Below are 57,671 nucleotides of genomic sequence, written 5' to 3'. Positions count from 1 at the left end.
ATTTTTTCGGAGCATTCGAGGCATGTTTTCATAGATCTGTCTTTATTTGAATAGACAATTTGGTTTTATTTTAAGCGAATTATGGTTTTGTATCGGTTAACATGGGTTCCTGCTTTCGCCTATATCTCTTCACTACGCTACGAGGATACCGGCTCTATCAGGGCTAATTTGGGTTTTATTGGTTTTTATATTTTAGAAAACCATTCTGCATTTATAGAGATTTCTTCAATTAGTTCAGTTTTTACTCCAAGATTAAATTCCTTTAATTTATCACATAATAATTCTCCATCGATTAAATCAATTGGAGGTGCTCCATCTCTAGTAGCTTCTTTTATTGCTTCTCTTGTAAAATTCCCTGTCGTTATAAAAATTCCTTTGTCTGCCCTGCCTTGCATTGCTCCTCTAAAATCTCTGATGTCAGAAGATCCAACAGAACCTTTGTATCTTTTTGATTGGAAAAAGACATGAAAACTTAAAAAACCGTTTAATCTAACTATTCCTTTTCCGTCAATTCCACCGTCTCCGGATTTTCCAGTCACTTCAACTTGTACAAAACCGCTTTCTCTTAAAATTCTTTGACAAAGTCTTTCAAAAGCAGAAGATTCAATTTTTAGAATAGTAGAAATTAATGTTTTTTTCCAATCTATTTGGTCTTCAACTTCTTCTTCGACTTCTTCTTCAATTTCTTTCTTAGTTTGATTGCTATTTGGTTTTGGTTTTTTTGTTTCGGCTCTAACTTTTTTTAAAATTTTATCCGAATCTAGTTTGGACGTGTCGATTTCATTGTCAATTAATGCCCAAATACCTCGAGATGAATTTTCAATCAATCCATATTTCTTCAAATAGGTTCGTGCCCAAGCCAATCGGTATTCGACTTTAGTTTGAACACCACTTTCATCGTGTGGTATTTCCAAAATATCTTCGTCATAACCTGCAACTTCGTAAACCTTTTCATTGATTTCGTCTATTGAACCGGAGCCTCCCAATAATTTCAAAGCTTCCAAAGTCGGAATCATCATTTTATCGTGAGTTGGTACTTTATCATGTATTTTTTTTCTTCCCATTTATTTTTTGTGTATTTACACTAACTAAATTCATTATGAAACGGTTGTCAACATAATTTAAATAAAATCCTAAATTTGATTTGTTTTCTTTATTTCATATAAGTCTGTTCTTCTGTCTTTTAGCGTATGTACACTTCCATGTTCGTGCAGTTCTTTCAGTAAATTCAAATCCACATCAACAATCAGGGTCATTTCAGTGTTGGGTGTAGCTTCGGCTTTGATACCGTTACTCGGGAAAGCAAAATCTGAAGGTGTGAAAACAGCGGCCTGAGCATATTGGATATCCATATTATTAACTTTTGGAAGATTCCCCACGCAGCCCGCAATAGCGACATAACATTCATTTTCTATGGCTCGCGCCTGTGAACAGTGTTTGACACGTGTATAGCCGTTTTGAGTATCCGTTAAAAAGGGTACAAAAAGAATGTTCATTCCTTCATCTGCCAGTAATCTTGGTAGTTCCGGAAATTCCACATCATAACAAATCAGAATTCCGATTTTACCGCAATCGGTATCAAAAGTTTTAAATTCGGAACCGCCTTTCATTCCCCAGTGAACCACTTCGTTTGGGGTGATGTGAATTTTGGTATACATTTCGGAAGTACCGTCTCTTTTGCATAAAAAACCAACATTATATAAATTACCGTTTTCTAAATAAGGCATACTTCCGGTAATAATATTAATGTTGTAAGAAATCGCGAATTCCTGAAAACGCTTCCTGATAGGAACTGAATAACGAGCTAGCTCCCGAATAGCTTCAGCTTCAGACAAATGATTGTAATCGGCCATCAGAGGCGCAATAAAAAGTTCCGGAAAGAGTGCAAAATCGCTTCCGTAGCCAGAAACCACATCAATAAAAAATTCGGCCTGCTCAAAAAACTCTTCAAGATTATTCAGCTGACGCATTTGCCACTGTACAAGCCCCAGACGAATAACACTTTTTTCGAGATTAATCAGTTTTGGACTTTCGTCATAATAGACATTGTTCCATTCCAGAAGAACAGCAAATTCTTTAGATTCTTCGTCTCCTTCCAGATAGTTTTTAATAATTCGCAAAACGTGAAAATCATTACTCAACTGAAAAGAAAGTACCGGATCGTATAATTCTTTGTGTTTTACTTTGTCAATATAGTTTCTTGGAGTCAGTTTTTTAGAATGTTGTGCATAATTGGGAATCCTGCCTGCAAAAACAATTGCTTTCAGGTTTAGTTGCTCACATAATTCTTTTCGGGCATCGTACAAACGTCTACCTAAACGTAGTCCGCGATAATTGGGATGGATAAAAACGTCTATTCCGTATAAAATTTCCCCATTGGAATTATGGGTAGAAAAAGTATAATCGCCAATAATCTGTTTGTAATTATGCCTTTTGTCAACCAGTTTTTCATCTACAATCAAGGATAATGCCGATCCTACTACTTTGCCGTCTACAAGAATAACCAATTGTCCTTCAGGAAATATAGAGAGTAATTTTTCTATTTCATCGGCTTCCCAATATGAATTGGCCATTTCGGGATAAGATTCTACCATCGAATTCTTTAACTCTTTATAGTCATCAAATTCTAAATTTCGTAATTCTACCTTGTTAATTTGAGTCTGCATGTGGTGTATTTCTCTCAAATATAGTAAAATATTTCCATTTACAAACGGTTACAAACAGTTACAACCGAAAGTAAATAGTTTGCTACCGACTAATTTTTGAACCCCGTCACATCTTTGCACTGTTGAATTTGACGAACGAGTTCAATTTTATATCAACCTTAAAAATAGTATACGCCATGAAAAACAAAGTACAATTAATCGGTAACGTAGGTAATGACCCTGAAATCAAAACATTAGAAAGCGGAAAAAAATTAGCACATTTGAGAATTGCTACCAACGAAAAATACACCAATGACAAGGGTGAAAAAGTAGAACAAACCGAATGGCATCGTGTAACTGCCTGGGGCAAAACGGCCGAAATTATCGAAAAATATGTGGTCAAAGGAAAAGAAATAGCCGTAGAAGGAAAACTGACCCACAGAAGCTACGACGATAAAAACGGGGAGAAACGATACGTTACAGAAGTTGTTGTAAACGAAATTTTACTGCTTAACAAATAAGATTTTTATTTGTTGGTTAAAACCTCATCCCCGGCAGGCTAAAAAACTGTCGGGGTTTCTATTTTAATTTAGACAAGTGTCATCCTGAGCGGAGTCGAAGGCTTGTAAGTTAAGAGGGCTTCGACTAAGTATATCCTGAGCGAAGCCGAATGAACTCAGCCTGACACCTCTTTAAATTTCAACCGACAGCTTAGGATATAAATTACAATACCGAAGCGCCATTGATATCTGTCGTGAGTACTTCACTCATATAATCAAAAAAAGGTCTCATATTCTGCATGGTTTCCAAAGCCTGTTCTAAAAACTGCGGACTCAAAACCTCATCATCCGTAAAACGCTTCATAATCAAAAACTGTTTAAAGCGCAATAAATCAATCGCTTTATGATTGATGTCAAAACCTTTTGGCACGGTTTTGAGCTGCTCACCCTGCAAAGTTCCAAAAGTATTTCTAAAAGCTTTTGAATTTAGTATTTTTTGAAATGATTCAGAATCATGGTCAAATTCAGTTCGGATGCGTTTTAAATCTGCTGCATTGGGTCCCCAAAAGCCGCCTGCAAAAAAACTGTTTCCTTTTTCAAGATGAAAATAATAACCCCCTCGTCTTGCTGCTGTTGCACGTGTGTAGCTGCCTCCCCAAAAAGTTTTAAAAGGCGTTTTGTCTTTAGAAAAACGAATATCACGATAAATCCGGTACACACTTTTTTTTCCTGATTTGGTTTCCAGAACATCAGTTTTAGAAAGTTCGTGAAGTAAAGCCTCTGCAAAAGTTTCAATATGATTTAATTCGGTTAGATATTCCTGTTTATGAGCTTCGAACCAGGGTTTGTTATTGTTTTCCTTAAGCTTCTGCAAAAAATCAAGAGCAGATTGTGGAATTATGATTTGGTTTTTCATATAAATTTAAGTCTTAAAAAAATCAGAAGTTGACTGCAATTTAAAACTAAAAAACCCACCGGAAAAATCTGGTGGGTTTTGTCTATATCGTTAAGCAGTCTTTTTGAATAAATCAAACATAGGACAGCGTGAGCAGCGTTTCTTTTCACTTTTTTTGTATTTCTCACAGCAAGAAGATTTACAGTTTTCAATCTTCTTAATTTTATCAAGGATAATTTTATTCTTTTGTTTTTTCTTATCCTTCTTTTTGTCCTTGTCTTTTTCTTTCTTGCTCAATTTTCCTCGGTATTAAAAACAGAGGCAAATATAAACAGAAAATATTATTTTTATATATTCTAAATAAACTTTAACTTTTTTATTTTGGATTAATGGCAATTGAGCTGGTAACTGTTAACTGCTGAATATCACGATCGAACAGGTAAAGTCCTCCTTTATCTTCACCAATTAAGTTGATTTTGTCCAAAATAGATTTAGCTGTAGCTTCTTCCTCGATTTGTTCAGAAACATACCATTGTAAGAAATTATGAGTAGCATAATCTTTTTCTTCAAAAGTAATATGTACTAATTCATTGATCGATTTCGAAACAAAAAGTTCATGGTTGTAAAGCTCCTCAAACATTTCTTTAAAAGTAGAATAGGTTATTCTGGGTGCTTTTAGATCTGTAATCTGAGCGTGTCCGCCGCGTTCGTTTACATACTTTACCAATTTAAGCATGTGTGCTCGCTCTTCGTCTGACTGAGTGTACATAAACTGAGCGATTCCTTCTAATCCGTGTACTTCAGCCCAACAAGCCATAGAAAGATAGGTTTGTGAAGATTCTGCTTCTATTCGGATTTGCTTGTTTAAAGCCGTTTCAATATTTTTTGATAGCATAATGTGTGTCTTTTTTGTAAAATTAACGAAAATAATTCAAACCATTTTTCTGTTACTGCAAAACATAAAAACATTTCAATTAATCCTTAGAAAATTTAAGGGTTTCAAACTGATAAGGGTTTGAAAGAGAAGCTTTATTGATGATCGGATTTCTTTCTTCGTAATAAAATCCGTCTGTAAATTTACGCATGATGTATTGTTTTGTAATTCTGTCGTAATATCCTAAAATATAATAATCTTTAAATTTTATGATGTTCTGAGCAGCTACTTCTTTATGCATATTCAGAAAATAAAAAATATTGTCAATTGCCAGCGGCTGAGTTTCCTGTTGAATAAGATCTAAACTGGCATTCACCATACCTTCAAAATAAGCGGTTTCAGTATTCATTGAATAACTACTCTCAGGAAAAAAGAACGGGCCATCATTTAGAAACAAAGGATTGTTAGATTGATAAGTATTTAAATATCCTCCAATTGTAATATAAGTATTCTGATAGTTTTTAAAAACAGACAAACCGGTATTCATGTAAGGAAGACTTTTTAGAAACTTCTTAGTGCTTTTAAATTTTTTTGGCTGACTCTCATTTTTTTGAAAAAGGAAAGGAACCTTTTTAAAATATAAGGTATCGTTTTGATCAATCTTAATGCTTTTCAGTGTTTCATTTGAGTGATAATCTTTGACATCGAATAAAAGTTCGTTCTCTGTTACATTCATCTGAAATAATTTATTATCGCTAAAAAAAGAATTTGAGGTTGTCATTGTTTTTGGGTCAGCCGATTGCGGGAATTTTTTTTCTGTAATCGCCAAAGTTTCCAAATTAATGTCAAAAACCTGTGTCCGTCTGAAATTATGGTCTAATGTCAGGATCAAACGATCATTCAATACATATAATTTGCTTTTTTGGTTAGAGACAAACAATGGATTGATGAAATCCAGATCTATTTTTTCAATGGGATATTTTCTGAGGATCTGGTTTAAAGTAACTTGTTTTGTGCTTTTATCCTGAAATGTGAATGTTGAGAAATCAAGTGATTTTGCCTCACATGCTTCATTTTTAAAAACGTAAAGAACTAATCCTTGTTCGTTTTTTTCCTGAGCCAAAAGATAAAAAAAATTATTTTTTTGAAAATGTGTTATAACAAACTGTTCTTCGACAGGAAGTTTAAAATTCAGGCTTTTAGATGTTTTGGTGTCCAGAAAATATTTGGTAAGAATAATGTTTTTTGATCCTTCTGAAGCCCAATAGAGAGTCGGATTGCCATCTTCCCCGAAACTGTAACCAACCATTTCGTTCTCAGGCTGTTTAATTCTGGTTGTTGTAAACTGATCGGTAAGAAACAAAAACTGATTGTATTTTAAAATAGTAACATTTTCCCTGTCAGCCACAAAAGCAAACAAATCGTTTGTTACTTTATTTGCGGCATTTATAATCTGACCGGATAGTTCTGCATTTTTTAAATCTAAGGCGTAAGAAGTCAATACTGTCTGACTGAACAGCGTTGAAGTGCTGATAAAAAGAAAAACGAATACTAATTTTTTCATATACTTCTGCGGTCAAAAATCATTCCAAACAATTGTTTATCAGTTGTTTTATTGATTCATTAATTCCTGAAAAAGATCAACAAACTTCCCAATATGCAAGCCGTCCATTAATCCATGATGTACATGTACAGACATTGTCATGGTTTTTTTTCCGGTTTCTGAAGTCATCATTTTTCCGAAAGAAATTTTAGGACAGCTGTCTGGATAAGTGTAACTACGTGCATGCGAAAGCGAAGTGAAATTTACCCATGGAATCGCCGAAAAATGAATCAGATTATCCTCATCAAATGATCTTGTAAAAAGCCCTGATGTTTTCTGGATACGCTCAATTTCTGTTAAAGCATTTTTTTCAAAAACGCTGAAATCAGGGTTATATTCAATTAACGAAAATCCGAAAGTTCCATCCTCACGGCCAATGGTTGCCGACGCATCTATTCTGTCATTGATGTAAATTTTATCTTCTGAAATCCGATATTTAAAATTCTCAATCGAATTTACCGCTACTAAAGTTTTATGCAGGTAAAAGATAAAAAAAGAAGTTTTCAGCGTTTTAGCAGTTTGATACGCTTTGGCACAGTCGATTTCTACAGTAACGCCAAAAAAAGGTTCTTCCATCCTGCTGAAATGCTCAAAATGCTCTTTTCTGTTCCAGTTTTCTAAATCTAAAAGGGTTTTCATTATAATAATTTAGGAACAACTTCTGCAATGGTTTCAAAAGAACTAAAATGCTCGTGTTCTACTTTATGATTGATTTTTTCATGTTCCCAGGTCGTGTGAAAAGGAATATGAACAGCATAACCGCCAATTCCTAAAACCGGAAGCACATCTGATTTTAACGAATTTCCAATCATCAAAAATTCATGCGCCTGAATATCTAAACGTCCTAATAATTTTTGATAATCAATTTCCTGTTTGTCTGACATGACTTCGATATGGTGAAAATAATGTCCAAGGCCAGAACGGTGTAATTTGCTGTGCTGGTCTTTCAAATCGCCTTTTGTGGCTACGACCAGTTTGTATTTTCCGTGCAGAGCCTGTAAGGTTTCTTCGATTCCGTCCAGAAGCTCAATAGGTTTTTCCAGCAGTTCTTTTCCGTATTGAATGATTTTTTCAATGACTTCAATCGGAATTGTATTGTTCGAAATATTCATTGCAGCCTCAATCATCGATAAAATATATCCTTTGATTCCGTAGCCGTATAAAGGCAGATTTGCAATTTCGATTTTAAACAATTCCTGCGAAATTCCCTGATGCGAAAGATAATCTTCCATCAGGGCACAAAATTTATGTTCTGTTTCCTGAAAATACGGTTCGTTAACAAACAAAGTATCATCGGCATCAAATGCGATTACTTTTAGGTCAGGGATTTTATTTTTATGTAGCATTTTTTCGTTTCTGTAAATATGTATCTGTAAAGTTATTTCTTCTTATTGCGATACACAATATTTAATTTAAAATTTATCACATGCATTAAAAACCTTCTGGAAAATTAACAAACAGGGTAAACTTATTGCAATTATATTTTTTTGATTCTCACAATTTTAACAAAAAGTTGCTTTTATATGTTGCAAATTATAAAATGAAACAATGTTATGCCCCATAAAGGCACCCTTTCGGAGTCAATTTAGGTAAATTTGAAAATCTTAATCAAAAATTAAGAAAATTCCGCTTCAAAATTTCTAAAGAAAGAATTTTCGCTTTTACATAAAAATCAATTCGGTTTTTTCAAATCTTTAATGATGGCGCCTGAAAAAATCATTAACCAATTTTATTATCATGAAAAAAAGTAAACTTCAAAAAGGATTTAGAAATGCAATACTATTATTTGCATTAATGTGTTTCACTAATTATGAGGTAAACGCCCAAAGTAAAAAGCAGCCCAATATTCTAGTACTTTGGGGTGATGACATTGGAACTACCAATATTAGTGCTTACAGTGATGGACTTATGGGATACACCACACCCAATATTGACCGTCTGGCCAATGAAGGACTTCGATTTTTACATTATTATGGAGAACAAAGCTGTACCGCAGGACGTGCAGCCTTTTTAACAGGTCAGCATGGTCTTCGTACAGGACTTACAAAAGTAGGTTTTCCCGGAGCTCCAATGGGAATGAGTCAGTTAGACCCGTCTATTGGGGGAATTTTAAAAAGTCTGGGCTATGTTACCGGACAATTTGGTAAAAATCACGTAGGTGATCGTAACGAAAGTTTACCAACGGTTAATGGTTTTGATGAATTCTTCGGAAATCTGTATCACCTTAATGCAGAGGAAGAGCCAGAATTGCCGGATTATCCAAAAGACCCTGAATACCTGAAAAAATTCGGTCCAAGAGGCGTTTTAAAATGTACCGCAACCAATACAGATGACGGAACTGTTGACCCGCGTTTTGGAAAAGTTGGGAAACAAAAAATTGAAGATACAGGAGCGCTTACCAAAAAAAGAATGGAAACGGTTGATGATGAAACTTCTGCAGCTGCAATTGATTTTATTAAAAGACAAAGTGGCTCAGGAAAACCATTTTTCTGCTGGTTCAACGCAACTCGTATGCACTTACGAACACATGTTAGAAAAGAACACCGAGGAAGATACACGCATGGCGACAGCGAATACATCGATGGTATGATCGAGCATGACGAAACCATCGGAAGTATTCTAAAAGCTTTAGATGATTTAGGAATTGCCGATAATACGATTGTGGTTTATTCGACAGATAATGGTCCTCACATGAATACATGGCCTGATGGAGCTATGACTCCCTTTCGTTCAGAGAAAAACACGAACTGGGATGGCGCTTTTCGTGTTCCTTGTATAGTACGCTGGCCGGGAGTTATAAAACCTGGAACTGTTACTACTGAACTAATGAGCCATAACGACTGGATTCCCACTTTTGCTTCAATTGCAGGAGAGCCGGATATTGTAAACAAACTTTTAAAAGGATACAATGCAAACGGAAAAACCTATAAAGTACATTTGGACGGTTTCGATCAAAGTAATTTCCTAAGAGGCACATCACAAAAAAGTGCCAGAGACAAATTCTTTTATACTGACGATGACGGACTCTTAGTAGGTTTAAGAGAAGGAGATTATAAATATGTTTTTGCAGAACAACGTTTAGGCGGAACAATGGGAGTTTGGGCAGAACCATTTACAAAACTTCGTTTACAAAAGATTTTTAATTTATACCAAGATCCTTTTGAAAGAGCAGATATAACATCTAATTCATTTTGGGAATGGCAGTTAAATCACGTACAGATGATGTATGGAGCAATACAAGATGTAGTGGTATTTGCCGAAACATTTAAAGAATACCCTCCAAGATCAATTCCGCCAAGCTTCTCCGCATACACCATCATGGAAGAAGCAATGAAAGATATTAAAGCAAAACAATATATTGAAAAAAATGTAATACCTAAAATAGAAGGTCAAAAAGAAGAAACTTCTAAAAAGAAAAAATAATAATGCTAAAGAGATTCAGATTTTAGAATCTGAATCTCTTTTTTAAAATGAAAACACCATGATAAAAAATATATCTTTTTGGACTCTAGTCGTTTTGTTTTTCTTTTCATGCAAAAAATCAGACAACTTAACTTCTCCAACAAAAGAGAGCAATCAGACAGAAACCGCTATAAATGGAGATCCATTGCCAAGCTGGAACGAAGGAAATTTAAAAAGCGGGATTATCGCTTATGTTGAAAAAGTAACAAAGGAAGGAAGCCCGGATTTTATTCCGGTAGAGAATAGAATTGCCACTTTTGATAATGATGGAACACTGTGGGCCGAAAAACCTCTTGTTCAGGAATTATTTGCTTTTTACAGAGTTAAAAAAATGGTAGAAGCAAACCCTGAATTAGCGAAAAAACAGCCTTTTAAAGCCGTAATCGAAAAAGATAAAACTTATTTTGAGAAAGGAGGAAACAAAACACTTGTTGAGCTAATTGCAGCAACGCATACCGGAATCACAGAGGATGAATTTGAGACTTTTGCAAAAGAGTTTTATACTGGCGCAAGTTATCCGGGTAAAAATGTTTCGTTAAAACAGATCAGATACCAGCCACAATTAGAGCTTTTGAATTATCTGCGTGCAAACAATTTCAAAACTTTTATTGTAACTGGCGGAACAGTCGAATTTGTTCGTGCTATAGCTCCTGATTTTTATGGAATTCCGAAAGAGCAAGTAGTTGGAACTTCTTTCAAATATAAATTTGACGATGCTAAAAATGCGGTTATCAGAGAACCTGCTTTAAATCATTTTAACGATAAAGAAGGTAAACCTGTAGCAATACAATTACAGATTGGTCAACGTCCTGTTTTTGCCTGCGGAAATGAAGGCGGAGCCGGCGATCTTGCCATGTTAAGATATTCTTCAGGAAGCAAATATCCTTCTTTTCAATTAATTATAAATCATAATGATTCTATCCGAGAATACAACTATCAGGAAAAAGATAATTTATCATTAAATACTGCTGCAAAATACAAATATCATATTGTGAGTATTAAAGACGACTGGAAAAAGGTTTTTTCAGATAATTAGATTTGAGTTAGTTAGTGATTAAAGTGAAACAACTTTCATTGGTTTAGTTGTTTCATTTTAATCCAAAAATGAAGAATCTGTAAATTAAAAAAATATGAAATCTGTATCACATAAAGTCATCAAATTCCTGCCAGGCATACTTTGTTTTGTTTTAAGTTTTAATTCTTATGCTCAGGAAGAGCCAACAAAATCAGGAAACAGTGCACAAGAACTCGCCGATAAAATGGCCAATCCTGTTGCAAGCTTAATTAGTGTTCCGCTACAAAATAATCTTACTTATGGAATTGGTCCTTATAATGGAATAAAATATCAGATTAATATACAACCTGTTGTTCCTTTTAAGTTGAGTGAGAATTTAAATTTAATTACGCGTTATATTCTTCCGGTTGTAGATCAGCAGGATGTTACAGGAGAAAATACTCATGAATTTGGCTTAAGTGATGCAACAGTGACAGCATTTTTTGCTCCTAAAACTAAAGGCCTTATTTTAGGTTTAGGGCCTGCTTTTTTAGTGCCAACTGCCACAGAAAAATTTTTAGGAACAGAAAAATTCGGAATAGGTCCCAGCGTTTTGGTCATGCATCAGGGAAAAGGGCTTTCTATAGGTTTTTTAGCCAATCAAATCTGGTCTGTTGCAGGAAATGCTGACAGAGCAGATTTTAATCAGTTTTATACCCAAATCTTTCTAACCCATAGCTATAAAAGTGGTGCAAGTTTAGGTGTTACTTCAGAAATTACTCAAAACTGGCAGGGAAATACAACTCTTATTACATTGAGTCCCAATGTTGGTGCAATTACAAAATTAGGCGGTCAGACCATGCAATTTGCCGTAATGCCTCTAATTCCAATTGTTGGACATCAATCTATAAAACCAGATTGGGGATTAAGAGCAGTGGTCGCATTTATATTTCCGCAGTAATTGCTCCAAATCTGGAACTATAACTTCATCAGATGTTTAAACATTCATAAAACTTCCTTTTTTCAATTCCTGACAAAAGGGAGCTTTTATATTTTCTACTTTTTTGAAGATAAAAATTTAAGCGAAATCGTCTTGTCGTAAAAGGTAATCCGGATTCCGAAAAGCAAAATAATACCGCCCAAAACCATTTGTAACGTTATTTGTTCTTCCAGAAAAAGCCATGCTAAGATAGATGTTATTACGGCCTGACTCAACAAACTCAGTGAAACTCTAGTGGCGCGCATGTGCTGTGTTGCGTAACTAACCGAAAGCCAGGCGCACAACTGACAAATTACAGCCTGCAGTATCAATACAAACCATCCTGCATCAGTAAATCCGGTAAAAGACTCGTTTAAGCTGTAACACAAAATTCCCAAATAGATACTTGAAGCAAATAAACTTATGGTCATAAACGATAAAACATCCACTTTTGAAAGTACATTTTTACTAATCAGAAGGTAAATTGAATATAAAATGCCGGACAAAACAGCAAAAAGGAAAGCCTGATCAAAATTTAATTCCATAAAAAAGGTAAAGCCAACCAAAGTGACCATACCGAATAAAGATACCAAGGTTCCAATCCAAAAGTTAGTTGCGGGTTTTGATTTCAGGAACAAAAAAGAACCAATTCCAACCCAAACCGGAGACAAATTGGTCAATAAAGAAGCCTGAGTAGCACTCGAATCCTGAATGGCGATATTCCAAACCGCAACATCTGAGGCAAACAAAATGCCGCAAAGCGCTGCCAAAAGTGTAAATCGTAATGTGGGCAGTTTAAAGTTTTTGCTCAAAAGTACATACGGCAAAAGCAAAACCACCGCAAAAAACATACGGTAAAAAGCCGAAATTAACCCGGGAGTCAAACGTAATTTTACCAGTATGGGAAAAATTGAGATGCAGAGTATACCGCAGATTAGAGCTAATCTTGGTTTGGAGAGTTTCATTTTTGTATTTTTAAACGAAATGCAAAATTAACATTTTGAAACTGATCTTATCATAAAGAAATATTAATCTAAGGAGTCACAAAGCTCTTTTAAACTTTAAAAGTAAAAGATACCTTTTGCATAGAATCAAAAAAGCCCAAAAAGAATAAAGTTTCTCTTTGGGCTTTTAAAGTTAGTCTTTCAAACTATATAATATTTTTTGAAAATCGGCTTTAAAAGTATCTTTCTTGTCTTTAGAAGTCCATGACATTACTTTGTAAAAGGATTTTTTAGTTTCAACTATCCCGACCAGATAATAAATTTCCATATTCGCTTCTTTATCAAAATAGCTGGCGTCTGTTTCTATAAAATTAATCTCTCCTATTTTTTTAGAAACAGGTTTAGAAATTGTTTTCTTTTCCTCATCTGCTAAAAAGTCCTTCATAAAATCATCATAAAAGTCATTTACAGAAGTGTAATTTAATTCGATATAACTTAATTCTTCTTTAGTATCATAAATTATGCATCCATAAACTTCTTTCACCTCACTTTTATACTGAATAGCTGCAGAAGTATTTAATCCTGCTGTTTTATTCATATAATCCGGTAAACTAATGTCAAAGGTATGACCGGCTTTATATTGTTTTAGTTTAGTTTGTGCAACTGCTGTACTTATAAAAGTCAAAGTCAGTATAAAAATGGTAATTTTTCTATTCATTTTAAGGTTTTAAATATGTTGATTTCTGAATTTTGAATTGTAGTTAAAAAGTTCATCTTTACAATTTTTAGACGATACCTTTCTCTATCATTTCCAGCATTACCGGCGAAGCATTTTTAAACGTGGGATCTTGTTCAATAATACTTCCTGCGTTCTTTTTGTTGACTTTGAAGGTTACATCATTGTCTGTTGTAAAAAGCAGAGCAGTTAAAAACGGTTTTTTAATATATGATGCTAAGATTAGCAGAGCTTCATCTAGCGAATGGATGCTTTCGATTTCTTCTGTTTTATAACGGGTCGTTAGTGAAATCGAGAACGTATTATCTTCATTCAGAACTAATCTGAAATAGATGTTTTTGATCTCGGTATCGCCCATGGTTTTGGCCAGAGTCAGTTTTGCGAAAGTTCCGGCCTGGATACTTTCTTTAACTCGTTCACAAAAAAGGGCAAATATTGGTTCGTACATTTTTTTAAGGTGCTAAGATTCTGAGATGCTAAGGTGCTAAGTTTTTACTTTACAGGTCTCTACTATTGTTATTTCCCTGTAAATTCTGCCTTTCTTTTTTCTAAAAATGCAGTTGTTCCTTCTTTAAAATCTGCGGTTCCAAAACATTTCCCAAAAGATTTTATTTCGGTATCAAAACCATTTTTACCATCTTCAAAATTGGCATTAATAGCTTTTATTGCCTTCCCTATTGCAAAAGGAGCATTTTTAATAATTTTTTGGGCTATCACATTTGTAAAAGGCAAAAGTTCAGCCTGAGGCACTACATAATTTACCAAACCAAATTGTCTGGCTTCTTCTGCTGAAATCATGGCTGCTGTCATAATCATTTCCATGGCACGACCCTTCCCTATTAACTGAGGCAGACGCTGCGTTCCTCCATAACCCGGAATTAATCCCAGGCTTACTTCTGGCAATCCCATTTTAGCATTATCAGAAGCAATTCTGAAATGACAGGCCATTGCCAATTCTAATCCGCCTCCCAATGCAAATCCGTTAATGGCTGCAATAACTGGTTTTTTCAGCCCTTCGACAAAATCAAAAAGAGATTCCTGACCTTCAGCCGCCAGTTGAGCACCTTCAACAATGGTATAATTTGCAAATTCAGAAATATCGGCACCTGCTACAAAAGCTTTTTCACCGCTTCCGGTTAAAATGATGACACGAACCTCTTCATTTTTGCTTAATAATTTAATTGCTTTACTAAGATCGCTTATCGTCGCTTTATTCAGAGCATTCAGCTTTTCAGGTCTGTTAATCGTTACTGTTGCGATTTTTTCTTCGATAGAAATTAAAATATTTTCGTAGTTCATAACGCTAGTTTTTTATGAGTTCGTAATAGGCAGGGTAACCCTGAATGTAGTCCCTTTTCCGTAAGTTGACTCAAAGGTAATTGTTCCTTTGTAATTTTCTATGATGTTTTTGATAATTCCGAGACCAAGTCCCATACCACTTGTTTTGGTGGTAAACTTTGGTTCGAAAATCCTTCCAATATCTTGTTTCTGAATTCCGATTCCGTTGTCTTTTACTGCAATTTCCACATTATCATCCCGGCGTTTTACCGAAACCACTATTGATTTCTGAAACTGACTTTCCGGAATAGCCTGAGTGGCATTTTTAACCAGATTGGTAATTACACGGATTAGCTGTGTACGATCCATTTTGGAAATAATTTCTTCTTCATCACTTTCAAAAGAAATATACTCTTCGTTAAAAATATCCAAAGCCAGTTCAACGACCTCAACCACATTTAAAGTCTCATTTTGCTGAGCCGGCATAGAAGCGAAATTCGAAAACGCCGACGCTACAGACGTCATCGTATCAATTTGCTGGATTAAGGTTTCGGAATAATCATTCATTTTCTGTCTTACATCAGGATCATTCGGATCAAATTTTCGCTGAAAACTCTGAACAGTCAAACGCATCGGCGTTAGCGGATTTTTAATTTCATGAGCCACCTGTTTTGCCATTTCCCGCCAGGCCTCCTCACGTTCACTCTGTGCTAATTTGACAGCACTTTTTTCCAGTTTGTCTACCATTCCGTTGTAGGCTCTGATCAGAAAGTTTACTTCTTTGCTATTGGCTTCTAAAACAATTTTTTCGTTTTTCTGATCCAGATTGGTTTCTTCAAGTCGCTCCGAAATTGTTTTTAACGATTTTGTGATGTAAGTCGAAAGGAAATATGCTAATGCAAAAGCGACAATCAACATGAAAGAATACACCTGACTCAAACGGATCAGGAAGGTATTCAACTCATTGTCGTAATAGCCGTCATCTTCTAAATACGGAAGATTAAGGATTCCGAGTGGTTTGAATTTTTCGTCTTTAATTAAACTGTATGAAGACCGGTTTTTGACTCCATCAATTGTTTTAATATCTACAAAACGCTTTTCGATAGACGAGCGCACGAGTTTTAAAATAAAATCCGGAATTGGCGGTGGTGCTTTATCGACAGCAAAAGACTCTTTGGATGATTTTAATAATTTTCCGTTAAGGCTGTAGATATTGATTTCAATTTTGTGAATCTGCGCTAACTCATGGATTTTATCTTTAAAAATCAAATCCAGATTTTGCGTTTTCAGCGGATAAGTAGTAGTCGAAAGAACGTAATTGATGTGTTCTTTTACCGCATTTTCTTTTCGTTCTAAACGTTCCTGATGGTATTCTTTGGCCTCTGTTTTAAACTGAATAATCGAAATCGAAGCCAATAAAAAAGATGCCACCACAATCAATACAATCATCGACAGGAAAATCCTGGTACGAAGCGAAAGCATTGTCATTTTGAAGGTGTTTAGCATTTTTTTAATTATAAATTGTGAATTGTAAATTATGAATTATTCGGTCTGCATTATAATTTACCATTAACAATTCACAATTTACCAATTATTTCTTTTCCCTAATTCTCTTGTAAAATCGGAATCCCAGCATAAGCACAACCGAGAACAATATAATTCCGACTACGCCGAAAATCCAGTTAAAGGCACTTTTTAAAACTACTAAAAAAACAATAGCGAACAAAATAATTGTGGCGCCTTCATTCCATAAGCGCATATAATTGCTGGAATATTTTACCTCATTATTCTGTAATTGTTTAAAAATCTGATGGCACTTTAAATGATACAGATACAATAGAAAAACGAAACCTAATTTAATGTGCATCCAGGGCATTTTGAGCCATGCATTTCCTAAATCGGTAAAAAATAACATCCAAAAAGCAAAAATACTGGCTAAAATTGCTGATGGCCATGTGATAATATACCACAAACGGTAACTCATTATTTTGAATTGCGCCTGCAGAATTTCTTTTTCGGGAGATGGTTTATCATTTGCTTCTATTTGATATACAAACAAGCGCACAATATTAAACAATCCTACGAACCAGGTTAGTACGAAGATAATGTGCAGTGATTTTAAGTAATTATAATACTCCATTATAAAGTCTTTTTTCTTTACTCTTTCTTCTTTACTCTATTTAGCCCAATCATTAATCCAGTTACTCACCGTCTCACACCATTCATCATCATCATTCAAACATGGAACGGCAAGAAACTCTTCTCCTCCATTTGCTTCAAAATCTTCTTTGGCACGCATGGCGATTTCTTCCAGAGTTTCTAAACAATCCGAAACGAAAGCTGGTGTTACAACCGCTAGTTTCTTGATACCTTTTGATGGCATATTGTCAATTTCAACATCCGTATAAGGTTCTAGCCATTTGTCTCCCGCCAAACGAGATTGAAAAGTCAGACTGTATTTATCTTCCGGAAGACCTAATAGTTTAATGACTTGTTTTGTCGTTTCATAACATTGGTGACGGTAACAGAATTCGTGCGCCGGAGATGGCGTGTTACAGCAGGAACCGTCAATTTTACAATGTGATTTTGTTACATCGGTTTTACGGATATGACGCTCCGGGATTCCGTGGTACGAAAACAATAAATGATCGTAATCAAATCCTACTAAATGTTTCTGAATTGAATCTGCTAAATTTTTAATGTAATCCGGTTTGTTGTAAAATGCCGGAACATCTGTAAACTTCATATTAGGGAATTTCTTTTTGCGGATTTCTTCTGCTTTAACCAAAATTGTCAAAGTTGAAGCCATTGCATATTGCGGATATAAAGGAAAAAGCATTACATCGGTAACTCCTTTGTCGCTTAATTCCTGAAGTCCTTTTTCGATTGTCATGCTTCCGTAACGCATTGCTAAAGAAACAGGAACATTTACTAAAGGCTGCACTTTTTTTTGCATTCTTTCTGAAAGCACAACCAATGGAGAACCTTCTTCCCACCAGATTTTTGAGTAAGCGTGCGCTGATTCTTCTGGCCTTTTTCTTAAAATAATACCACGAACCAATAAAGCTCTCAATAAATATGGAACATCAATCACATATTTATCCATTAAAAATTCATCTAAGTACGGTTTTACATCTTTTGGAGTTGGACTGTCCGGAGAACCTAAGTTTACTAATAATACGCCTTTCATTATGTTTTTGCTTTAGGCTTTAAGCTCTGGGCTTTAAGCTTTTTAATTTGTTTTTAAAAATTTCGACAAAAGTAGAACTTGCAACTTTTTCGAAATATGATAATTATTACTTTTTTATTATTGTTGAATATTCAAAATTGATTTTACAAATTCGAGAAATTTTTTCACGCAGATTTCGCAGATCTTGCAGATTTTTTAATTCTTGTTAATTAGTGAAATTAGTGGCGAACAAAAACTTACACATTCGCATTAATCGACATTAAATATTTCTTTGGAGTTGTTCCGAATTTCTTTTTGAATGCTGCAATGAAATGACTTCCGGTACTGTAGCCAATTTTAAGTCCAACTTCGTTTACATTATAAGAACCGCTGTCTAGTAGCTTTCGGGCGAAATCCATTTTGTAATCGAATAGGAAACCATAAACCGTATCACCGTAAATTTGTTTGAAACCCATTTTAAGTTTCTTTAAATTCAATCCAATTTCATCTGCCAGCTCCTGCAATCCTGGGGGCTCTGCCATATTAGCGATGATGATTTCTTTGGCTTTTCGAATTTTCAGAACATTATCTTCATCAATCAAAAACGGACATTGTTCTGCGTTTGGATCTTCGGTTCTGTTGAAATATAAACTCAACAATTCGTATCCTTTTCCTTTATAATAAAGGTTTTTAATCGAAGGATGAAGGTTATAATGAAAAAGCTGACTCAGTACAATTGCCATCGATGGACTGATATTTCCTTCGTTATAATACTTTTTGTCTTTATTATCAGGACTTAAAAAAGTAATATAATTGGCTTCTGCAGAAAATAACGCGTGAAATTTCTTGATCGATACAATTACAGAAATCACCCAGGAGTTTGGTGCGAGTTCTAAATTAAGTGGTAATTCTTTCTGCGGATTATATAAAAGCAGTGATTTTTCTTCTTTAAGTTCTAATGTATAATTTCCCTGATTGAACAAAAATTTGGCATTACCTTTTATCCCGAAGTGAAACTGTATCAGGCCAGTACCAATAATTTCGTGCTGTGCAAAAAATGGTTCAGAACTGTCGTTTTGGAAACGGATCAGCGTAAAGTCGTCTTCAATTTTTATAATTTCCTGAGAACCCATAGCGATATTTTTTTGAAATGAAAATCAAAACAAAGTTCAGATATTATTTAGAATCACTCTAAACTAATGATTCCAAACGAGTTGATTTTGCTACAAAAATAGTCCTTTTTGCTCAAAAACACCTATTTAGGTTCAAAAAAACATTAAGCGACATAAAAAGTACTTTTAGCGTTATTTTTATCAATGGTATAGTAATAATTTTGTTGCACTTTTATGAAAGTGAATTTATGGAAAACAATAATGTACCGAAACACCTTTATTTTTACTCAGTTGGTCTGAGTTATAAAAAAGCTGATGCTGAGGTGAGAGGTCAATTTAGTTTAGATGCAGTTGCTAAAACGCGATTGCTAGAACAAGCTAAAAGCGAAGGAATAGAAAGTTTAATTGTTACTTCAACCTGCAACAGAACCGAGATTTATGGTTTTGCAGAACACCCTTTTCAATTAATAAAATTGATTTGTGACAACAGCAATGGTTCTGTTGACGCTTTCCAAAGAGTGGGTTTCGTTTATAAAAATCAGGAAGCAATCAATCACTTATTTCGCGTAGGAACTGGTTTAGACAGCCAGATCTTAGGTGATTTTGAAATTATATCTCAAATAAAAACCAGTTTCATTCATTCAAAATCTTTAGGTTTGGCCAATGCTTTTATGGAAAGACTGGTGAATGCGGTGATTCAGGCAAGCAAAAGAATTAAAACAGAAACAGAAATCAGTTCTGGTGCTACTTCTGTTTCTTTTGCATCAGTTCAATATATTTTGAAGAATGTTGAAGATATCGGCAACAAAAATATTTTACTTTTTGGAACTGGGAAAATCGGAAGAAATACGTGTGAGAATTTAGTAAAACATACTAAAAACGAGCATATCACTTTAATAAACCGTACTAAAGACAAAGCAGAGAAACTAGCAGGAAAATTAAATTTGATCGTTAAGGATTACTCTGAATTACATTTAGAACTTCAAAAAGCCGATGTTGTCGTTGTTGCAACAGGCGCACAAAACCCAACGGTTGACAAAGCAATTTTGAATCTTAAAAAACCTTTATTGATTCTGGATTTGTCGATTCCGAAAAACGTGAATGAAAATGTGGAGGATTTAGAAGGTGTAACTTTAATCCACATGGATTATTTGTCTCAATTGACAGATGAGACTTTAGAAAACAGAAAATTACACATTCCTGCAGCTGAAGCGATCATTGAAGAAATAAAAGAAGAATTTGTAACCTGGATGAAAGGCCGAAAATTTGCTCCGACAATTAATGCGTTAAAAGAAAAATTAAACGCAATCAAAGCTTCGGAACTAGATTTTCAAAGTAAAAAAATTGCCGATTTTAATGAAGAGCAAGCTGAAATCATCAGCAACAGAATCATTCAAAAAATCACTACACATTTTGCAAATCATTTAAAAGACGACGACACCATGGTCGATGAAAGCATCGAATGGATCGAAAAAGTCTTCAAAATAAAAGCATCCTAATTTTAAATTTTACCATTAAGGCATTAATAGAATTAAGTCAATCTTTGTCGAAGAAAATTAAGCAAGCTATTTTTGAACACAAAGCTTAATTAACTTAATATCTTAATAGTAAAAAAAGAAAAATGGCAAAAAACAAAGAAGTTCTATGACAAAAAAAGAGGTTACACAATTAGCTTATGAAATTACAGGTTTTGCTATAAAAGTGCATAAAGCTTTAGGACCTGGACTTTTGGAAAGTATATATGAAAAATGCCTCAAATATGAATTAGAACGAAACGGATACGATGTTAAACAACAATTAGTTGTTAAAATTGATTATTACGATCTCGAATTTGAATCGGATTTAAGAATCGATTTACTTGTAAATGATTGTGTTGTTGTTGAATTAAAAGCAATAGAAAATCTATTGCCAATTCATGAAGCACAATTATTAACATATATGAAATTGTTACAAAGACCTCAAGGGTTATTGATAAATTTCAACACAATAAACATTACAAAATCAATGAAACCTCTTGTAAATGATCGTTTCGCAAGATTAATTGATTAATAAAATATTAAACCATTAAGAAATTAAGAAAGTTAAGCTTAATTTCCTTGACAAAGATTGACTTAATTTTCTTAATGTCCTTAATGGTAAAAAACAAATCATGGCAGAAAAAATAATCAGAATTGGAACACGTGACAGTGAGTTAGCACTTTGGCAGGCACATACTGTCGAGAAAAAACTTAACGACTTAGGTTATAAAACCTCAATTGTGGCGGTTAAATCTCAGGGCGACATTATTCTGGATAAACCGTTATACGAACTCGGAATTACAGGAATTTTTACCAAAACGCTGGACATTGCCATGATCAATGGTGATATTGATATTGCGGTGCATTCTATGAAAGATGTCCCAACAGCTTTACCAAAAGGTATCGTTCAGGGAGCAGTTTTGCAAAGAGCCAATGTTCTGGATATTTTGGTTCACAAAGGAAATCCTGACTTTACAAATCCAAGTACTGTTGCGACAGGAAGTTTACGTCGTCAGGCGATGTGGCTGAACAAATACCCAAATCATACGGTTGTTGATTTACGCGGAAACGTGAATACACGTATGCAGAAATTACAGGATAATGACTGGGACGGAGCTGTTTTTGCTGCTGCAGGTTTGGAGCGAATTAATCTGAAACCAGAAAATTACATCAACTTAGATTGGATGATTCCGGCGCCGGCACAAGGCGCAATGCTTGTCGTGGGAATGGAAAATGACAATTATACGCTGGATGCGCTTTCTCAGTTAAATGATATCGAAACTGAAATTTGCACTTATATCGAACGTCAGTTTTTAAGAACTCTTGAAGGCGGATGTACTGCCCCAATTGGAGCTTTGGTTACGTATAACGAAGACGAAGACACTTTGCATTTTCAAGGTGTTTTACTTTCTATTGATGGAAAACAGAAACTAGAAATCAATAAAACGGTTGATATTTCAGAATGGAAGAAATTAGGTTTCAACTCAGCGCAGGAGATTTTAAATAATGGTGGAACGGAATTAATGCAGAAAATTAAAGAATCCCTGAAAAAATAATGGCAAACCAAGTTCAGATATTATCTACTAAAATATTATCTCCTCTTCATAAGCAGGAATTGATGAAATATGGTGTTGAAGTAATCGAAGCCGATTTCATCAAAACCGAAAACAAATCTTTCGAATTAAAAGACCTCAACGAAAGTCTGATTTTTACAAGTCAAAATGCCGTTCACAGCGTTTTATCTCATCCAAAATCGGAAGAACTCAAAAAGAAAAACGTGTATTGCGTTGGACTTAAAACCAAAACCTTATTGACCGACAACGGATTCAATGTTGTGGCATACACAGGTTACGCTGCAGATTTAGCTGAAATTATCACTTTGATTTACGGTAGCGAAAGCTTCACTTTTTTCAGTGGAAACTTAAGAAGAGACACTTTACCGGAAGCTTTAAAAGAAAACGGAATTAAATTCAATGAAATTCAGGTTTACGAAACTACGCTGCAGCCTCAGAAAATAAAAGCAAATCCTGAAGCTATTTTGTTTTTTAGTCCATCTGGTGTTAAAAGTTATCTGAAACACAATACCATAAACAAACAAATCTGTTTCTGCATTGGAGAAACCACCGCAGAAGCATTAGCAAAAATTACCAAAAACATCATCATCGCAGATCAGCCCACAATTGAAGACCTGGTTGAAGATGTAATTCACGAATATAAATAAAAACCTTTGCAACTTTGTCACTTTGTGACTTTGCACCTAAAATAAAAAACATGTTAAAAAACGACCTATTTTTAAAAGCATTAAAAGGAGAAACAGTTCAGCGTCCACCGGTATGGATGATGCGTCAGGCAGGAAGATATTTGCCGGAATTTAGAGAATTGCGTGATAAATACGATTTCTTTACCCGTTGCGAAACTCCGGAATTAGCCGCTGAAATCACAGTGCAGCCAATTCGCCGAATTGCTCCGGATGCTGCTATTTTATTCTCAGATATTTTAGTTGTGCCACGCGCAATGGGAATTCATGTAGAATTGAAAGATAATCTGGGTCCGATAATTCCGGATCCGATTCGTACAATGGAACAGGTAAATCAGGTTTTTGTTCCTGATGTAAATGAAACTTTAGGTTATGTTTTTGACGCTGTGAAATTAACTAAAGAAATGCTGAACGATGAGGTGCCATTAATTGGTTTCGCAGGTTCACCATGGACTATTTTTTGCTATGCTGTTGAAGGAAAAGGTTCTAAAAGTTTTGATACTGCAAAAGGATTCTGTTTTTCAAACCCGGTTGCAGCACATACTTTATTACAAAAAATCACTGATACGACTATTTTATATTTAAAAGAAAAAGTAAAATCGGGAGTAAATGCAGTTCAGATTTTTGATTCCTGGGGCGGAATGCTTTCTCCGGTTGATTATCAGGAATTTTCATGGAAATACATCAACCAGATTGTTGACGCTTTAGCTGAGGTTACTCCAGTAATTGTTTTCGGAAAAGGATGCTGGTTTGCTTTGAATGAAATGGGCAAAAGTAAAGCTTCTGCATTAGGAGTTGACTGGACTTGTTCGGCTAGAAATGCTCGTTACTTGTCTGGCGGAAATGTTACTTTACAAGGAAATTTTGATCCATCAAGATTGCTTTCTCCTATTCCGACTATCAAGAAAATGGTTCACGAAATGATCGACGAGTTCGGAAAAGATAAATACATTGTAAATTTAGGTCACGGAATTTTACCAAACATCCCTGTAGATCATGCTAAAGCGTTTATTGATGCTGTGAAGGAATACGGGAACTAGTATTCAGTTTTCAGTCGCAGTTTTCAGATTTTACTGCGACTGAAAACTGCGACTGAAAACGAAAAAACATGCTCAACAAAGGCTTAAGAGACGAAGAAAAAATAAGAATCGACAATGTTCTAAAAACATTGCGGACTCTTGTTTTTGTACCTCAGCCTTTGGATCATTTGCAAATAGCAGAAATTGAAAATCAACTAAAAGAATTCGCATTAAACATTGAAACTTTAGTTGATTGTTCGAATGAAGATTTAATTGAATTATTGAAGCATCTTCATTTTGACTGGGAACAATTAGAGCAGTTTGCTGATATTTTAGTCGAATTTTCTAAAACTGAAAACTATAATTTTGAAGATAAAGCTTTAGCTGTTTACCAATATATTCAGACTGAGAGCAAGGTTTTTTCTTTTGGAATAAATGCTAAAATTGCTTCGCTAAAAAACAAATAAAATGACTTTTACAGACTGGAAAACAGACCGAATTGAAAATATTCTTCCCGAAGAGTTTTATAAACTGATTGATAAGAATAAAAATCACATTGGAAAAACTTTCCCCGTAACTCTTGCTAATTCTGACTCACCAGAAAAAGCAGAAAATTTTATCTCAGTTAATAAAAACAAAGAAAAAAATAATGAAGGATATTATTTCTTCGCCCGAGATATAAAAACAAATAATCTAATTGGTTATTTATGTGCAAAAACAATCGATTACCGCATTTCAAAATGTGAATTAGGTTATTTTATTGATGAAGATTTTCAGGGAAAAGGGATTACCTCAAAAATGGTTTCAGATGCTCTTGACTTTTGTTTCAATGAATTATTGTTGAATAAGGTTTTTATCTGTACTTCAGAAATTAATTTGGCAAGCCAAAGAATAGCTTTAAAACACAATTTCAAACAAGAAGGAATTTTACGGGACGAATTTAGAAACGGAGATGGTACATTACAAAACACTGTTTACTTCGGACTGCTTAAATCAGAATACAATTTACAATGAAAGATAAATTTTACGCCTACATACAACAATTACAAGACCAAATCTGCGCCGGATTAGAAGCAGTTGACGGAACTACAAAATTCCGTGAGGATTTATGGAAACGTCCTGAAGGCGGCGGTGGAAGAACACGCGTTATTGAAAACGGAGCTGTTTTTGAAAAAGGCGGTGTAAACATTTCAGCAGTTCACGGAAAACTTCCTGAAACGATGCAAAAAATGTTTGGCGTTGGCGAAGCCGATTTCTTTGCCTGCGGATTAAGTTTGGTTCTTCATCCAAAAAACCCAATGGTCCCAACTGTTCATGCCAACTGGCGCTATTTTGAAATGTACGATACTTCGACTCCGCTCAGTACAGGTTCGCCTAAAATAATCCAGCAATGGTTTGGCGGCGGGCAGGATTTAACGCCTTATTATTTGTTTGAAGAAGATGCAAAACACTTTCATCAAACCTGTAAAACAGCTTGCGACAAATACAATCCGGAGTTTTATCCGAAATATAAAAAACAATGCGACTCCTATTTTTGGAACGCACACCGAAATGAAGCCCGCGGACTTGGCGGTTTATTCTTTGATTATTGCAAAGCAAATGACCAAATGTCAATGGAAAACTGGTATGATTTCGTTACCGAGGTTGGAAACAGTTTCCTTGAAGCGTATGTTCCAATTGTTGAGAAAAGAAAAAACCTTTCTTATACTCCCGAAAACAGAAACTGGCAGGAAATTCGCCGTGGCCGTTACGTTGAGTTCAATTTAGTTCATGATAAAGGAACTTTATTCGGTTTAAAAACCAACGGAAGAATCGAAAGTATTTTAATGAGCCTTCCTCCTCATGTGCAATGGGTTTACGATCATCATCCGGAAGCAGGAAGTGAAGAAGAAAAATTAATAAAAGTACTGGAGAATCCTGTAGACTGGATTTAATACTTCAAAACATAAAAAAAGCCCTAAAATTGATTTTTTAGGGCTTTTCATTTGGAATTATTTAGTACTTAGTTCGTCCACTAAATCTAAGGTCTGGAGAATGATATTTTTATCTGTTTTGTTAGAATTTAGCTTCAATTCAAATTTCAGCTTATTGTCAATCAATTTCTTTGCAGAATATAAAGTAACATCATTAAACTGCTGCGTCATTCGGTTCAGGGATTTAATTTCAGATTCCTTAGCTTCGCCTGAATTAGAATAGGCTGTTACTAATTTATCCAAACTCACTTTTGCAGAAATATAATTCTGTTTCAGTTCTTTTTTAACTTCTTTCGAAAATGAATTCTCTTTTGGAAAAATATGATCAATACTGTTTCCAATAATTACCACATCTTTATCCTTAAAAATAAATAAACCACCGTATTCCTGAGTTCCTTTTATCTCGTAATAATTCCCTTTTGGGATCAATCCGTTTTTGCGAACTCCTAACTGAATCATTTTATCTACAAAAGTCGGGTGTGTCGAAGTAAAAATCACTGAGAAAAGCGGTATTAATTTCTTTACTTTTTTCTCTACTTCTTTCTGTTCGTAATTCTCATCGTATTCAAACGTTTTTGTAGTTACCTCCTTTTCGGCAACATCATAAAGAAACATACTCAAATCGCCATCAAAAAGAGTCGCTGTGGCTTCTTCATCAATAATTGTCGAAATAAAATCAGTGAAGACACCGATATCTTCTTTTAAAATATAAGGATTGTTGAAAATCTCGGCACTCAAAGTCGGAAAACTATTGAGCATTTCCTTTGTATTAAAATGATACGTCAGATAGCCAAGTGGTTTTTGGGCTGGAAAATAATTAAAGATATTCTTGTTGACTTTTCGGTTACTGATTTTACCCACTAAATCGGCAATTGGCTTTGAGTATTCTACAATTTCCTCGATTCGGGCATTATCATTATCAAAATAAAAATCGACATTTACTCCTTTTACAAAATTGCCTAAATTCTTCTGACTTGGTAAAAATTTATTATACGTCGTAAACTTTGCCAAAGCCATATAAGCCGAATTAAAACTGCTCATTGCCGTACCATAATCAACCCAAGAGGAAATATCTGCATTTTCATGAACTTTGTCTGAAGTCGGAACCGTAAAACCATTTTCAAAAAGCAATTTTATAAACCTGTTTTGGCTAATAGCCTGAATGCTGTCAAAAGCAGTCTGTTCTTTTTGAAAATTAGCATAATAATTATCCGAGTAATCAGCATAAGCTGTATCCACAACAGGTTCTTCGACTGTGTCCACAATAACATCTGAAGTGCTTACTGCTGCGAGGGTATCTACAGTCAGCATCGCATCAGAATATTCATTGTATTCGTATTTTTTAGTTAGTCCAAAAATTACCAAATGACTGTCGTTCCAGGCAACAGTTGTCTTTTTATCAGCAGAATTATATACTGAATACTGACCAAAATCTTCAATAAGAGGTTTTTCAGCCGAATTACTTTCGTTGTCTTTTTGAATTAAAAAGTTCTTAATATCAGTTCTGCTTTTTATCGGAATAGTTATCTGATAATATGGTATGCTGTCTGAGTAATTGCCATGAACCGTTATCTTTTGGTCTAATTTTATAAGATCCGCGTATTGATTCACGTCCAGTTTCATTTTATCTTTTGCATTTTTTAAAAGAGAATGATTTAAAACCTCAGCAACACTAACTTTTTTAGAAAGCTGACCGCCGTTAAACTGAACAAAATAATCCTGCTTTTTAGGAAGTAACTGACTATAAGTCAAACCGAACGTAAGAAGAATTAAAAAAGTAAAAATTTGTTTCATTGTAGATGTTTGAAAATATTATTTGATAAGGATTATGGATTTAACTGAATGTTGTTATTCATCAATGATGATTTTTTAAGCACGCTGTACATACTCTGTTTCAAAAAAACGGTCTTTTTATTTGGGGAAATTTTGGAATTGGTATTACTTGCCGTTGCTATATCACGGTCAAAAGTGTAAATAGATATGATGTTGGCTTTTTCTAAATCTTCTTTTTTCTTTTCATCTTTCAAAAGATTTTCGGGAATTGGATAAGAGGCAATTCTTTCAAAACTCTTGGAATCAGCCGTAAAATGAATCTGATTTTTCTGTTTGTTTAAAGTATTGACGACTTCATTTAATGCTTTGAGGTTTTTATAATCTAGTTTGATAATAAAAACATACCGGTCAAAATCGGTTTTGGTTGATACATTCGAAATTCCTTCTATTTTTGAAACTTTCGATTTAAAATCATTTAGCTTCTGGGTAATTTCCTGTTCGTTCGGAATTTTCACACCATCCACTTCTTCCAGCCAGATTGCCGATTTTGTTTTTAGCCATGATTTCGAAAAGTCAACCATCAACGTGTATTCACCACTCTGATTGTCGTGATGTTTGATTCTTTCTGTTATCTCAAAACAACTTGTTAAGAGTAAACAGCAGCATAATACAACTATTTTCTTCATTTGGGAGATTTAAATTTGAAAAAACATTCCGTAAGAAGATTACTGACAGAAGTTTAAAAAAGCGATACGAATTTAGATAATATTAACGAATTCTCACCCATTATCAACTCTTTATTTGGGCGTTTTTTCTTTAACTTTGCGGCACTTATTTTAATTTCATTTTAAAATGAATATGAACCCTTTACAGATAAATATTCCTTTTAAATTTTATAAAAACACACTCTATGTTCCCATTACAAAGAAACCGCCGTTTAAGAACCAATGAATCTATTCGCTCTTTAGTTCGTGAAACCAGTTTAAGTCCGCAGGATTTTATGCTTCCGATGTTTGTGGCCGAAGGCAAAGATGTAAAAGTCGCCATTCCGTCTATGCCCGGAATTTATCGTCATTCATTAGACAACACTATTAAAGAAGTCAAAGAAGCCTGGGATTTAGGAATCAAAGCGGTGAATATTTATGTAAAAGTAAGCGACAGCCTTAAAGACAATAAAGGTGTTGAAGCCTGGAACAAAGACGGTTTAATGCAGCAAACGATTCGCGCTATTAAGGATGCAGTTCCTGAAATGATTGTAATGCCGGATGTGGCTTTAGACCCTTATTCCATTTACGGGCATGACGGAATTATTGAAAATGGTCAATTAATAAACGATGCAACTGTTGACGCTTTGACACGAATGAGTTTAAGCCACGCAGAAGCCGGAGCCGATTTTGTAGCACCAAGCGACATGATGGACGGAAGAGTATTAGCCATCAGAAAAGCGCTGGAAGAAAACGGTCACCACAACGTGGGGATAATGAGTTACAGTGCAAAGTATGCTTCAGCTTTCTATGGACCATTTCGTGATGCATTGGATTCTGCTCCTGTAGATTCTCAAAATATTCCAAAAGACAAAAAGACATATCAGATGGATTATGCTAACCGAATTGAAGGAATCCGTGAAGCATTATTAGATGTCGAAGAGGGTGCAGACATCGTAATGGTAAAACCGGGAATGGCGTATCTGGACATTGTTCGTGAAGTAAAAAATGCCGTTCACGTGCCGGTTGCAGTTTACCAGGTATCTGGTGAGTACGCTATGGTAAAGGCCGCAGCTGAAAAAGGATGGCTGGATCATGACAAAATTATGATAGAGCAACTTTATTGCATTAAGCGTGCGGGCGCTAGTATTATCTCTACATACTTTGCAAAAGAAGCTGCAGTAATTTTAAATAAATAAGGATGAAAAAACTATTTTTTTTGGCTGCAGTTCTGGTTTTCGCTTCCTGCAAAAAAGAAAGTCAGGAGCCATTTGGAAAACCAACAGAAAACACAACGGAAGCTTCGACTGAAGGAGAATCTGCGGAAGCTAAAACTTCGGAAGAATTAGGGAAAGAAATTTTTGAAGGAAAAGGAAATTGTATTTCTTGCCATCAGGTGGATCAAAAAATAATTGGTCCGAGCATTCAGGAAATCGCTAAAATCTACAAAGACAAAAAAGGAGACATGGTTACCTTTTTAAAAGGAAATGGAGAACCAATTGTAGACCCAAGTCAGTTTGCTGTGATGAAAACGAATTTTCCTGTAACGCAGGCAATGTCTGATGAAGAGCTCAAAGCAATTGAAACTTACATTTACAGTCATTTAAAATAACTACAAACAAAAACGGCGCTGAGATTCAGCGCCGTTTTTCATATTCTTTTTTCTCTGTTACCAGATTTTAACTCTTTTCTCTGGCTCAACATACATTTTATCTCCTTTTTTGATATCGAAAGCTTCATAAAAAGCATCAACGTTCTGAATCGGAACAACTGCTCTGTACATTCCCGGAGAATGGGGATCTGTTTTTACCTGACTTTTAAGAGCTTCATCTCTTGATTTTGTTCTCCATACAGTCGCCCATGAAATAAAGAAACGCTGTTCTGGCGTAAATCCGTCAATTAATCCAGGATTACCGTTAGCTTTCAAATACAATTGCAAACCATCATACGCCGCATTGATTCCACCCAAATCTCCGATGTTTTCACCTAAAGTGAATTTTCCATCTACGTGAATGCCCGGTAAAGGTTCCAATGCACTGTATTGATCTGCCAATTTACCGCCTAGAGCCGTAAATTGTTTTAAATCATCAGCAGTCCACCAATCCACAAGATTTCCATCTGCATTGAAACGTGCTCCCGAATCATCAAATCCGTGTGAAATTTCATGACCGATAACAGCTCCAATTCCACCATAATTTACAGCTTCATCAGCCTGATAATTGTAAAATGGCGGTTGTAAAATAGCCGCAGGAAACACAATTTCATTATAAGACGGATTAAAATACGCATTTACAGTCTGTGGAGACATTCCCCACTCTGATTTATCAACCGGTTTTCCTAATTTCGCTAAATTTTGAGCATAAGCCCATTTTGAAATGTTTTTCATATTATCAAAATAGGTTCCGCCTTCAGAAACATTTTTAAGCTCTAATTTAGAATAGTCTTTCCATTTATCCGGGTATCCAATTTTAACCGTCAGTTTCTTTAACTTTTCGATTGCTTTGGTTTTAGTTTCGTTTGACATCCATGGCAAAGCATTAATTCTGTTTTCATAAGCCAGCATCACATTTGCAATCATGTTCTTCGCCTTTTCTTTGGCTTCAGCAGGAAACAATTTTTCTACGTACAATTTTCCTAACGCTTCACCAGTTGCGCCATTAATAACCTGCAAAGCTACTTCTTCGCGTGGACGCTGTTTTAAAGCTCCTGTTAAAGTCTTTCCATAAAAATCAAAATTTGCATTTTCGATATCCGTACTCAAGGTAGAAGCAGATCTGTTTAATAAAGACCATTTTAAATACTCTTTCCATGCCTCAACTTTCTTTTCAGTAAAAGTTTTTTCTAAAGCAATCATGTAACGAGGCTGTGCTACATTAACCGTGTCTAATTTTGCCATACCTACTCCGGCAAAATATTTATCCCACTGAATAGAAGGCGTATTTTTTTTCAAATCGGCAACAGCAGTCGGGTTGTATTGTTTTCTGCGGTCTCTTCTCTCAACACGATCCAGTCTTGGTGCAGACATTTCGATCTCTAAAGCCAGGATTTGTTTGGCACTTTCTTTGGCTTTAGCCGGAGATTCACCTATAAACTGAAGCATTCTGGCAACATGAAGTTCATATTTTTCACGTTTTTCCTTTGAATCCTTATCATCAGAATTGTAATAATCTTTATCAGACAATCCTAAACCTCCTGGGTTTAAGGTAACCGAATTTTTATTACTGTTTTTGGCATCAGCTCCCACATAAATCCCAAAGAAACCGGCTCCACCCTGAGACTGCATTTCGATTAGGTAATTTTGTAAATCGGCTACATTTTTAATAGCATCGATTTTTTTCAAATAAGGTTTAAGCGGTGTGATGCCTCTTTTATTTCTCCCAACTGTATCTAAGATGGTATTGAATAACGCAATGGCTTTACCCTGATCTGTGTTTGATTTGTACTTTGGATTTTTAGAAGCTTCTTTTAAAATTGCTAATGAATTGTCATCGGTTTTCTGACGCAATTCATTAAAACTTCCCCAGGCATTTCGATCGCTTGGAATTTCAGTTTTATCCAGCCAGGTTCCGTTTACGTATTGAAAGAAATCTTCTTTTGGACTAACCTCTTTTTTCATAAAAGAAACATTAATCCCGGGTTCTTTTGGTGTTGTGTTTTGAGCTTCTGCCGCTGCAAATGAAAGCATTGCAGAAAAAGCATAAAACATTGGTGTAGTAAGCACTTTTTTCATTTATATTTAACTTTTTAGAGTTTCTGCAAACATATTGCTAATATCTGATTCTCTATGTTAAAAATTCAGCTAATAATTTATTAAAGATTATTTTTTAATTAATTTACTCATGCAATCTGTATTTGGGTGTTAAAAAAAAGTATAACCAAACATTTTAAAAAGCCCTTTTTGTATTTTTGCTCCAAATTATTTTTATGAAATCGCTTCTTTACAAATACCGAAAGTTCTTCATCATCTTAGGAGTATTTTCGGCAATCACCATTACGCTATTTTATTTTGCTTTAAAACCTCAAAAAATATTACCAATTTATAATCCGGCTGATGTAAATCCGGAATTGGTTGACAGCACAGTACAGTACAAAAGTAAATACCATACCATTGCTGATTTTTCGTTTGTAAACCAAAACGGGGATACTATTACTCAGAAAAACTATGAAGGAAAGATATATGTTGCCGATTTCTTCTTTACCACCTGCGGCTCCATCTGTCCAAAAATGACAACCAATTTAGAGGAGGTTCAAAAAGCGGTTTTAAATAATCCAAAGGTAATGCTGCTTTCGCATACCGTATTTCCAGAAACAGACAGTATTCCGGTTTTAAAAGCCTATGCTATTAAACACGGAGTCGTGGACAGCAAATGGAATCTGGTTACCGGGGATAAAAAAGAAATTTATACCATGGCCAGAAAATCTTATCTGGCTGTAAAACTAGGAAGACCAGATCAGCTTTATAATATGGTTCATACAGAGAATTTTGTTTTGGTAGATCAAAAACGCCGCGTCCGCGGATTTTACGATGGGACTGACAAAGAAGATATAAAACGCCTTTTGGAAGACATTGATTTTTTATGCCAGGAATAAAAAACCCTTATTTTTAGAAACATTTAGCATTTGTATAGGTGTTAAATAACCTGGAATAAAGAATAATTACCTATTTTTGCAATCTAAACTCAATCTAAATAAGCTTGCAAAACACTATCCACACCCTGAAAAAAGGCGAAAAAGCCATTATCAAAGATTTTGATATCGATTTGATTCCCTTAAAATTATTAGAAATGGGTTGTTTGCCGGGCAGCTTAGTCGAATTACTTCAAATTGCTCCTTTTGGAGATCCTTTATATTTAGACATTAATGGCTCACATGTAGCCATACGTGTTGAAACCGCTCGTGAAATTGAAGTTGAACTTATCCAAAACAATTTATAATGAGCGTTCAGAATATTAATGTTGCCCTTATCGGGAATCCAAATACAGGAAAAACATCCGTTTTTAATCAGCTTACAGGTTTAAATCAACAGGTTGGAAATTATCCGGGAATTACCGTTGAGAAAAAAATGGGTTTCTGCAAACTACCTCACAACATCAAAGCCAATATTCTGGATTTGCCAGGAACGTATAGTCTGAATGCGAGTTCAATGGATGAAAGTGTGGTGATTGAACTTTTGCTGAACAAAAATGACAAGTTGTATCCTGATGTGGCAGTGGTTGTAACTGATGTTGAAAACCTGAAACGAAATTTACTGATTTACACTCAGATAAAAGATCTGGAAATCCCGACAATCTTAGTTATCAATATGTCGGATCGTATGGAACGTAAAGGAATTACCCTTGATATTCCGTATTTAGAAGAAAAACTAAAAACTAAAATTGCATTGGTAAGTTCACGCAAAGGTTTGGGAATTGATGAACTAAAGGAATTAATTGTTTCCTATAAAACTGTTCCGCATGAGCCTTGCTTAAATGCTTCAGTAATTGATGCTGAGTATTTTGAAAAATTAAAGCATGCTTTTCCGAACCAGTTATTATACAAATTGTGGCTGGTTATTACACAGGATGTCAATTTTTCGAATTTAGACCGAAATGAAATCCGAAGTACTTTTACCAAATCGCACTCCGAATTAAAGCGCCTTCAGCAAAAAGAGACCATCAAACGTTATCAGTTTATCAATGATGTTTTGAAAGAAGGGTTAAAGGTTGATGCTTCGATGGCAAAAGACATCAGGGCAAAACTAGATCGCGTATTAACCCATAAAGTCTGGGGATATGCAATTTTCTTTGCTATTTTATTTTTGATTTTCCAATCTATTTTTAGCTGGTCAACCATCCCAATGGATTTTATAGACAGCACTTTTGCATCTTTGAGCAGCTGGGTTGCAGAAGAACTGCCAAGCGGCATTTTAACCGATTTGCTTTCGCAGGGAATCATTCCGGGAATTGGAGGGGTTATTATTTTTATTCCGCAGATTGCCTTTTTGTTTCTCTTCATATCCATTCTCGAAGAAAGCGGATATATGAGCCGTGTGGTTTTCCTGATGGATAAAATCATGCGCAAATTTGGTCTTTCCGGAAAAAGTGTCGTGCCTTTGATTTCAGGAACAGCCTGTGCAATTCCGGCGATTATGGCTACCCGAAATATTGAAAACTGGAAAGAACGTCTGATTACGATTTTGGTTACTCCTTTTACGACCTGTTCGGCAAGATTACCTGTCTATGCAATTATCATTTCATTGGTAATTCCAAAACAAAGAGTTTTTGGCATCCTGAATCTTCAGGGATTATCGTTGATGTTACTTTATTTATTAGGGTTTGGAACAGCAATCCTATCAGCTTATATTTTGAATAAAGTTTTAAAACTGGAATCCAAAACCTATTTCGTTGTCGAAATGCCTAGTTATAAATTACCGTTATTTAAAAACGTTGGGATTAATGTTGTAGAAAAAACCAAAGCATTTATTGTTGGTGCCGGTAAGATCATCCTTGCGATATCCGTTATTTTATGGTTTTTAGCCTCATATGGCCCCGGAAAAGAATTTAATGACGCGGAAGCTATCGTAAAAGAAAAATTCACCAATACATCGCTTACAGAAACGCAATTTGAAAACGAAGTAGCTTCACAAAAACTGGAGAATTCTTATATCGGATTGATGGGAAGAGCAATCGAACCAGCTATCCAGCCTTTGGGTTATGACTGGAAAATCGGAATTGCCTTAATCAGTTCGTTTGCAGCACGTGAGGTTTTCGTAGGAACACTTGCTACCATTTACAGTGTTGGCGATACAGATAATGAATCGACCATAAAGAGCAAAATGCAGGCAGAAGTACGTCCTGATACCGGAGGAAAAGTATTCAATTTTGCAACCGGAATTTCATTATTGCTTTTTTATGCCTTTGCTATGCAATGTGCAAGTACATTGGCTATCACAAAGAAAGAAACCAATTCATGGAAATGGCCGGCAATGCAATTGGGCTTTATGAGCGCATTTGCCTATTTGACTGCCTTAATTGCCTATCAAATTTTAAAATAAAAAGTTATGATTCAGGAAATTATTGCTTTTATAATATTAGGATTTGCAGTTGCTTTTTTGATTAAAAAATATTTTTTTAAATCGAAGAAGAAAAAAGACTGCGGTGATGGGAATTGCGGCTGCAGCTGATTTTTATTCCAAATAGTTACACAAAAAAAGCACAAAGATTCGCAAAGGGACTTTAAATAACTTTGCGAATCTTTGGCGAAATAAAACTTATTTAATTCCCTCCCACTCTGCATAAAACTGCGAAAGGAATGTCTCCATAAAACGATGTCTTTCGGCAGCGATTTCTTTTCCGGTTTCCGTATTCATTTTGTCTTTTAAAAGCAAAAGCTTTTCGTAAAAATGATTTATGGTAGGCGCGTTATTCTTTTTGTATTCTTCTTTGGTCATGTTGGTTACAGGCGCTATTTCCGGATTATATAAAGTTCTGTTTTTAAATCCGCCATAATTGAAAGCTCTGGCTACACCAATGGCACCAATTGCATCTAAACGATCTGCATCCTGTACCACATCCAATTCCACAGAAGAAAACTTCTTTTCAAAATTTCCGCCTTTATACGAGATATTTTCAATGATATTTACGACATGCTGAATAATATCTTCAGCTACATTTTCTGATTCTAAAAACAAACGTGCCGTTTTGGGACCAATGGATTCATCGCCGTTATGAAATTTGCTGTCGGCGATATCATGAAGCAAAGCTCCTAATTGAACTACTGTTAAATCACAATCTGTATTTCCGGCAATCAAGAGCGCATTTTTATATACCCGTTCGATATGAAACCAGTCATGACCGCCTTCTGCATTATTAAGTTTTTCTTTTACAAACTGTATTGTTTTATGTATTAATGCTGAATTATTCATGGTGTTTTTAATACTTAAATGTATGGTTCTTTCTAATTACAATTATGGAATTCTTCTAATTCATTTTAGCTTTAATATACTTTTTATTTAAAAAAAAGAGACCCGAAATATTAAAAAAATGCTGATTGTCAAAGATTTAGAAAACCTCAACAATCAACATTTTTATGGTTTATTTTATAAACGCAACAAAATTGCATTTGTAAAAATATAAGTTTTTTAATCTTAAATTATAATCTTGCAGGTTCAACCCATTTGAAAATATGAGACTCTTTGGGTATCACAATTCGCTCTGAAATTCTAGCCATACGTGAAGGTAATTTCATTAAATACTCACGAGCTTTTTCGGCTTCATCCGTTAAATTAGAAATCTTATCAATTTCCCACTTATCAATTAATTTCTGCAAAATATCAACATAATCATTTGCGGTGTATACTCCGATACGCTGAGCAGAATCTGAAAATTGTTCAAAAGCAGAACTAATCTTTTGACCTGACTCCCTTAAGAAATGTGCAGGCATTACGATTTTTTGTTTCATCATGTATTGAAACGCCAGCATCATTTCGCTTGGATCAACCTGAAAGATACGGTTTACGAACTCACTGTATGCATGATGATGACGCATTTCGTCACCGGCAATCATTTTACACATTTTAGACAACTTTTTATCACCAAATTTCTTCGCTATTTGCGAAACTCTGTTGTGCGACACATACGTTGCTAATTCCTGAAAACTAGTATATACAAAGTTTTTATAAGGATCTCTTCCGGTTCCGATATCAAACCCATCATTAATTAAATGCTGTGTTGTCATTTCGATTTCACGCATGTTCACACGACCAGACAAATACAAGTATTTATTCAGCAGGTCTCCATGACGGTTTTCTTCTCCGGTCCATTGTTTTACCCATTTGGCCCATCCGTTTCCACCATTTTCAACCTGGTCAACCTGGTCAACTCCTTCTACATCCATAAGCCACGATTCATACGTTGGCAGAGCTTCTTCTGTGATTGTGTCTCCAACAAGTGTTACCCAGAAATCATATGGAAGTTCTTTGGCAATTTCGCGTAGTTCTTTTACGTCCTCAAAGAAATTTTCTCCCTGAGAATCTGGTAAAAAATCTGACGGCTGCCAAATTGTTTCTACCGGAATTAAATACTGTTCTACGAAGCTATCCACGTTTTTTTCCAAAAACTGCATTACTTCTAATCTAATGTTTTTTATAGACATTACTTTATTAAATTTGGATTTAAGCTTAGTTTTCTAAACCTAAACCTGTTTATACTCATTTATTCCTTCCTTTACTGACTTTTCAGTAATCTCCATCAATTCTTCAAATTTATACTCTTTTACTGCCATTGCCTGATGCACAGTAAAAGTAAGATGATTTCCTAAACCTACCGGAAACATTCCGTAACGAACCATTTTCCACGAATTATTGATACTCACCGGTACAACATAAGCCGAAGGAGCATATTTGCATAAGATTTTTAAACCACTTTGGGCGAATTCTTTAGGTTTTCCGGTTTTACTACGTGTTCCTTCAGGGAAAATAACAGCAGAACGGGTATTTTTTTCGATATATTCAGACAAGCCTTTGATTACAGGAATTGCTTGTTTAGGGTCTTTACGGTCAATTAGCACTGATCCACCGTGCTTCAAATTATAGGAAACGCTCGGGATTCCGCTACCTAACTCTTTCTTACTTACAAATTTACAATGAAAACGTCTAAAGTACCAAATCATTGCCACGATATCGTACATGCTTTGATGATTCGCCACAAAAATAATCGGAACGTCTCTCGGTATTGTATCTACACCAGTAACTTTATATGTGGTTCCCACAAGTCTGGTACAGGTTAAAAGACCTAAATTCAAGTAATCAACACTTTTTTTATGAGCCTGATAACCAAAAAGATTAAGGCAAATCCATTGTATCGGGTGAAAAATCACCAAACACAATCCAAAACATAAATAATAAATTACGGAGATTGGATATGAAATTATCTTTTGCATGCTTGAAAAATTAAACGCCAAAAGTAGTAAATATATTTTTAGCGGTATAAAATTTGAAAACAATAACCGTTTTTATGGTTTAATTGTACCTTTGCCACAGAAATTGCAAATTTTTTCTGAGTTAAATGAACTTTACTTACCCTAAAAATGAACGCTTAAAAAGCAAAACCACAATTGGATTACTGTTTTCTGAAGGGAAATCGGTTTCAAAATATCCGTTGCGTTTGGTTTACTGTGAGGCGGATGAAAATTCGAAAGAGAAAATTAAAATTGGCGTTTCTGTTTCCAAGAAATATTTCAAAAAAGCCGTTGACCGCAATTACTTCAAAAGGGTTTTAAGAGAAACTTACAGACTGAACAAAAATTTACTTTGGGATAATATACAACAACCCTATTCCCTAATGTTTTTTTACCAGACAAAAGACCGGTTAACTTACGAAGAAATAAACACCAAAACGGTTCAGTTGTTTGAGAAATTTATTCAGCAGGTTAATAAAATTCAGGATTCCGAAAACAAATCAGAATTATAAAAACCCTAACCATCAATACTTTATTAATTGAACACTTGAGAATCACTGATACAAGTCACAGTAATTAATGATTTATTCTTATTTTAGTACTCAATAATCTAATTCACAATCATGCATCCTTATTTCAAAAAGAAATTCATCATACCAGCCGTTGCCACAGGCTTTTTATTTGTTGGAACCAGTTTCAAAGAAGACTTTTTTGAAATTGCCAAGCAAATTGAAATTTTTACAACCTTATTCAAAGCTGTCAACACCAATTATGTCGATGAAACCAATCCGGGCGACCTGATGGACAAAGGCATTAAAAGCATGCTGGGGAGTTTAGATCCTTATACAGTTTACTTTAACGAACAGGATGTTGTCAATTTTAAAATCAACAATACTGGCGAATATACCGGAATTGGGGCTATGATTGCCCGTAAAAAAGACCGCCTGATTGTTCGCGAACCTTATAAAAATTATCCTGCAGATAAAGCGGGACTGAAAGCCGGCGACGAAATCATTCAGATTGGAGATGTTTTGATCGCTGATTTTAAAGACGATGCTTCACAATTGCTGAAAGGAACTAAAAACACAAAAATTACCATAAAATACATCAGACAGGGAAAAACCAATACAACCGAACTTGTTCTGGATGAGGTGGATATTAAATCGGTTCCGTTTTTTGGTAAAATTGATGACAAAACCGGTTATATTGTTTTGGCTCATTTTAGCCGAAAAGCAGCAACTGAAGTAAAACAGGCTCTTGAAAAACTAAAAACAGACGGAGCGACGCAAATTGTATTAGATTTGAGAGGCAATCCGGGTGGTTTATTAAACGAAGCTATTGATATCTGCAATTTGTTTGTTCCAAAAAATGAAGTGATTGTAACTACAAAATCCCGAATTGAAAAACACAACAACACTTATAAAACCAATAAAGAACCAATTGACACACAAATTCCACTGGCTATTTTAGTCAATGGGAAAAGTGCTTCGGCATCAGAAATTGTATCGGGAGCTTTGCAGGATTTAGACCGTGCAGTTGTTTTGGGAAGCCGCAGTTTCGGAAAAGGATTGGTACAGCGCACTGTCGACCTAACGTATGGAACACAGCTTAAAGTAACTATTTCCCGTTACTACACTCCTTCCGGACGTTGTATTCAGGCTTTGGATTATGCACATAAAGACAAAAACGGAGTGGCTCAAAAAACTGATGCAAAAAATTTCAATGCTTTCAAAACCAGAAAAGGAAGAACGGTGTATGATGGCGGTGGAGTTTTACCGGATATCGAACTGGATGAAACCAAAATGAGTCCGATTACAAATGCCTTAATGAAAAATGACGGCATATTTGACTATGCAACCACATATTATTATAAAAACCCAAATTTAGGCGACAAAATACCTGTACTTACTGATGCTGACTATTTAGCTTTTAAACAGTTTTTAAAAGCTAAAAAAATTACATTTGATACAGAGACCGAGCTTGCACTGAAAAACACTTTAGCAGCCGCCAAAAACGAAAAAATAGATGAAACTATCGCTGTTGAATATCAGCAATTATTGTCGGCTTTAGAAAAAAGCGAAACTACTTTACTGGACAAAAACCAAAAAGAAATTAAGAACCTGATTCTCGAAGAACTCATTAAGAGGTACCAATATCAGGAAGGTTTGTATCAATATTACCTTAAAAACAATTCAGAAATTAAAAGAGCAGTTAGTGTATTAAATAATCAGACAGAATACAAAACGATTTTAAAGATGTAGTAAAGCTGATTCTGGACTTTAAACTGTAACAAAAAAACAAAACCCAATTATGCTATTATAATTGGGTTTTGTTTTTTTATTTACTTTCTCGTCATTACAATTTCCATGCTTTTATATTCAGAACCATTTTTTACATCATACATCTCAATTTTTCGGGTATTGGAATCTATGATATTATAAACTTCCCGATATGGTGTTTTTTTACCATTTACAGGATTTACCATTTCCCCTTTTAGTTCAATACTTTTTGTTTTTTCATCGTATTTCCCCATTGCAACTACCATTCCGGTTCCCATGTTGTCAATAAAAGTTGTGGTGTATTCTTCACTGGCATTATTGTAAGCCAAAGTGCTTTTTCCTTCAAATGGCTGTCCCATTATGTTTCCCTGATAACTTGTTTCCTGATAACGTCCTCCCAAAACCATCTGAATATTGGCTGTTGAAGCAGCTTTTTCGGCTTTTCCGTTTGGCTGTGACCAAAAAGTCATATCGCAGTTCCAGGTTCCAACTTCTTCTGCCATTAATTTATGGGCATCACCAGGAGTTGCATAAGCTGCCCAGGCTTTCATTTGTGCAGCAGAATCAATTGGCTCTTCAACAATTGGCTCTTCTGTCTTAATACTGTCTCTTTCATTGATAGTTGCTCCTTCTGTTTTTACTTCTTTTTTACACGAAATAAAACACAGCATTATGATTGCTAATGTTAGGTTTAATTTTCTCATAACTTATTGTTTTTATGTTTGTTACAAATAAAATTACGAAAAAAGTTTTAGAAATAGTTTCAGGTTTAAAGTTTCGGGTTTGACATAACCCAAAATTTGCTTAAAAAATAAAACTTAAAATGAAATCTCTTATCGTTTATCGATTCTGACTGTTTTGATGACAGCCTCTAAATCCAGCATTAAATCACGTTCCTGATGCGATGGGGAATAACAAAATCCTTCGATCACCAAAACCCGGCTAAAAGTTTCATCCAGAATGGCATAATTAATAAAAGGTCCTGTCATGAAATCATTTTTGAGTTCCCATGTTCCTTTTGTTTCAAAAGCTTCTTTATAATCTAACTTTATTTTTGAGAAATATGGAGCGTATGCTTCACTGGTAATCATTTGTGTATTAGGCTCGCGTCCCTGTATATACTTTCCAACAGAGTCACGCATTTTTACAATAGCATTTACTACATCTTTTTTCTTTTTGAAATTGCGAATCGGAATCTGGTAAATTAATAAACTTGTGTTTCCGCTGATGATTTCTTTCTTGAGCCAGATGAAATTTTGCTTATGCAGCATATATTCATAACCGCTTGGGATTTGCAGGTTAACATGAAATTTGTTTTTGATGATTGCAGGATTCAGAAGTGATTTACTATTATCCTGCTGAATCTTTTTAATTTCAGTTTCACGAATTGATTTAATGATTTCTGTCGAATTCATTTCGATACTGCAAATAATATCGTCTATTGATTTTCCGTAAATCCTAAAAGTATTATGTGGTACAGAATTATTGTTTGTTTTAACCTCAAATTTGTCTGTAGTAGACTTTTTAACCACAATAATACTTCGGCTATCGGTTACAAAACCTTCCAATAATTTAGCCGGATACTGGTTGATTGTAAAAAGGGGTTCTTCCTGTGTAAGGCCTAAAACAGGTGAAGCAAACTTATTACGAATACTGTCCCCTACTTCACCATACCACAACTGGTCGTCGATGATAATAGAAATAGTATTGGGTTTTCCGGGTTTTTGCTGTATTTTATTTTCGTTTTTCTGAAAGCAGGATGTCAGAAAAAAAGAAAACAGCAGAAACAAAAAATGGGTTTTATTCATTTTTATAATTTTAAAGAATAAAACCCAAATTTAAGTAAGTTATTTTTATTATCCGTTTATTTTAAGCTTCATTCCCGGTTTTATATCCTCATCTTTAATTCCATTCCATTTTTTAATATCAGAAATAGTTACTCCAGGATATTTTTTTGAAATACTGTATAATGAATCTCCTTTTTTTACATAATAATCCTGAGACAGACTTTTAGGTGAAGCTGGTTTTTTCTTGAATGAATCAACAGAAGCAGATGCCACAGCAGTTGGTTCAACAATTGTATTTTCTTTTTTAGAAACCACTAAAGTTTTGCCTGATGCCAGATTATTTGATGTCAGGTTGTTCCATTCTTTTAATTCAGCTAATGTTATCCCGAATTTTTTTGCAATATTTCCAAGATTGTCACCGTTTTTTACAACATATTCTACCTCAATTTCATTTTTATCAGATGTATCTGCAGATGCGATAGCTTCTTCCGATTTTTTAATTACTTCCGGAGCAGTTTTAGAAACAATTACGTTAGACTTTAGTTTTAAAGATTTACCTAACGCAACAGTATTCCCTTTCAGATTGTTCCACTCCTTAATATCCGATACACTTACATCATATTTTTCAGCAATAACACTTAAATTGTCTCCTTTTTGAACGGTATAATATTGAATATCGGCTGCTGGTAACTCAATTGCTTTAGGCTTTGCTTTCACTTTCGGAGTTATTTTTGAAGCTAATCTCGAAGGAACTTTTATAATACCAGAATCATATTTCGCATAGGCATAAATTTTATCCTCGTTATTTACAAAAGTTGCGATTTTGTCTTTCGGCAGACGTAAAAAATGTGGTTCATTTTGATAAAAAGGGACCACTTTTAGTTTATAAGAAGGATTCAGAAGTTCAATTTGCGATTGAGGCATATCCAGTAAATCAGCAATTTGTTTGAACGTCATTTGATTTTTGATACAAACCGTATCTGTTTCAAAATTTTTAATGACTGCTCTTTCCGGATTGATACCGTGTTCTTTGTGGAATTCAAAAAGATACATTGTGGCTAAAAAAGCTGGAACATATCCCTGGGTTTCTCTAGGAAGGAAATTACGAATATCCCAGTATTTGGTTTTACCGCCAGAGCGACGGATTGCTTTGGTTACATTCCCGGGACCTGAATTATAGGATGCTAAAACGAGTTCCCAATCTCCAAAAATATTGAACATTTTGGTCATATATTCGGATGCTGCAGCTGTAGCTTTTAAGGCATCACTTCTTTCATCTATATACGAGTCTATTTTAAGATCGTATTGTTTACCCGTACCGTACATGAACTGCCAAAGTCCTGTGGCGCCCATTTTAGAAACTGCTTTAGGATTTAAAGCAGATTCTACAACGGCTAAATATTTGATTTCTAAAGGCACATTTTGTTTTGCAAATGCCTCTTCGAAAATAGGAAAATAGTATTCTGACAAAGCCATTAATCGTGAAAATGATTTTTTACGATTTTTAAGAAATGACTTTATTATGTTTTCTAATCCCTGATTGTATTCTATTTCAAAAGGTGACTTTTCATTCATTACCTGTAAACGCTGTTTCAGCAATTCAGTAGGCAGTTCCTGATCTACAGTCACATCTTTATTGATCGTTTGAATATCCTTAGTTAAATCTTCATAAATATCAAGACTTGTCAGTTCATTCATCCAAAGGCTGTCAACCCGGATAGCCAAATCGTTTTTTACAAACGTCTTTTTTACTGAATCTAAGTACGAAATCTTTACTTCAGGTTTTATTTCTGTATCTGCTTTAACCACATCTTGTGCAAAACCAGCTATTGAAAAAAAGACTGAAAACGCTAAGGAAATTTTTCTTATAATCATATAACATTTTTTTAAAATTCTATAATCCAAAGAATTACAGAAGTGGTATTTTTACAAACTTAAGCAGAATAAGCGTAAAAAACGTTAAAAAAAATGTTAATTGTTATATTTTTAATCTAAGATAGCAGCAATACCAGGTAAAACTCTACCTTCTAACATCTCCAGCATTGCACCACCACCGGTAGATACATAGCTCATTTTATCTTCAAAACCGAATTGTTTTACAGCTGCAACAGAATCTCCTCCTCCAACTAAAGAAAACGCTCCGTTTGCAGTAGCTTCGGCAATATAATCACCTAAAGCGATAGTTCCTTTTGAGAAAGTTTCCATTTCAAAAACACCAAGAGGACCATTCCATAAAATCGTTTTAGATTCCAGAATTACTTTTTTGAAGTTTTCCAAAGATTTAGGACCTGCATCAAGACCTTGCCATCCATCAGGAATTGCCGTTACATCAACAACTTGTGTGTTTGCAGAATTTGAAAAATCATCAGCAGCAATTACATCAACAGGAATGTGGATCTGAACTCCTTTTTCTTTAGCTGCTTTTAAAATATCAAGAGCTAAATCTAATTTATCATCTTCACAGATAGACTCTCCAATTTTACCTCCTTGTGCCTTAATAAATGTAAAAGTCATCCCTCCACCAATAATCATGTGGTCAACTTTATCCAGAATGTTTTCGATAACCGTGATTTTAGAAGAAACTTTAGAACCTCCTAAAACTGCAACCACAGGTTTTTCACTGTTATTCAATACTTTATTTAAACTGTCAATTTCTTTTGCCAGTAATGTTCCGAAACATTTTTCAGTTGGGAAAAATTGTGCAATGATAGTTGTTGAAGCGTGTGCTCTGTGAGCTGTTCCAAAAGCATCATTTACATAAATATCTCCAAGAGAAGCCAATTCTTTCGCGAAAGCTACATCTCCAGCTTCTTCTTCAGCATGAAAACGTAAATTTTCAAGTAAAAGAACTTCACCTGGCTTCAAGTCTTTTGCAGCAGCCTGAGCAGCTTCGCCAACACAGTTTTCAGCAAATTTAACCTGAACGCCTAAAATCTCAGAAGCTGTTTTTAAGATATGTTTCAAAGAGTATTTTTCTTCAGCCCCTTTTGGTCTTCCTAAGTGTGACATCAAAATCACGCTTCCACCCTGAGCCAGAATAGCATCAATAGTTGGTTTTGCAGCTTCAATACGTGTTGCATCTGTTACATTGAAATTTTCATCCAAAGGCACATTAAAATCAACACGGATAATTGCTTTTTTATTTTTAAAATCGAAATCGTTTAGAGTTTTCATTTGATAAAATTTTATGGTTTTTTTTGAAAGAAAAACAAATATAGAACTTTTAAGGTTCTCATAAATTCGGATAAACCAAAAAACCAATAATTTAAAGAACGAAATCGTTATAATTTCACAAATAAATTCCTTTATTAAATATTAAACACAAATTTTGATGCGGATTAAACTACTATCAGACACAAAAAAAGCCTTTTTTACTAACTATCAAAGTAAAAAAGGCGAAAACAATATGTGGTTTTTGTTTTTGGAAATAATAACGAATTATTCTTTTTGAATGTAACAGATTGACAAATGTGGCTGTACCGGAAACATAATCGTTTCGTATCCATTTGTATTTTCGATATTTTTAGAAACCACAAAATTCCCTTCTATAATTCCGAAATAACTCAACAGCGGAGAATAGAATGTGATGCCGATTTTGTGTTTTGAAATAGCTGTAACATCGCTGTTTATGATATCTAGCTGATAATTTGTAAAAGGAAAATACTGATTTCCCAACACATCTGAAACCCTGTAAAAATTGCCTTTTAATTGTTGAATATAACTATCTGCTGCAATTCCGACCAAAAAATGGAGTTGGGAAGCCTTTTCGTTTTCAGACAATAATTCCCTAAAAGTGTTTTTAGGATTTTCTTTCGAATTGAATTGCTGGCTTTGCATTTTATATTCTTTAAAAGTATCTTCAAAAACATATTTATCCCAGATTATTGTAGAAGAACTATCAATAATTACACGATAAGCGAGCCTTATTTTTGATATTTTCATAAGTCTTATTCAACAATTTATACTAAAGGCACTTCAAAAACTAATAAAATGGCGTTTTCAGACAAAGCCTCCCATTCTATTGCTTCTGTATTTTTCATACTTAAACCGTCCCTGGCCTCTAATAGCCGGTCTTCAACCTCAAAAGCACCGTTAACTGCAAATACAAAAACGCCGTTGTCAGGATTTTTTAAAGTGTAAAAGCCTTCCTTCCTTCCATCATAAACACCAATAAAACAAACCGTTTCTTCAATTTCGATCAATCGAATTAATTTATTTTTAATGGACAAATCGATTTCTGATTTCTGAAAATAGTTTTTAAAACATTGTTTTTCCTTTTGAAAATGAATGGTAAGGAAACTCACATTTTCATTTTCGTACGGATTAAAAATTTCGACCGTCATTTCTTCATCAGCAGTAATAACCCGAATTTGCTCCACTCTCAAAAATTCGGCATTACCAAGATTGTCTTTATACTCTATTCCGCCGAATAAAGGCAAAATAATTACATTCGTATGTGGTTTTATCACTCTTGAAATACAATGTTGGGGAGCCAATATTTCTTCGTTTAAAATCTGTAAAGAGCCAAAAGGTATTCTGGACAAATCCTGGTACTGGTCAAAATTAAAAGTGGCAAAACAATTGTATTTTTCTGATCTGAAAACACCTCTTGTTTCTGACTTATATATTTGAGCTGGAAACTGTTTAATCATCTTAAACTCTTTTACGCATTTTTAACTGGCAACATTGATAGTGTGTTTTAAAACAAAACCTTCAGCAACACTTCCTGTAACTGTTGCCAGTTCATTTGAAAAACCATCTGAAAACACATTATCAGAAGCATTATAAGTATAGCCGGACAAACCTTTGGTATAACCATTCGAACTTGATGCATTAACCAAAGCAACAGCACTACCGGAACCTTCAGGAAAAGCAATTTGTGTAACTAACAATGAAGTTCCGCTTGCGTTATATATATGTACATGAATATGCGTTGCCCTGCCTGAATACCAACCCGGAAAAATAGAGGTAAAAGTCACTAACCCATTATCATCTGTAGTTTGCCTTCCTCTTAAAAAATGTACAGAAGTATAATTGACAGATTGCATACCTGTTCCTCCGTACTCCGAATAATAACCATCCTTATCACAGTGCCAGATATCAACAATAGCCCCTTTTAAAGCCGCACAACTTGCTTTTGTGTTTTGTATCGTAATATTAATGGTAAAAGCAACGCCTGTTCTGTCCATCACAATATTTGACTTTACCAAAGAAGATGGTGAAATGGTCGGAAACGGACCGGCTGTTTCAGAAGGAGTTACAGAACAAGTACGAGAAGAACCAGAATCAGATCCAGTGTCAGTAGCCGTTTCTGTATCCGTTGATGTTTCTGAAGAATCATCATCTTTACTACATGCGTTTATAATCGGAATAGCCAGAGAACCGATTCCAACTAAACCTAAACCTCTTAAAAAATCTTTTCTTTCCATATTCTCTTCGTTTTAATGTTTTATCAATTAAATGATTAACCACAATTTTCAGGTAAAATTATTCGAAATTATAATCGTGGAAAAAGTTTGAGGTAATCAACAAAAATTATGAGGTAAACAGGAATAAAAAATTTATTTGTAGTAAAATTATTTCATTTTAGAATTGTCTTTTTTATTCAAAAGATCGAAAAAAGCAGTTTCAAAACTGGTACTAACCGGTATCTCAGCCTGAGCTATATGAATAATTTTATTTCTGATTTTTTCAATTTTCGAAATCGGAATAATAAAAGAACGATGTACACGAACAAATTCAGTTTCAGGTAATTTTTGAAGTATGGCTTTTAGAGTCATTCTGGCCACAACTGTTTTTTGGTTTTGAATGTGGATTTTAAGGTAGTCATCTAAGCCTTCGATGTATAGAATATCCGAAAAAAGAATCTTAATCAGACTATAATCGGCACGAATGAAAAGATACTGTTGTTCCAGATTTTGATTCTGCGTCTTGAATTGCAAATATGCCTTTTCTGCAGCCTGCTGAAATCGGGAAAACGAAATGGGTTTTAAAAGATAGTCTGTTGCACTCAGTGTAAATCCTTCGACTGCATATTCAGAATAAGCAGTTGTAAAAATGACCATTATTTTATGAGGCAGTTTTTTATAGAAATCTAAACCTGAAATAGAGGGCATATTGACATCTAAAAACAACAAGTCAACCGGATATTTTTTAAGGTATTTAAAAGCCTCATCAGATTTTGTAAACGTTTTCTGCAGATCGATATAATCAATTTCTCCACATAAACTTTGCAAAATTTCTAAAGCCAAAGGTTCATCATCTAATGCAATCGCTTTTATCATACTACTTGTATACTTAAATTTACAATGTACTTATCGTGCGTATCCTCGATCTTTAACTGATGTTTGTTTGGATATAATAACGCCAGTCTTTCGATTGTGTTTTGCAGACCAATACCCGTTTCAGATTGGATCGAAAATGTCTTTTTATTCGATACCTGCATCGTAAGCACATCATCTAAAATATCAATATAAATACAAATCTCTGAAGTCTGATCCGGATTCACACCATGTTTGAATGCATTTTCAATAAATGAAATTAATATAAGCGGTGTAATAGCCTTACCAAAAGGACTTCCGTTTACCTGATAATCGACAGATACCGTGTTTCCGAGACGCGTTTTTTGCAAGGATATAAAATTGCTGATATAATTGATTTCTTTACTTAAATCGATCACTTCGTCATTTGCATTCGTTATGATATAACGCATAAGTTCAGAAAGCTGTATAACTGCATCTGGTGTTTTATCATCTTTTTTTAAAGCCAGCGCATAAATACTATTCAGCGTATTAAACAAAAAATGAGGATTGATTTGAGCTTTTAAAAAAGCCAGTTCTGACTTCATTTTTTCTTTTTCTACATTTTGCAACCTTCCTGAAATAGCAAATAATAAACTTGAAATTACTCCAAGTAAATATACCAAAGCTGTATGTCCATACTGCGTTGGCGGCCCACCCATAGCATCAAAAGACATTGGTCGGGGTCCAGGAGGCATCTTTTTTAAATCCGGAGGCGGTTTCATTCCTTCTTTAAAAAGTTCATGATGCTTTAAAAAAGGTTTAGAATGGTCTCTAAAATCAAGGAAATTATGATCCGGATGATCTAGAAATCTTGATACCCAAAGAAAAAATAAAAGAAAACAAGCAATCATTACAAAATATAATAATTGCTTGTTTTGAAAATAATATCGTGGAATTAAATAATAATAGTTAAAGTAAAAGAAACACAATAAACTAAAATATATAAAAAAATAAATACGGTCGTGTACGTTTGAGTACAAGTCAGGCCATACAAAAATAGTCTTCGCTGATGTAAATGCGTAAGGCAAAAATAAAAAAGCCAGACATAAACACAGATGAAGGGCATAAAACGAAATTTTCCTTTTCATAAATCCTGTAGATTTATTCAAATTTAGCAATACTGCCGGTCAGAATCAAATTAATGAGGTAAAACCAGACAATCCTGCGATTCGTTTCAATGTATACTTAAAACTTCTGTTTTAAAATTACAACAAATTAATCATGAACAGGGCTTTCTGTACAAGGACAGCTACTAAGCGCCTGAAGAAAATCAAAACCAAGGGTCACAACGTGTGTTCCTGAGTTATAGTACCCCAAATCGTTAAACATTACCTGATAAGAATATGCAAAATAGATTTTAGATTTCATGAAGCCTGCCATTGGTCCAACCGATAGAGGTTTTGGAAACTGGTCATTCAGCATACGATAGGAAGCTCCAATCCAGTAATACTCTTCATAACGGTTGTAACGTCTGTATTTAAAGTTGATATCGGTAGTAGAACGTTTATCACTCGCAAAATACTGATAAAACACAGAAGGCTCATATTCAATACGACCGTTTTCAGCATCCCTGAAAGTAAATCCACTGTAGATTTGATAATTAGAAAGCAAATCTGGTTCCTGTACTCTTTCTACGTTAACTTTTTTCTTTAAAACGTTGTTCGCATTAAAACTAAAATAAAAATTCTTGTTACGATACAAGGCACTAAGATCAAAGTTACTATTGGCTGTATATCGATCATTAGTCACCGAAGGATCAGGAATCGGATGCTCTACATCTGTGCCAAATTTATCCGTCTCTACTCTGAAAGTATTTAAGTTGTACGAAATACCAAACGATAGATATTGCTTAGAATAATAATCTAAAATGATATGATGTGCAAACGATAGCTTGGCCCCCGTTTGTTTGGTATAACCATTACTATCATTATAAAGTGACAAACCGACCCCGGAACGATCCAGTAGCCTAAAATCAATATAAGCAGACTGATTCTGTGGAGCGTCTTTAATTCCGACCCATTGTGTCAATCCGTTTACCCTAATTCTAACGTTGTCCCCAATACCGGCATAAGCTGGTGAAAGAACAAAAGGGTTATCTGCCAAATATTGCGTAAACACCGGTAGGTTTAACTCCTGGCTGTAACCAGATGTTACAGCTAGGAGTACTAAGGATACTAATAATTTTCTCATTGTAATAATTTTTTTAGATAACATCATCGGGGCTGCTTATTTGTTATCTGTATAAAGTGAAATGTCCAACAAACTCCCTATCATCATTCTTGTCATTTAGTTTAAGAACATACCAGTAATCACCTGTTGGCAATTCCTCACCGTTGTACTTACCGTTCCATTTTTGACCGTAGCGATATTTCGCAATTACACGACCGTATCTGTCAAAGATGGTGTACTCAAGGTTGTTGTAAATATTGGTACAACCAGGACCCCAGTCGTCATAAATACCGTCTCCGTTTGGTGTAAAGTAATCAGGCATACAAACATCAACATACGGGATATAGTAATCTTCATAATCTGTACAGCCATTCTTATCTCTTACGGTAATTCTGTAAGTACCGGTTTTATAGATCTTGAATTTATTTTCAGAACTAAAGTTTTCACCATCGATACTGTATTGGTAATCACCACCACCACCTACAGCAGTTGCAGTAAGTACGTTCCAAACACCTTTCTCTTCTGTAACTGTTATATCCAGTTTTGCAACCGCTGCAATAGTAAAACTTGCAGTTGGCACTTCACATCCATTAGTGTGTCTTGCCAATACAAAGTGAGTACCCGGAGCAACATTTGCAAAGATGTTACTTGTCTGGAAAGGGGCAACCCCATCAAGAGCGTAATCAACATCAGCAAGGTTCGTAATGCTCGGATCAATAGTAATAGTTACAGCGTTTGCAGCAGCATTATTCACACAGTCATAATTTACAGATGCTTTTGGATCCAGTACTACAGCATCCGGCATGATCACTTCAAGTTCATAAGTACAACCTGCAGCATCTTTAATATAAACAATATGTCTGCCTCCTGAAAGATTATCAAAATCAAATCTTGTTTGTCCAACAACACCTTGTGTATAAGTACCGTTTTTCACATCAAGACTTACACTATACGGAGCAGTCGCACCTTTGATTTCAATTGCGAAAGTACCATTTTTCTCACCTTTACATTCTTCCGGCAACATCGTATTTGGAATAAGAGCTGCACTTAAAGCTGTTGGCTGAGTAATATCAAATTCATACGAAATGTAACATCCTAAAACATCCTGAGTAATTACTGTGTAATGTCCTGGTGCTAAATTGTTAAATTCACCATCGTCAAAGAACTGATTCAAGTTAGGAGAAATTGCATACATAATTTGTCCTGTTCCACCAGTAGCGTTCATAATGATTTTTCCATCATCATTACCGTTACAAGTTACATTTGTCACTTTAGGATCTATAGAAACAGCTGTATTTGGTTCTGTAATTGTTACAACAGCTGAATCATCTGTACAATCTCCGCTCACAACATGAACAGTATAATCACCTGCAGGTAAATCTGTAAAGTTACCATCTGCTTGTGGTCCCTGTACGACTGCTTTTGTTACATCATTTATTAATGTATAAACATAGTTTCCTAAACCACCCTGAGCCTCAGCAACGATAACGCCTGTAACATCACCTTTACAGTTAATTACAGCATTCTGTGCATTCACATTAATATCAAGTTCAGGTAGTACCGGAACATTAATACCATTTGAAACAAATCCGATACAGCCATTTGCATCTTTTACATAGTATTTATACTCACCAGGCGTTACATTGAAAGTAACTGAATCTGAAGCTGCAAATGAACCCAGTACGGTAGTAAAACTAGGATCTGCACTATATGTATAAGGGGCTGTTCCTCCTGTTGCGCTTATTGTCAGGCTGTCCTGTGTTAAACAAGTTGCATTAGCAGAATGAACTAACAATGGTGTAACAATTGTTGGTTCTGTGATTGTTATCTCAGCAGAAGTACCACTACAAGTGAAACCATCAGTAACCGTAATACTATAAGTTCCTGCTCCTAATCCTGAGAAGCTTGGTGAATTTTGCGGACCTGAAGAAATTACTTCAGTAGCCATTATTCTATTCAAAGTATATGAATAATTACTTCCCTGACCACCTGTTACATTAGTTGCCGTGATAGTAGCACTTGTATCTCCATAACATGGTACTATAGTCATATCTGGACTAGCCGTTACAACAACTTGATCAGGAATTACCAGATTCACGTTAACAGAATTAATACAACCTTTTGAATCTTTGACACGTACAATATAGTTTTCCGCTGTTAAATTAGTATAATCACGTGTTGTTGACCAAACAGAAACCACACCCGTACTATTCTCTAATTGGAATTCGTATCCTCCAGACCATCCTCCGGTTGCAGAAACTGAAATACTTCCATCATTATTACCTGAAATACAAGTAATAGGGGTATGAGTTTCAGAAATCTCTAATCTTGCATCTGGTTGTCCAATTACAAATGTAGTTGAAACAGTACAGAAAGGACTATCGATTAATGTTGCTGAAACTGTATACTCTCCAGCTGTTAAACCTGATAAGTTTAATGGTCCTGCTGTTGTGGTTGTTCCTGAGCTTGCTACAGGACCTGATACAGTATAATTGAATCTTCCTGCTTCGTCCGGATTACCAATATTATCAATTAAGGTAATGCTCACAGCACCATCATTAGAACCGTAACAAACTACATCGCTGTCTTTCACAACTTTCAAGTAGAACGTATTTGGCTCGTTTACATAATGAGGCAATTGAATACTACATCCTGTTGCCGGATTAAACGCTGTGATAATATACTGACCAACTACTAAATCATTGAAAATACCATCTGTATTAACAGGAGACGTAATTCCTGTATTAGCATTTGTCAATGTATATTCAACACCTGTTACAGTTGTACCAGATGCATCAACAGCTGTAGCCGTAATACTTTCTAAGTTATTACATGTAATTGCTGTTTTTGCAACATTAATTTTATCCAGTTTAATGTATGGAGCAATTGTTATTGGTAAAGTGTAAGTACCCATACATCCATTGCTATCATACACGTTTACAGTATAAGTTCCGCCAGATAAATCAAATTCAGTGTATGTATTTGAAGTACCGCTTTGAACCTGAGTACCGTTTTTGATAAATTCATAAGTCACATACGTACCTGAACCACCCCTTACTCCTGTAGCCGGATCAACTGTAAGCGTTGCAAAATTCGATGTATTACCATTTGTACAAGTAAACTGCGAAACATCAACTGCATTTACAGCTATAACAGCCGGTTCGATAACCGTAATTGTTTTAGTATCCTCACAACCTCTTTCAGATCTTACAACCACAGTATGAAGTCCGCCTGAAACTCCGTTAAAGACAGGAGAATCCTGAGGTGTACCTCCGTCCAGACTGTAAGTATATACCGGATTATCGTTAATACCTTCAGCCGGTGTATCCATAGTTGCTGTGATTGTTCCATCATTTAAACCGTTACATGTAACAGGTGTTGATGACAACGCAAATCCTGTAACTCTTGTAGCTGGTTTTAGATCAATAGTTACAAATACTTCACATAAAGTAGTCGTATCCTTAACACCTATAATACGAGATCCTGAATAAACTCCTGTTAATGGTGTCGCTGCTCCGAAAGCACCTCCATCAATGTTATAAATATAGTTTCCTGAACCACCTGTTGTTGACACAGCTACCACACCATCACCGTCTGTACAAGAAGGCGAAGTTGTAACGGTTGGAGTTAGAACTAAAGGCTCAAGAATAGTAACCTGAGTAACAGCTGAAGAACAACCATTAGCATCTTTTACCGTTACATTATAGATACCAGGAGCATTAACTGTAATAACATTGTTTGAATCAAAACTTACTCCATCAACACTATATAATAATGCTGTATTGAATCCGCTTGCTGTAACAGTAATCTCATAAGTTCCTGTAGCACTTGGACATTTTGTCGCTACTGCATTGGCAATGGTTGGATTAAGATCCACACTTATCAACTGAGTATTCGTAGCAGGGCAATTATTGCTGTCTACTACATATACAATCCAGTTTACATCTGCACCATTGTTTGTATCTACAGTTAACTGGTTACTTGTAGAATAAACTGTTGGTGCCGGATCAGTAGCTCTTGCTATAGCATATTTGTAAGAACCTGTTCCTCCAGTAGCTGTAATTGTAATCGTAGCATTATCTTCGTTACAATTGATATTTGTAGCAATTGAAGTTGAACTTAGAGCAACTGCTGGTTCGTTAATTGTAAAGTTAACTGCAGCTGAACATCCGGAAACACCATCAATAACTGTGAAAGTATAATTACCTTCAGCCAATCCAGTGTAACTAATAAGATCACCATTTTGAGTGAATGTACTTATAGTTGTTGCACCCATTGTTAAATTAAATGTATAGTCACCCGCAGTAATGTAATTAGAAACCGTAAAATCTACTGCTCCTGTACTACCACCTTTACAATATACATCATTAACGATTTGATGTGAAACCGCTATTTTATCAGCTTCTTTAACAATAACTGGTGTAGTTGTGCTACATCCATTACTATCTGTTACTTTAATATTATAAGTACCAGGTGCTATGTTGTCAAAAGTATTTGTTCCTGCTGGAGCTATTACTACTAATGACGATGAACTAATTTCATAAGTAAACGGTGCAACACCTCCTACTGCATTTGCTGTTACTGTTGCAACAGTTCCTGGCGTAATACAATAAATAGGAGTCACTGTAACATCTATACCTGTTGGTGGCGTGAATGCCGCTACTGCTACAGAACCGCTGGCAGTACATCCATTAACATCCTGAACTACATAATAAATAGTCTGTGGAGTATTCACTGTAAATGATGGTGATGACTGGAAATTACTTCCTCCGTCAAAACTATAGCTGTAACCTGTTCCCAAAGTTCCTCCCGTAGCAGTAATAGTTACAATTGCATCTTTAGGAGCATTTGCAGCATCACAACCAAATGGCGTTACAACTGCTGTAGCTGCCAATAATCCCGGCTCGGTGATCGTTACAGGAATCGGATTGGAAGGACATCCTTTGGCATCGGTAACCACAACTGAATATGTAGTACCCGCTATCAATCCTGTGTAAACTCCTGTAGCATCTCCTGTCGTATTGGCTCCTGTTCCGCTTAGAACATAGGTATATGGCGCTACTCCATTTGATGGGGTCAATGTAATGGTTCCGTTGTTTCCTCCATTACAGCTAACATCTGTGGTAATTGCACTAGCAGATGGAGTAGTCGGTGCTGTCACCGTTACTGCGGTTGTGGTTACTGAACATACTGCCGCATTACTGTCTGTTATTACAAATGTATAAATTCCTGCCGCTGAAACTGAAGCCGTGAAACCTGATCCTGTTACTCCTGTAGGCGTACCAGTGGCTATTCCTCCTACATACATTTGATATGTATATGGCGCAACTCCATCGGTAATCACAACATCTATAGTAGCATTAACCGATCCTGCACAATAAAGGTCTTTTGTCAATCTCGCTGTAGCCAACAATTGCTTCTCAATAGTATAGCTTACAAATGCCTCACAGCCATTGTCGTCTTTAATACCTAGTTTATAGGTACCTGGCGATGTAAAGGTCGCCGTAGATGTAGCCAAAGCTGATCCGTTTACTGTGTATGATTTAACTCCGTTGTATGTCGTAGTCAAAAGATCCAGGTCAACTGTCAACGCTGAACCTGCATAACACTGTGGTGCTGCCGGATTAATAACCGGAGGTGCATCGTTTGTGATTATAACATTCTCCATGTGGATACAGCCATTAGCATCTTTTACATAAACATTCCATGACAAATTAGTCAAATTAGTGTCTACTGATAATACCGTGCTGCTTGTATAAGCCGTAGCAGCCGGAGCTGTAGCTCCATCTTGTACAACAGCATACGTATAAGCGCCTGTACCACCTGTAACTGCGCTAACGGTGATCGTAGAAATATCCTGTGAACAGAACACTTTTGTTCCTACTGCTGTAAAGTCAATAGCCGTTGGCTCTGTAATTGTAACATCTGCACTTGCTGAACAAGCTGTCGTATTGTCCTGTACAGTCACTCTGTAAGTTCCTGCTGACAATCCTGTAAGGGTAATCACATCACCAGTATGTGAAATCTGCCCTGAAGGGACTGCCGGAGAAGTTACAACGCTGTAATTGCCCGATGCACTGAAACCTGTTACTGTATATTGTGCTGAACCGTTATTGGTAGTTCCATTGGCACTATTACATGTAATGTCATTTACCAAAATACCGGCAATAGCAATCGGAGTTACCGGATCAACAGTGTAATTTCTCTCTATTGAACAGCCATTAGCATCCGTTACTTTAAATAAATAAGTACCTGGTGCCAATCCTGTAAAGGTCGCATTGATAGTATTGTCAACTGTTATCGGTGAAATAATCTCATATTTAGCCATAGGCGTATAACCTCCAACTACCGTTAAGGTAATATCGGCAACATTGCCCGGACAAACTGGCGCAGTAGTTACAGCAAAAGTAATGTCCGTTAATGGTAAATATGGATCTACATTAATTGTAGCATCAAACGTACAGCCTTTGGCATCTTTTACATAATAATGGATCGTCTGAACACTTCCGTTATCTGTTACTACCAAAGTATTGTCATTGGTATAAGTCGAAGAACCATCAAAATTATACGTGTATGGACCTGTACCTGAACTTGCAGTTACTGTAACAACTGCCGGCTGGGCAACATTTGTAGTACTACATCCAAATGGCGTTACAACTGCTGTAGCTGCCAATAATCCCGGCTCGGTGATCGTTACAGGAATCGGATTGGAAGGACATCCTTTGGCATCGGTAACCACAACTGAATATGTAGTACCCGCTATC

At 35.2% G+C, this 57,671-nt stretch carries 54 protein-coding genes (1 of these 54 cut by a window edge); 20 read left to right on the top strand and 34 right to left on the bottom strand.

Annotated elements, in window-relative coordinates; all coding sequences use genetic code 11:
• The 3 genes from AAEO57_RS17535 to AAEO57_RS17525 all read right to left on the bottom strand — a co-directional run.
• On the bottom strand, positions 1 to 32 hold the 5' end (the start) of the coding sequence (locus AAEO57_RS17535) for a hypothetical protein (protein WP_341694333.1). It extends 316 nt beyond the left edge of the window; the window shows 32 of its 348 coding nt (coding positions 1-32); it begins with the start codon at positions 30 to 32; its stop codon lies off the left edge, out of view.
• Between the two features lie 153 nt (positions 33 to 185).
• Complete coding sequence (locus AAEO57_RS17530) at positions 186 to 1,064, bottom strand: restriction endonuclease (protein WP_341694332.1); 879 nt, start codon at positions 1,062 to 1,064, stop codon at positions 186 to 188.
• Positions 1,065 to 1,133: 69 nt separating this feature from the next.
• Positions 1,134 to 2,666 (bottom strand): GNAT family N-acetyltransferase, encoded by a 1,533-nt coding sequence (locus tag AAEO57_RS17525; protein ID WP_341694331.1) that lies wholly within the window; start codon positions 2,664 to 2,666, stop codon positions 1,134 to 1,136.
• Between the two features lie 176 nt (positions 2,667 to 2,842).
• Between AAEO57_RS17525 and AAEO57_RS17520 the strand changes: the two genes are divergently transcribed.
• Positions 2,843 to 3,166 (top strand): single-stranded DNA-binding protein, encoded by a 324-nt coding sequence (locus AAEO57_RS17520; RefSeq protein ID WP_341694330.1) that lies wholly within the window; start codon positions 2,843 to 2,845, stop codon positions 3,164 to 3,166.
• Between the two features lie 202 nt (positions 3,167 to 3,368).
• Here the strand turns inward: AAEO57_RS17520 and AAEO57_RS17515 are convergent, their stop codons facing one another.
• The 6 genes from AAEO57_RS17515 to AAEO57_RS17490 all read right to left on the bottom strand — a co-directional run bounded on the left by AAEO57_RS17515 (position 3,369) and on the right by AAEO57_RS17490 (position 7,863).
• Positions 3,369 to 4,061 (bottom strand): DUF2461 domain-containing protein, encoded by a 693-nt coding sequence (locus AAEO57_RS17515; protein WP_341694329.1) that lies wholly within the window; start codon positions 4,059 to 4,061, stop codon positions 3,369 to 3,371.
• A gap of 90 nt (positions 4,062 to 4,151) precedes the next feature.
• A complete protein-coding gene (locus tag AAEO57_RS17510) occupies positions 4,152 to 4,337 on the bottom strand; it encodes a hypothetical protein (RefSeq protein ID WP_341694328.1) in 186 nt (61 codons plus the stop codon).
• A gap of 79 nt (positions 4,338 to 4,416) precedes the next feature.
• Positions 4,417 to 4,935: a ferritin gene (locus AAEO57_RS17505; protein ID WP_163396305.1), complete on the bottom strand. Its 519-nt coding sequence runs from the start codon at positions 4,933 to 4,935 to the stop codon at positions 4,417 to 4,419.
• Between the two features lie 79 nt (positions 4,936 to 5,014).
• Positions 5,015 to 6,478: a hypothetical protein gene (locus tag AAEO57_RS17500; protein WP_341694327.1), complete on the bottom strand. Its 1,464-nt coding sequence runs from the start codon at positions 6,476 to 6,478 to the stop codon at positions 5,015 to 5,017.
• A gap of 48 nt (positions 6,479 to 6,526) precedes the next feature.
• Entirely contained in the window at positions 6,527 to 7,156 is a 630-nt protein-coding gene (locus AAEO57_RS17495) for a CatA-like O-acetyltransferase (protein ID WP_341694326.1), read from the bottom strand.
• Complete coding sequence (locus AAEO57_RS17490; RefSeq protein ID WP_341694325.1) at positions 7,156 to 7,863, bottom strand: HAD family hydrolase; 708 nt, start codon at positions 7,861 to 7,863, stop codon at positions 7,156 to 7,158. Before AAEO57_RS17490 ends, AAEO57_RS17495 begins: the two co-directional genes overlap by 1 nt.
• A 391-nt stretch (positions 7,864 to 8,254) precedes the next feature.
• On the opposite strand from AAEO57_RS17490, the gene AAEO57_RS17485 reads away from it, so the two are divergent.
• From AAEO57_RS17485 to AAEO57_RS17475, 3 genes are all read left to right on the top strand, one after another.
• Positions 8,255 to 9,940: an arylsulfatase gene (locus AAEO57_RS17485; RefSeq protein ID WP_341694324.1), complete on the top strand. Its 1,686-nt coding sequence runs from the start codon at positions 8,255 to 8,257 to the stop codon at positions 9,938 to 9,940.
• Between the two features lie 58 nt (positions 9,941 to 9,998).
• Positions 9,999 to 11,015, top strand: coding sequence for an HAD family hydrolase (locus tag AAEO57_RS17480; protein ID WP_341694323.1), 1,017 nt, complete (start codon positions 9,999 to 10,001; stop codon positions 11,013 to 11,015).
• A 94-nt stretch (positions 11,016 to 11,109) separates the two neighbouring features.
• On the top strand, positions 11,110 to 11,934 hold the full coding sequence (locus tag AAEO57_RS17475; RefSeq protein ID WP_341694322.1) for a hypothetical protein: 825 nt from the start codon (positions 11,110 to 11,112) through the stop codon (positions 11,932 to 11,934).
• Between the two features lie 95 nt (positions 11,935 to 12,029).
• Here the strand turns inward: AAEO57_RS17475 and AAEO57_RS17470 are convergent, their stop codons facing one another.
• The 8 genes from AAEO57_RS17470 to AAEO57_RS17435 form a co-directional block, all read right to left on the bottom strand.
• Complete coding sequence (locus tag AAEO57_RS17470; protein ID WP_341694321.1) at positions 12,030 to 12,917, bottom strand: DMT family transporter; 888 nt, start codon at positions 12,915 to 12,917, stop codon at positions 12,030 to 12,032.
• Positions 12,918 to 13,089: 172 nt separating this feature from the next.
• On the bottom strand, positions 13,090 to 13,614 hold the full coding sequence (locus AAEO57_RS17465) for a hypothetical protein (protein WP_341694320.1): 525 nt from the start codon (positions 13,612 to 13,614) through the stop codon (positions 13,090 to 13,092).
• Positions 13,615 to 13,681: 67 nt separating this feature from the next.
• Entirely contained in the window at positions 13,682 to 14,080 is a 399-nt protein-coding gene (locus AAEO57_RS17460) for a hypothetical protein (RefSeq protein ID WP_341694319.1), read from the bottom strand.
• A 68-nt stretch (positions 14,081 to 14,148) separates the two neighbouring features.
• Positions 14,149 to 14,931, bottom strand: a complete 783-nt coding sequence (locus AAEO57_RS17455) for an enoyl-CoA hydratase/isomerase family protein (RefSeq protein WP_341694318.1) — start codon at positions 14,929 to 14,931, stop codon at positions 14,149 to 14,151.
• 12 nt (positions 14,932 to 14,943) lie between these two features.
• On the bottom strand, positions 14,944 to 16,359 hold the full coding sequence (locus AAEO57_RS17450; RefSeq protein WP_341694363.1) for an ATP-binding protein: 1,416 nt from the start codon (positions 16,357 to 16,359) through the stop codon (positions 14,944 to 14,946).
• 142 nt (positions 16,360 to 16,501) lie between these two features.
• Positions 16,502 to 17,050: a CopD family protein gene (locus tag AAEO57_RS17445; protein WP_341694317.1), complete on the bottom strand. Its 549-nt coding sequence runs from the start codon at positions 17,048 to 17,050 to the stop codon at positions 16,502 to 16,504.
• A 36-nt stretch (positions 17,051 to 17,086) separates the two neighbouring features.
• The gene (gene hemH, locus AAEO57_RS17440; protein WP_341694316.1) at positions 17,087 to 18,100 is read right to left on the bottom strand and encodes a ferrochelatase; all 1,014 of its coding nucleotides are present in this window, start codon (positions 18,098 to 18,100) and stop codon (positions 17,087 to 17,089) included.
• Between the two features lie 236 nt (positions 18,101 to 18,336).
• On the bottom strand, positions 18,337 to 19,212 hold the full coding sequence (locus tag AAEO57_RS17435) for a helix-turn-helix domain-containing protein (RefSeq protein WP_341694315.1): 876 nt from the start codon (positions 19,210 to 19,212) through the stop codon (positions 18,337 to 18,339).
• 227 nt (positions 19,213 to 19,439) lie between these two features.
• On the opposite strand from AAEO57_RS17435, the gene hemA reads away from it, so the two are divergent.
• From hemA to hemF, 8 genes are all read left to right on the top strand, one after another.
• On the top strand, positions 19,440 to 20,690 hold the full coding sequence (gene hemA, locus AAEO57_RS17430; protein WP_341694314.1) for a glutamyl-tRNA reductase: 1,251 nt from the start codon (positions 19,440 to 19,442) through the stop codon (positions 20,688 to 20,690).
• A gap of 145 nt (positions 20,691 to 20,835) precedes the next feature.
• On the top strand, positions 20,836 to 21,240 hold the full coding sequence (locus tag AAEO57_RS17425) for a GxxExxY protein (RefSeq protein WP_341694313.1): 405 nt from the start codon (positions 20,836 to 20,838) through the stop codon (positions 21,238 to 21,240).
• Positions 21,241 to 21,340: 100 nt separating this feature from the next.
• On the top strand, positions 21,341 to 22,264 hold the full coding sequence (hemC, locus tag AAEO57_RS17420; RefSeq protein ID WP_341694312.1) for a hydroxymethylbilane synthase: 924 nt from the start codon (positions 21,341 to 21,343) through the stop codon (positions 22,262 to 22,264).
• A complete protein-coding gene (locus AAEO57_RS17415; protein ID WP_341694311.1) occupies positions 22,264 to 22,929 on the top strand; it encodes a uroporphyrinogen-III synthase in 666 nt (221 codons plus the stop codon). Before hemC ends, AAEO57_RS17415 begins: the two co-directional genes overlap by 1 nt.
• A gap of 50 nt (positions 22,930 to 22,979) precedes the next feature.
• On the top strand, positions 22,980 to 24,005 hold the full coding sequence (gene hemE / locus AAEO57_RS17410) for a uroporphyrinogen decarboxylase (protein ID WP_341694310.1): 1,026 nt from the start codon (positions 22,980 to 22,982) through the stop codon (positions 24,003 to 24,005).
• A gap of 68 nt (positions 24,006 to 24,073) precedes the next feature.
• The gene (locus tag AAEO57_RS17405; RefSeq protein ID WP_341694309.1) at positions 24,074 to 24,451 is read left to right on the top strand and encodes a hypothetical protein; all 378 of its coding nucleotides are present in this window, start codon (positions 24,074 to 24,076) and stop codon (positions 24,449 to 24,451) included.
• A 1-nt stretch (position 24,452) separates the two neighbouring features.
• Positions 24,453 to 24,998 (top strand): GNAT family N-acetyltransferase, encoded by a 546-nt coding sequence (locus AAEO57_RS17400; protein WP_341694308.1) that lies wholly within the window; start codon positions 24,453 to 24,455, stop codon positions 24,996 to 24,998.
• The gene (gene hemF / locus AAEO57_RS17395; protein ID WP_341694307.1) at positions 24,995 to 25,918 is read left to right on the top strand and encodes an oxygen-dependent coproporphyrinogen oxidase; all 924 of its coding nucleotides are present in this window, start codon (positions 24,995 to 24,997) and stop codon (positions 25,916 to 25,918) included. Before AAEO57_RS17400 ends, hemF begins: the two co-directional genes overlap by 4 nt.
• 57 nt (positions 25,919 to 25,975) lie before the next feature.
• On the opposite strand, the gene AAEO57_RS17390 is transcribed toward hemF, so the two are convergent.
• On the bottom strand, positions 25,976 to 27,751 hold the full coding sequence (locus tag AAEO57_RS17390) for a hypothetical protein (protein WP_341694306.1): 1,776 nt from the start codon (positions 27,749 to 27,751) through the stop codon (positions 25,976 to 25,978).
• 32 nt (positions 27,752 to 27,783) lie between these two features.
• On the bottom strand, positions 27,784 to 28,416 hold the full coding sequence (locus AAEO57_RS17385) for a hypothetical protein (RefSeq protein WP_341694305.1): 633 nt from the start codon (positions 28,414 to 28,416) through the stop codon (positions 27,784 to 27,786).
• Positions 28,417 to 28,640: 224 nt separating this feature from the next.
• On the opposite strand from AAEO57_RS17385, the gene hemB reads away from it, so the two are divergent.
• Together hemB and AAEO57_RS17375 are read left to right on the top strand one after the other, a co-directional pair.
• Positions 28,641 to 29,633: a porphobilinogen synthase gene (gene hemB / locus AAEO57_RS17380; RefSeq protein WP_341694304.1), complete on the top strand. Its 993-nt coding sequence runs from the start codon at positions 28,641 to 28,643 to the stop codon at positions 29,631 to 29,633.
• Positions 29,634 to 29,635: 2 nt separating this feature from the next.
• Entirely contained in the window at positions 29,636 to 30,046 is a 411-nt protein-coding gene (locus AAEO57_RS17375; protein ID WP_341694303.1) for a c-type cytochrome, read from the top strand.
• 57 nt (positions 30,047 to 30,103) lie between these two features.
• On the opposite strand, the gene AAEO57_RS17370 is transcribed toward AAEO57_RS17375, so the two are convergent.
• Positions 30,104 to 32,164, bottom strand: coding sequence for a M13 family metallopeptidase (locus AAEO57_RS17370; protein ID WP_341694302.1), 2,061 nt, complete (start codon positions 32,162 to 32,164; stop codon positions 30,104 to 30,106).
• 194 nt (positions 32,165 to 32,358) lie between these two features.
• On the opposite strand from AAEO57_RS17370, the gene AAEO57_RS17365 reads away from it, so the two are divergent.
• The 4 genes from AAEO57_RS17365 (at position 32,359) to AAEO57_RS20925 (ending at position 35,596) form a co-directional block, all read left to right on the top strand.
• Positions 32,359 to 33,024, top strand: coding sequence for an SCO family protein (locus AAEO57_RS17365; protein WP_341694301.1), 666 nt, complete (start codon positions 32,359 to 32,361; stop codon positions 33,022 to 33,024).
• Positions 33,025 to 33,128: 104 nt separating this feature from the next.
• The gene (locus AAEO57_RS17360; protein WP_341694300.1) at positions 33,129 to 33,368 is read left to right on the top strand and encodes a FeoA family protein; all 240 of its coding nucleotides are present in this window, start codon (positions 33,129 to 33,131) and stop codon (positions 33,366 to 33,368) included.
• Positions 33,368 to 35,467 carry a ferrous iron transport protein B gene (feoB, locus tag AAEO57_RS17355; RefSeq protein WP_341694299.1) on the top strand — a complete coding sequence of 700 codons (2,100 nt, stop codon included), beginning with the start codon at positions 33,368 to 33,370 and terminating at the stop codon, positions 35,465 to 35,467. Before AAEO57_RS17360 ends, feoB begins: the two co-directional genes overlap by 1 nt.
• Positions 35,468 to 35,473: 6 nt before the next feature.
• Positions 35,474 to 35,596, top strand: coding sequence for a FeoB-associated Cys-rich membrane protein (locus tag AAEO57_RS20925; RefSeq protein ID WP_481129032.1), 123 nt, complete (start codon positions 35,474 to 35,476; stop codon positions 35,594 to 35,596).
• Between the two features lie 87 nt (positions 35,597 to 35,683).
• Here AAEO57_RS20925 and AAEO57_RS17350 read toward each other — a convergent pair whose 3' ends face one another.
• From AAEO57_RS17350 to AAEO57_RS17340, 3 genes are all read right to left on the bottom strand, one after another.
• Positions 35,684 to 36,337, bottom strand: a complete 654-nt coding sequence (locus AAEO57_RS17350) for an HD domain-containing protein (protein ID WP_341694298.1) — start codon at positions 36,335 to 36,337, stop codon at positions 35,684 to 35,686.
• Positions 36,338 to 36,564: 227 nt separating this feature from the next.
• Positions 36,565 to 37,566, bottom strand: coding sequence for an acyl-ACP desaturase (locus AAEO57_RS17345; protein WP_341694297.1), 1,002 nt, complete (start codon positions 37,564 to 37,566; stop codon positions 36,565 to 36,567).
• A 39-nt stretch (positions 37,567 to 37,605) separates the two neighbouring features.
• Positions 37,606 to 38,352 (bottom strand): lysophospholipid acyltransferase family protein, encoded by a 747-nt coding sequence (locus AAEO57_RS17340; protein ID WP_341694296.1) that lies wholly within the window; start codon positions 38,350 to 38,352, stop codon positions 37,606 to 37,608.
• Between the two features lie 125 nt (positions 38,353 to 38,477).
• Here AAEO57_RS17340 and rnpA point away from each other — a divergent pair, with 125 nt between their 5' ends.
• Together rnpA and AAEO57_RS17330 are read left to right on the top strand one after the other, a co-directional pair.
• Entirely contained in the window at positions 38,478 to 38,882 is a 405-nt protein-coding gene (gene rnpA / locus AAEO57_RS17335) for a ribonuclease P protein component (protein WP_341694295.1), read from the top strand.
• A 111-nt stretch (positions 38,883 to 38,993) separates the two neighbouring features.
• A complete protein-coding gene (locus AAEO57_RS17330; RefSeq protein ID WP_341694294.1) occupies positions 38,994 to 40,631 on the top strand; it encodes a S41 family peptidase in 1,638 nt (545 codons plus the stop codon).
• An 80-nt stretch (positions 40,632 to 40,711) separates the two neighbouring features.
• On the opposite strand, the gene AAEO57_RS17325 is transcribed toward AAEO57_RS17330, so the two are convergent.
• The 11 genes from AAEO57_RS17325 to AAEO57_RS17275 all read right to left on the bottom strand — a co-directional run bounded on the left by AAEO57_RS17325 (position 40,712) and on the right by AAEO57_RS17275 (position 57,646).
• On the bottom strand, positions 40,712 to 41,353 hold the full coding sequence (locus tag AAEO57_RS17325; RefSeq protein WP_341694293.1) for a DUF1579 domain-containing protein: 642 nt from the start codon (positions 41,351 to 41,353) through the stop codon (positions 40,712 to 40,714).
• A 129-nt stretch (positions 41,354 to 41,482) separates the two neighbouring features.
• A complete protein-coding gene (locus tag AAEO57_RS17320) occupies positions 41,483 to 42,457 on the bottom strand; it encodes a DUF4837 family protein (protein ID WP_341694292.1) in 975 nt (324 codons plus the stop codon).
• 48 nt (positions 42,458 to 42,505) lie between these two features.
• Complete coding sequence (locus AAEO57_RS17315) at positions 42,506 to 44,311, bottom strand: lytic transglycosylase (protein ID WP_341694291.1); 1,806 nt, start codon at positions 44,309 to 44,311, stop codon at positions 42,506 to 42,508.
• A gap of 111 nt (positions 44,312 to 44,422) precedes the next feature.
• Positions 44,423 to 45,610, bottom strand: coding sequence for a phosphoglycerate kinase (locus tag AAEO57_RS17310; protein WP_341694290.1), 1,188 nt, complete (start codon positions 45,608 to 45,610; stop codon positions 44,423 to 44,425).
• A 264-nt stretch (positions 45,611 to 45,874) separates the two neighbouring features.
• The gene (locus AAEO57_RS17305) at positions 45,875 to 46,378 is read right to left on the bottom strand and encodes a hypothetical protein (RefSeq protein WP_341694289.1); all 504 of its coding nucleotides are present in this window, start codon (positions 46,376 to 46,378) and stop codon (positions 45,875 to 45,877) included.
• Between the two features lie 17 nt (positions 46,379 to 46,395).
• Complete coding sequence (locus tag AAEO57_RS17300; RefSeq protein WP_341694288.1) at positions 46,396 to 47,088, bottom strand: pirin family protein; 693 nt, start codon at positions 47,086 to 47,088, stop codon at positions 46,396 to 46,398.
• 21 nt (positions 47,089 to 47,109) lie between these two features.
• Entirely contained in the window at positions 47,110 to 47,865 is a 756-nt protein-coding gene (locus AAEO57_RS17295) for a dioxygenase family protein (protein WP_341694287.1), read from the bottom strand.
• Positions 47,866 to 48,012: 147 nt separating this feature from the next.
• Complete coding sequence (locus AAEO57_RS17290; protein WP_341694286.1) at positions 48,013 to 48,720, bottom strand: LytR/AlgR family response regulator transcription factor; 708 nt, start codon at positions 48,718 to 48,720, stop codon at positions 48,013 to 48,015.
• Positions 48,717 to 49,826, bottom strand: a complete 1,110-nt coding sequence (locus AAEO57_RS17285; protein ID WP_341694285.1) for a sensor histidine kinase — start codon at positions 49,824 to 49,826, stop codon at positions 48,717 to 48,719. Before AAEO57_RS17285 ends, AAEO57_RS17290 begins: the two co-directional genes overlap by 4 nt.
• 127 nt (positions 49,827 to 49,953) lie before the next feature.
• Positions 49,954 to 50,928: a PorP/SprF family type IX secretion system membrane protein gene (locus AAEO57_RS17280; protein WP_341694284.1), complete on the bottom strand. Its 975-nt coding sequence runs from the start codon at positions 50,926 to 50,928 to the stop codon at positions 49,954 to 49,956.
• A gap of 43 nt (positions 50,929 to 50,971) precedes the next feature.
• On the bottom strand, positions 50,972 to 57,646 hold the full coding sequence (locus AAEO57_RS17275; RefSeq protein WP_341694283.1) for a T9SS type B sorting domain-containing protein: 6,675 nt from the start codon (positions 57,644 to 57,646) through the stop codon (positions 50,972 to 50,974).
• Positions 57,647 to 57,671: the final 25 nt, after the last annotated feature.

Origin of the sequence: Flavobacterium calami, from assembly GCF_038290035.1 — a bacterium.
Classification (GTDB): domain Bacteria; phylum Bacteroidota; class Bacteroidia; order Flavobacteriales; family Flavobacteriaceae; genus Flavobacterium; species Flavobacterium calami.
The sequence above is the reverse complement of the archived record's forward strand: the minus strand, read 5'-3'. Positions and strand labels throughout refer to the sequence as shown.

What these genes read in the sequence shown, in the direction of transcription:
- AAEO57_RS17530 (WP_341694332.1), bottom strand. Translation starts at nt 1,064, where the DNA reads ATGGGAAGAAAAAAAATACATGATAAAGTACCAACTCACGATAAAATG.
- AAEO57_RS17525 (WP_341694331.1), bottom strand. Translation starts at nt 2,666, where the DNA reads ATGCAGACTCAAATTAACAAGGTAGAATTACGAAATTTAGAATTTGAT.
- AAEO57_RS17520 (WP_341694330.1), top strand. Translation starts at nt 2,843, where the DNA reads ATGAAAAACAAAGTACAATTAATCGGTAACGTAGGTAATGACCCTGAA.
- AAEO57_RS17515 (WP_341694329.1), bottom strand. Translation starts at nt 4,061, where the DNA reads ATGAAAAACCAAATCATAATTCCACAATCTGCTCTTGATTTTTTGCAG.
- AAEO57_RS17505 (WP_163396305.1), bottom strand. Translation starts at nt 4,935, where the DNA reads ATGCTATCAAAAAATATTGAAACGGCTTTAAACAAGCAAATCCGAATA.
- AAEO57_RS17500 (WP_341694327.1), bottom strand. Translation starts at nt 6,478, where the DNA reads ATGAAAAAATTAGTATTCGTTTTTCTTTTTATCAGCACTTCAACGCTG.
- AAEO57_RS17495 (WP_341694326.1), bottom strand. Translation starts at nt 7,156, where the DNA reads ATGAAAACCCTTTTAGATTTAGAAAACTGGAACAGAAAAGAGCATTTT.
- AAEO57_RS17490 (WP_341694325.1), bottom strand. Translation starts at nt 7,863, where the DNA reads ATGCTACATAAAAATAAAATCCCTGACCTAAAAGTAATCGCATTTGAT.
- AAEO57_RS17485 (WP_341694324.1), top strand. Translation starts at nt 8,255, where the DNA reads ATGAAAAAAAGTAAACTTCAAAAAGGATTTAGAAATGCAATACTATTA.
- AAEO57_RS17480 (WP_341694323.1), top strand. Translation starts at nt 9,999, where the DNA reads ATGATAAAAAATATATCTTTTTGGACTCTAGTCGTTTTGTTTTTCTTT.
- AAEO57_RS17475 (WP_341694322.1), top strand. Translation starts at nt 11,110, where the DNA reads ATGAAATCTGTATCACATAAAGTCATCAAATTCCTGCCAGGCATACTT.
- AAEO57_RS17470 (WP_341694321.1), bottom strand. Translation starts at nt 12,917, where the DNA reads ATGAAACTCTCCAAACCAAGATTAGCTCTAATCTGCGGTATACTCTGC.
- AAEO57_RS17465 (WP_341694320.1), bottom strand. Translation starts at nt 13,614, where the DNA reads ATGAATAGAAAAATTACCATTTTTATACTGACTTTGACTTTTATAAGT.
- AAEO57_RS17460 (WP_341694319.1), bottom strand. Translation starts at nt 14,080, where the DNA reads ATGTACGAACCAATATTTGCCCTTTTTTGTGAACGAGTTAAAGAAAGT.
- AAEO57_RS17455 (WP_341694318.1), bottom strand. Translation starts at nt 14,931, where the DNA reads ATGAACTACGAAAATATTTTAATTTCTATCGAAGAAAAAATCGCAACA.
- AAEO57_RS17450 (WP_341694363.1), bottom strand. Translation starts at nt 16,359, where the DNA reads ATGATTGTATTGATTGTGGTGGCATCTTTTTTATTGGCTTCGATTTCG.
- AAEO57_RS17445 (WP_341694317.1), bottom strand. Translation starts at nt 17,050, where the DNA reads ATGGAGTATTATAATTACTTAAAATCACTGCACATTATCTTCGTACTA.
- hemH (WP_341694316.1), bottom strand. Translation starts at nt 18,100, where the DNA reads ATGAAAGGCGTATTATTAGTAAACTTAGGTTCTCCGGACAGTCCAACT.
- AAEO57_RS17435 (WP_341694315.1), bottom strand. Translation starts at nt 19,212, where the DNA reads ATGGGTTCTCAGGAAATTATAAAAATTGAAGACGACTTTACGCTGATC.
- hemA (WP_341694314.1), top strand. Translation starts at nt 19,440, where the DNA reads ATGGAAAACAATAATGTACCGAAACACCTTTATTTTTACTCAGTTGGT.
- AAEO57_RS17425 (WP_341694313.1), top strand. Translation starts at nt 20,836, where the DNA reads ATGACAAAAAAAGAGGTTACACAATTAGCTTATGAAATTACAGGTTTT.
- hemC (WP_341694312.1), top strand. Translation starts at nt 21,341, where the DNA reads ATGGCAGAAAAAATAATCAGAATTGGAACACGTGACAGTGAGTTAGCA.
- AAEO57_RS17415 (WP_341694311.1), top strand. Translation starts at nt 22,264, where the DNA reads ATGGCAAACCAAGTTCAGATATTATCTACTAAAATATTATCTCCTCTT.
- hemE (WP_341694310.1), top strand. Translation starts at nt 22,980, where the DNA reads ATGTTAAAAAACGACCTATTTTTAAAAGCATTAAAAGGAGAAACAGTT.
- AAEO57_RS17405 (WP_341694309.1), top strand. Translation starts at nt 24,074, where the DNA reads ATGCTCAACAAAGGCTTAAGAGACGAAGAAAAAATAAGAATCGACAAT.
- AAEO57_RS17400 (WP_341694308.1), top strand. Translation starts at nt 24,453, where the DNA reads ATGACTTTTACAGACTGGAAAACAGACCGAATTGAAAATATTCTTCCC.
- hemF (WP_341694307.1), top strand. Translation starts at nt 24,995, where the DNA reads ATGAAAGATAAATTTTACGCCTACATACAACAATTACAAGACCAAATC.
- AAEO57_RS17390 (WP_341694306.1), bottom strand. Translation starts at nt 27,751, where the DNA reads ATGAAACAAATTTTTACTTTTTTAATTCTTCTTACGTTCGGTTTGACT.
- AAEO57_RS17385 (WP_341694305.1), bottom strand. Translation starts at nt 28,416, where the DNA reads ATGAAGAAAATAGTTGTATTATGCTGCTGTTTACTCTTAACAAGTTGT.
- hemB (WP_341694304.1), top strand. Translation starts at nt 28,641, where the DNA reads ATGTTCCCATTACAAAGAAACCGCCGTTTAAGAACCAATGAATCTATT.
- AAEO57_RS17375 (WP_341694303.1), top strand. Translation starts at nt 29,636, where the DNA reads ATGAAAAAACTATTTTTTTTGGCTGCAGTTCTGGTTTTCGCTTCCTGC.
- AAEO57_RS17370 (WP_341694302.1), bottom strand. Translation starts at nt 32,164, where the DNA reads ATGAAAAAAGTGCTTACTACACCAATGTTTTATGCTTTTTCTGCAATG.
- AAEO57_RS17365 (WP_341694301.1), top strand. Translation starts at nt 32,359, where the DNA reads ATGAAATCGCTTCTTTACAAATACCGAAAGTTCTTCATCATCTTAGGA.
- feoB (WP_341694299.1), top strand. Translation starts at nt 33,368, where the DNA reads ATGAGCGTTCAGAATATTAATGTTGCCCTTATCGGGAATCCAAATACA.
- AAEO57_RS20925 (WP_481129032.1), top strand. Translation starts at nt 35,474, where the DNA reads ATGATTCAGGAAATTATTGCTTTTATAATATTAGGATTTGCAGTTGCT.
- AAEO57_RS17350 (WP_341694298.1), bottom strand. Translation starts at nt 36,337, where the DNA reads ATGAATAATTCAGCATTAATACATAAAACAATACAGTTTGTAAAAGAA.
- AAEO57_RS17345 (WP_341694297.1), bottom strand. Translation starts at nt 37,566, where the DNA reads ATGTCTATAAAAAACATTAGATTAGAAGTAATGCAGTTTTTGGAAAAA.
- AAEO57_RS17340 (WP_341694296.1), bottom strand. Translation starts at nt 38,352, where the DNA reads ATGCAAAAGATAATTTCATATCCAATCTCCGTAATTTATTATTTATGT.
- rnpA (WP_341694295.1), top strand. Translation starts at nt 38,478, where the DNA reads ATGAACTTTACTTACCCTAAAAATGAACGCTTAAAAAGCAAAACCACA.
- AAEO57_RS17330 (WP_341694294.1), top strand. Translation starts at nt 38,994, where the DNA reads ATGCATCCTTATTTCAAAAAGAAATTCATCATACCAGCCGTTGCCACA.
- AAEO57_RS17325 (WP_341694293.1), bottom strand. Translation starts at nt 41,353, where the DNA reads ATGAGAAAATTAAACCTAACATTAGCAATCATAATGCTGTGTTTTATT.
- AAEO57_RS17320 (WP_341694292.1), bottom strand. Translation starts at nt 42,457, where the DNA reads ATGAATAAAACCCATTTTTTGTTTCTGCTGTTTTCTTTTTTTCTGACA.
- AAEO57_RS17315 (WP_341694291.1), bottom strand. Translation starts at nt 44,311, where the DNA reads ATGATTATAAGAAAAATTTCCTTAGCGTTTTCAGTCTTTTTTTCAATA.
- AAEO57_RS17310 (WP_341694290.1), bottom strand. Translation starts at nt 45,610, where the DNA reads ATGAAAACTCTAAACGATTTCGATTTTAAAAATAAAAAAGCAATTATC.
- AAEO57_RS17305 (WP_341694289.1), bottom strand. Translation starts at nt 46,378, where the DNA reads ATGAAAATATCAAAAATAAGGCTCGCTTATCGTGTAATTATTGATAGT.
- AAEO57_RS17300 (WP_341694288.1), bottom strand. Translation starts at nt 47,088, where the DNA reads ATGATTAAACAGTTTCCAGCTCAAATATATAAGTCAGAAACAAGAGGT.
- AAEO57_RS17295 (WP_341694287.1), bottom strand. Translation starts at nt 47,865, where the DNA reads ATGGAAAGAAAAGATTTTTTAAGAGGTTTAGGTTTAGTTGGAATCGGT.
- AAEO57_RS17290 (WP_341694286.1), bottom strand. Translation starts at nt 48,720, where the DNA reads ATGATAAAAGCGATTGCATTAGATGATGAACCTTTGGCTTTAGAAATT.
- AAEO57_RS17285 (WP_341694285.1), bottom strand. Translation starts at nt 49,826, where the DNA reads ATGAAAAGGAAAATTTCGTTTTATGCCCTTCATCTGTGTTTATGTCTG.
- AAEO57_RS17280 (WP_341694284.1), bottom strand. Translation starts at nt 50,928, where the DNA reads ATGAGAAAATTATTAGTATCCTTAGTACTCCTAGCTGTAACATCTGGT.